51 protein-coding genes (1 of these 51 cut by a window edge) are annotated in these 56,737 nt (G+C 72.6%); 26 read left to right on the top strand and 25 right to left on the bottom strand.

What is annotated here, in order from left to right; genetic code table 11:
* The 6 genes from ACZ60B_RS14615 to ACZ60B_RS14590 all read left to right on the top strand — a co-directional run.
* On the top strand, positions 1-650 hold the 3' portion of the coding sequence (locus ACZ60B_RS14615; protein WP_469386786.1) for a glycoside hydrolase family 26 protein. The gene continues 358 nt to the left of window position 1, outside the view; the window shows 650 of its 1,008 coding nt (coding positions 359-1,008); its start codon lies off the left edge, out of view; it ends in the stop codon at positions 648-650.
* Positions 651-762: 112 nt separating this feature from the next.
* Complete coding sequence (locus ACZ60B_RS14610; protein WP_469386784.1) at positions 763-2,454, top strand: outer membrane protein assembly factor BamB family protein; 1,692 nt, start codon at positions 763-765, stop codon at positions 2,452-2,454.
* Between the two features lie 49 nt (positions 2,455-2,503).
* Positions 2,504-2,653: a hypothetical protein gene (locus ACZ60B_RS14605; RefSeq protein WP_469386782.1), complete on the top strand. Its 150-nt coding sequence runs from the start codon at positions 2,504-2,506 to the stop codon at positions 2,651-2,653.
* Between the two features lie 46 nt (positions 2,654-2,699).
* Positions 2,700-2,882 (top strand): hypothetical protein, encoded by a 183-nt coding sequence (locus tag ACZ60B_RS14600; protein WP_469386780.1) that lies wholly within the window; start codon positions 2,700-2,702, stop codon positions 2,880-2,882.
* Between the two features lie 122 nt (positions 2,883-3,004).
* Complete coding sequence (locus tag ACZ60B_RS14595) at positions 3,005-3,256, top strand: hypothetical protein (protein WP_454400040.1); 252 nt, start codon at positions 3,005-3,007, stop codon at positions 3,254-3,256.
* A gap of 11 nt (positions 3,257-3,267) precedes the next feature.
* On the top strand, positions 3,268-4,458 hold the full coding sequence (locus ACZ60B_RS14590) for a flotillin family protein (protein ID WP_469386779.1): 1,191 nt from the start codon (positions 3,268-3,270) through the stop codon (positions 4,456-4,458).
* On the opposite strand, the gene ACZ60B_RS14585 is transcribed toward ACZ60B_RS14590, so the two are convergent.
* Genes ACZ60B_RS14585 through ACZ60B_RS14575 form a run of 3 tightly spaced genes read right to left on the bottom strand, consistent with a single transcriptional unit; the run spans position 4,455 to position 6,359 of the window.
* Positions 4,455-5,462 carry an iron-containing redox enzyme family protein gene (locus ACZ60B_RS14585; protein WP_469386776.1) on the bottom strand — a complete coding sequence of 336 codons (1,008 nt, stop codon included), beginning with the start codon at positions 5,460-5,462 and terminating at the stop codon, positions 4,455-4,457. The two genes, ACZ60B_RS14590 and ACZ60B_RS14585, sit on opposite strands and share 4 nt — an antisense overlap.
* Positions 5,459-5,671 (bottom strand): CDGSH iron-sulfur domain-containing protein, encoded by a 213-nt coding sequence (locus ACZ60B_RS14580; RefSeq protein ID WP_469386775.1) that lies wholly within the window; start codon positions 5,669-5,671, stop codon positions 5,459-5,461. The genes ACZ60B_RS14585 and ACZ60B_RS14580 overlap by 4 nt, the downstream gene beginning before the upstream one ends.
* Positions 5,655-6,359 (bottom strand): HemK2/MTQ2 family protein methyltransferase, encoded by a 705-nt coding sequence (locus tag ACZ60B_RS14575; protein ID WP_469386773.1) that lies wholly within the window; start codon positions 6,357-6,359, stop codon positions 5,655-5,657. The genes ACZ60B_RS14580 and ACZ60B_RS14575 overlap by 17 nt, the downstream gene beginning before the upstream one ends.
* A gap of 235 nt (positions 6,360-6,594) precedes the next feature.
* On the opposite strand from ACZ60B_RS14575, the gene ACZ60B_RS14570 reads away from it, so the two are divergent.
* Both ACZ60B_RS14570 and ACZ60B_RS14565 read left to right on the top strand, forming a co-directional pair.
* The gene (locus ACZ60B_RS14570) at positions 6,595-7,755 is read left to right on the top strand and encodes a glutathione-independent formaldehyde dehydrogenase (RefSeq protein WP_469386771.1); all 1,161 of its coding nucleotides are present in this window, start codon (positions 6,595-6,597) and stop codon (positions 7,753-7,755) included.
* 83 nt (positions 7,756-7,838) lie between these two features.
* Positions 7,839-8,165 (top strand): plasmid stabilization protein, encoded by a 327-nt coding sequence (locus ACZ60B_RS14565; protein WP_469386769.1) that lies wholly within the window; start codon positions 7,839-7,841, stop codon positions 8,163-8,165.
* A gap of 50 nt (positions 8,166-8,215) precedes the next feature.
* Here ACZ60B_RS14565 and ACZ60B_RS14560 read toward each other — a convergent pair whose 3' ends face one another.
* A complete protein-coding gene (locus tag ACZ60B_RS14560) occupies positions 8,216-9,565 on the bottom strand; it encodes a phosphatase PAP2 family protein (protein ID WP_469386767.1) in 1,350 nt (449 codons plus the stop codon).
* 313 nt (positions 9,566-9,878) lie between these two features.
* Complete coding sequence (locus ACZ60B_RS14555; protein ID WP_469386765.1) at positions 9,879-10,664, bottom strand: rhomboid family intramembrane serine protease; 786 nt, start codon at positions 10,662-10,664, stop codon at positions 9,879-9,881.
* A 276-nt stretch (positions 10,665-10,940) separates the two neighbouring features.
* On the opposite strand from ACZ60B_RS14555, the gene ACZ60B_RS14550 reads away from it, so the two are divergent.
* Positions 10,941-11,258 (top strand): GYD domain-containing protein, encoded by a 318-nt coding sequence (locus tag ACZ60B_RS14550; RefSeq protein WP_469386763.1) that lies wholly within the window; start codon positions 10,941-10,943, stop codon positions 11,256-11,258.
* A gap of 42 nt (positions 11,259-11,300) precedes the next feature.
* On the opposite strand, the gene ACZ60B_RS14545 is transcribed toward ACZ60B_RS14550, so the two are convergent.
* Entirely contained in the window at positions 11,301-11,750 is a 450-nt protein-coding gene (locus tag ACZ60B_RS14545) for a DUF7144 family membrane protein (RefSeq protein WP_469386761.1), read from the bottom strand.
* Between the two features lie 690 nt (positions 11,751-12,440).
* Here ACZ60B_RS14545 and ACZ60B_RS14540 point away from each other — a divergent pair.
* The 3 genes from ACZ60B_RS14540 (at position 12,441) to ACZ60B_RS14530 (ending at position 14,758) form a co-directional block, all read left to right on the top strand.
* On the top strand, positions 12,441-12,707 hold the full coding sequence (locus ACZ60B_RS14540; protein WP_469386757.1) for a hypothetical protein: 267 nt from the start codon (positions 12,441-12,443) through the stop codon (positions 12,705-12,707).
* 203 nt (positions 12,708-12,910) lie between these two features.
* A complete protein-coding gene (locus tag ACZ60B_RS14535; protein WP_469386751.1) occupies positions 12,911-13,555 on the top strand; it encodes a DUF4232 domain-containing protein in 645 nt (214 codons plus the stop codon).
* Between the two features lie 273 nt (positions 13,556-13,828).
* Positions 13,829-14,758 carry an N-acetylmuramoyl-L-alanine amidase gene (locus tag ACZ60B_RS14530; RefSeq protein WP_469386749.1) on the top strand — a complete coding sequence of 310 codons (930 nt, stop codon included), beginning with the start codon at positions 13,829-13,831 and terminating at the stop codon, positions 14,756-14,758.
* Positions 14,759-14,798: 40 nt separating this feature from the next.
* Here ACZ60B_RS14530 and ACZ60B_RS14525 read toward each other — a convergent pair whose 3' ends face one another.
* Positions 14,799-15,518, bottom strand: coding sequence for a hypothetical protein (locus ACZ60B_RS14525; protein WP_469386747.1), 720 nt, complete (start codon positions 15,516-15,518; stop codon positions 14,799-14,801).
* A 13-nt stretch (positions 15,519-15,531) separates the two neighbouring features.
* Entirely contained in the window at positions 15,532-16,779 is a 1,248-nt protein-coding gene (locus tag ACZ60B_RS14520) for an MFS transporter (RefSeq protein WP_469386745.1), read from the bottom strand.
* A 99-nt stretch (positions 16,780-16,878) separates the two neighbouring features.
* On the opposite strand from ACZ60B_RS14520, the gene ACZ60B_RS14515 reads away from it, so the two are divergent.
* Together ACZ60B_RS14515 and ACZ60B_RS14510 are read left to right on the top strand one after the other, a co-directional pair.
* Complete coding sequence (locus ACZ60B_RS14515) at positions 16,879-17,844, top strand: ArsR family transcriptional regulator (RefSeq protein WP_469386732.1); 966 nt, start codon at positions 16,879-16,881, stop codon at positions 17,842-17,844.
* Positions 17,845-18,056: 212 nt separating this feature from the next.
* Positions 18,057-18,599, top strand: a complete 543-nt coding sequence (locus tag ACZ60B_RS14510) for a glutathione peroxidase (protein WP_469386721.1) — start codon at positions 18,057-18,059, stop codon at positions 18,597-18,599.
* Positions 18,600-18,717: 118 nt separating this feature from the next.
* Here ACZ60B_RS14510 and ACZ60B_RS14505 read toward each other — a convergent pair whose 3' ends face one another.
* From ACZ60B_RS14505 to ACZ60B_RS14495, 3 genes are all read right to left on the bottom strand, one after another.
* Positions 18,718-18,927: a DUF397 domain-containing protein gene (locus tag ACZ60B_RS14505; protein WP_469386719.1), complete on the bottom strand. Its 210-nt coding sequence runs from the start codon at positions 18,925-18,927 to the stop codon at positions 18,718-18,720.
* A gap of 219 nt (positions 18,928-19,146) precedes the next feature.
* Positions 19,147-20,004, bottom strand: coding sequence for a Scr1 family TA system antitoxin-like transcriptional regulator (locus ACZ60B_RS14500; protein ID WP_162470114.1), 858 nt, complete (start codon positions 20,002-20,004; stop codon positions 19,147-19,149).
* Between the two features lie 231 nt (positions 20,005-20,235).
* Complete coding sequence (locus tag ACZ60B_RS14495; RefSeq protein WP_469386717.1) at positions 20,236-20,994, bottom strand: GOLPH3/VPS74 family protein; 759 nt, start codon at positions 20,992-20,994, stop codon at positions 20,236-20,238.
* Positions 20,995-21,232: 238 nt separating this feature from the next.
* On the opposite strand from ACZ60B_RS14495, the gene ACZ60B_RS14490 reads away from it, so the two are divergent.
* Together ACZ60B_RS14490 and ACZ60B_RS14485 are read left to right on the top strand one after the other, a co-directional pair.
* Positions 21,233-23,806 (top strand): D-alanyl-D-alanine carboxypeptidase, encoded by a 2,574-nt coding sequence (locus ACZ60B_RS14490; protein ID WP_469386715.1) that lies wholly within the window; start codon positions 21,233-21,235, stop codon positions 23,804-23,806.
* 191 nt (positions 23,807-23,997) lie between these two features.
* Positions 23,998-25,860 (top strand): MFS transporter, encoded by a 1,863-nt coding sequence (locus ACZ60B_RS14485; protein WP_469386713.1) that lies wholly within the window; start codon positions 23,998-24,000, stop codon positions 25,858-25,860.
* Between the two features lie 38 nt (positions 25,861-25,898).
* On the opposite strand, the gene ACZ60B_RS14480 is transcribed toward ACZ60B_RS14485, so the two are convergent.
* The gene (locus tag ACZ60B_RS14480) at positions 25,899-26,744 is read right to left on the bottom strand and encodes a hypothetical protein (RefSeq protein WP_469386710.1); all 846 of its coding nucleotides are present in this window, start codon (positions 26,742-26,744) and stop codon (positions 25,899-25,901) included.
* 120 nt (positions 26,745-26,864) lie between these two features.
* Between ACZ60B_RS14480 and ACZ60B_RS14475 the strand changes: the two genes are divergently transcribed.
* Both ACZ60B_RS14475 and ACZ60B_RS14470 read left to right on the top strand, forming a co-directional pair.
* Positions 26,865-27,665, top strand: coding sequence for an SDR family oxidoreductase (locus ACZ60B_RS14475; protein ID WP_469386708.1), 801 nt, complete (start codon positions 26,865-26,867; stop codon positions 27,663-27,665).
* Positions 27,666-27,883: 218 nt separating this feature from the next.
* Entirely contained in the window at positions 27,884-29,464 is a 1,581-nt protein-coding gene (locus tag ACZ60B_RS14470) for a sodium:solute symporter family protein (RefSeq protein ID WP_469386706.1), read from the top strand.
* Positions 29,465-29,523: 59 nt separating this feature from the next.
* Here ACZ60B_RS14470 and ACZ60B_RS14465 read toward each other — a convergent pair whose 3' ends face one another.
* From ACZ60B_RS14465 to ACZ60B_RS14455, 3 genes are all read right to left on the bottom strand, one after another.
* Positions 29,524-30,642: an ADP-ribosylglycohydrolase family protein gene (locus ACZ60B_RS14465; protein WP_469386704.1), complete on the bottom strand. Its 1,119-nt coding sequence runs from the start codon at positions 30,640-30,642 to the stop codon at positions 29,524-29,526.
* 156 nt (positions 30,643-30,798) lie between these two features.
* Entirely contained in the window at positions 30,799-31,386 is a 588-nt protein-coding gene (locus ACZ60B_RS14460) for a hypothetical protein (RefSeq protein WP_469386702.1), read from the bottom strand.
* 133 nt (positions 31,387-31,519) lie between these two features.
* Complete coding sequence (locus ACZ60B_RS14455) at positions 31,520-34,114, bottom strand: bifunctional FO biosynthesis protein CofGH (RefSeq protein WP_469386700.1); 2,595 nt, start codon at positions 34,112-34,114, stop codon at positions 31,520-31,522.
* 315 nt (positions 34,115-34,429) lie between these two features.
* Here ACZ60B_RS14455 and ACZ60B_RS14450 point away from each other — a divergent pair, with 315 nt between their 5' ends.
* Positions 34,430-35,935 (top strand): CehA/McbA family metallohydrolase, encoded by a 1,506-nt coding sequence (locus tag ACZ60B_RS14450; protein ID WP_469386698.1) that lies wholly within the window; start codon positions 34,430-34,432, stop codon positions 35,933-35,935.
* Here ACZ60B_RS14450 and ACZ60B_RS14445 read toward each other — a convergent pair.
* Complete coding sequence (locus ACZ60B_RS14445) at positions 35,932-36,765, bottom strand: endonuclease/exonuclease/phosphatase family protein (RefSeq protein WP_469387025.1); 834 nt, start codon at positions 36,763-36,765, stop codon at positions 35,932-35,934. The two genes, ACZ60B_RS14450 and ACZ60B_RS14445, sit on opposite strands and share 4 nt — an antisense overlap.
* A 92-nt stretch (positions 36,766-36,857) precedes the next feature.
* Here ACZ60B_RS14445 and ACZ60B_RS14440 point away from each other — a divergent pair, with 92 nt between their 5' ends.
* Complete coding sequence (locus ACZ60B_RS14440) at positions 36,858-37,262, top strand: nitroreductase/quinone reductase family protein (RefSeq protein ID WP_469386696.1); 405 nt, start codon at positions 36,858-36,860, stop codon at positions 37,260-37,262.
* A 13-nt stretch (positions 37,263-37,275) separates the two neighbouring features.
* Here the strand turns inward: ACZ60B_RS14440 and ACZ60B_RS14435 are convergent, their stop codons facing one another.
* The 6 genes from ACZ60B_RS14435 to ACZ60B_RS14410 all read right to left on the bottom strand — a co-directional run bounded on the left by ACZ60B_RS14435 (position 37,276) and on the right by ACZ60B_RS14410 (position 44,760).
* Positions 37,276-38,727, bottom strand: coding sequence for an aldehyde dehydrogenase family protein (locus ACZ60B_RS14435; RefSeq protein ID WP_469386694.1), 1,452 nt, complete (start codon positions 38,725-38,727; stop codon positions 37,276-37,278).
* Entirely contained in the window at positions 38,724-40,454 is a 1,731-nt protein-coding gene (locus ACZ60B_RS14430) for an N-acyl-D-amino-acid deacylase family protein (RefSeq protein WP_469386692.1), read from the bottom strand. The genes ACZ60B_RS14435 and ACZ60B_RS14430 overlap by 4 nt, the downstream gene beginning before the upstream one ends.
* A 120-nt stretch (positions 40,455-40,574) precedes the next feature.
* Complete coding sequence (locus tag ACZ60B_RS14425; RefSeq protein WP_469386690.1) at positions 40,575-41,693, bottom strand: LLM class flavin-dependent oxidoreductase; 1,119 nt, start codon at positions 41,691-41,693, stop codon at positions 40,575-40,577.
* A 98-nt stretch (positions 41,694-41,791) separates the two neighbouring features.
* Positions 41,792-42,562: an SDR family NAD(P)-dependent oxidoreductase gene (locus ACZ60B_RS14420; protein WP_469386688.1), complete on the bottom strand. Its 771-nt coding sequence runs from the start codon at positions 42,560-42,562 to the stop codon at positions 41,792-41,794.
* 12 nt (positions 42,563-42,574) lie between these two features.
* Entirely contained in the window at positions 42,575-43,519 is a 945-nt protein-coding gene (locus ACZ60B_RS14415) for a TIGR03619 family F420-dependent LLM class oxidoreductase (RefSeq protein ID WP_469386686.1), read from the bottom strand.
* The gene (locus tag ACZ60B_RS14410; protein WP_469386685.1) at positions 43,516-44,760 is read right to left on the bottom strand and encodes an amidohydrolase family protein; all 1,245 of its coding nucleotides are present in this window, start codon (positions 44,758-44,760) and stop codon (positions 43,516-43,518) included. Before ACZ60B_RS14410 ends, ACZ60B_RS14415 begins: the two co-directional genes overlap by 4 nt.
* A gap of 210 nt (positions 44,761-44,970) precedes the next feature.
* On the opposite strand from ACZ60B_RS14410, the gene afsR reads away from it, so the two are divergent.
* On the top strand, positions 44,971-47,922 hold the full coding sequence (gene afsR, locus ACZ60B_RS14405; RefSeq protein WP_469386683.1) for an SARP-family global regulator AfsR: 2,952 nt from the start codon (positions 44,971-44,973) through the stop codon (positions 47,920-47,922).
* A 199-nt stretch (positions 47,923-48,121) separates the two neighbouring features.
* On the top strand, positions 48,122-48,313 hold the full coding sequence (afsS, locus tag ACZ60B_RS14400; RefSeq protein ID WP_469386681.1) for a regulatory protein AfsS: 192 nt from the start codon (positions 48,122-48,124) through the stop codon (positions 48,311-48,313).
* 66 nt (positions 48,314-48,379) lie between these two features.
* Here the strand turns inward: afsS and ACZ60B_RS14395 are convergent, their stop codons facing one another.
* Positions 48,380-49,954: a FadD3 family acyl-CoA ligase gene (locus ACZ60B_RS14395; RefSeq protein ID WP_469387023.1), complete on the bottom strand. Its 1,575-nt coding sequence runs from the start codon at positions 49,952-49,954 to the stop codon at positions 48,380-48,382.
* Between the two features lie 117 nt (positions 49,955-50,071).
* Here ACZ60B_RS14395 and ACZ60B_RS14390 point away from each other — a divergent pair, with 117 nt between their 5' ends.
* From ACZ60B_RS14390 to ACZ60B_RS14380, 3 genes are read left to right on the top strand one after another with little or no spacing between them, the layout of a single operon-like run.
* Positions 50,072-51,250, top strand: a complete 1,179-nt coding sequence (locus tag ACZ60B_RS14390) for a lipid-transfer protein (RefSeq protein WP_469386679.1) — start codon at positions 50,072-50,074, stop codon at positions 51,248-51,250.
* Between the two features lie 5 nt (positions 51,251-51,255).
* Complete coding sequence (locus tag ACZ60B_RS14385; protein ID WP_469386677.1) at positions 51,256-51,672, top strand: Zn-ribbon domain-containing OB-fold protein; 417 nt, start codon at positions 51,256-51,258, stop codon at positions 51,670-51,672.
* Positions 51,669-52,442, top strand: a complete 774-nt coding sequence (locus ACZ60B_RS14380; protein ID WP_469386675.1) for an enoyl-CoA hydratase/isomerase family protein — start codon at positions 51,669-51,671, stop codon at positions 52,440-52,442. The genes ACZ60B_RS14385 and ACZ60B_RS14380 overlap by 4 nt, the downstream gene beginning before the upstream one ends.
* A 97-nt stretch (positions 52,443-52,539) precedes the next feature.
* Here the strand turns inward: ACZ60B_RS14380 and afsK are convergent, their stop codons facing one another.
* Positions 52,540-54,888 (bottom strand): protein serine/threonine kinase AfsK, encoded by a 2,349-nt coding sequence (gene afsK, locus ACZ60B_RS14375; RefSeq protein WP_469386673.1) that lies wholly within the window; start codon positions 54,886-54,888, stop codon positions 52,540-52,542.
* Positions 54,889-55,076: 188 nt separating this feature from the next.
* Positions 55,077-55,811, bottom strand: coding sequence for an AfsK-binding protein KbpA (kbpA, locus tag ACZ60B_RS14370; RefSeq protein WP_469386670.1), 735 nt, complete (start codon positions 55,809-55,811; stop codon positions 55,077-55,079).
* Between the two features lie 133 nt (positions 55,812-55,944).
* Here kbpA and ACZ60B_RS14365 point away from each other — a divergent pair, with 133 nt between their 5' ends.
* A complete protein-coding gene (locus ACZ60B_RS14365; protein WP_469387021.1) occupies positions 55,945-56,580 on the top strand; it encodes a TetR family transcriptional regulator in 636 nt (211 codons plus the stop codon).
* Positions 56,581-56,737: the final 157 nt, after the last annotated feature.

Genomic DNA, 56,737 nt, shown 5'->3' with positions numbered 1-56,737 from the left:
CCGACACCTCGCTCAGCGGCATCGCCGCGGGCGAGGACGACGCGTACATCCGCCGGCTGGCGGACCAGATCGCCTCCTACGACGGCCCGCTGGCCCTCTCCTTCGCCGGCGAGATGAACGGACCGTGGAACTCCTGGGGGCCGGAGCACACCAAGCCCGCCGACTTCGTCGCGGCCTGGAAGCGGGTGCACGACGTCTTCGCCGAGCGGGACGTCACCAACGTGATCTGGGTGTGGACCCCGCACGTGGTCGACACGGGCACGCCCGCCGCGCTGCGCCCCTACTACCCGGGCGACGCCTACGTCGACTGGGTCGGCCTGATCGGCTACTACGGGCCGATCGACGGCGTCGCCTTCTCCAGCCTGTTCGCCCCCACCATGCGCCAGATCGCGGGCTTCTCCGACAAACCGGTGCTGATCGCGGAGACCGGGGTGGCGCAGAGCGACCAGAAGGAGGCGCACATCCGTGACCTGTTCCAGGGCGCCGCGAAGGCCGGCGTCATCGGGCTCGTCTGGTACGACCAGCGCAAGGACTGGCCCGGCGGCAAGCAGTTGATGGACTGGCGGATCAGCACCTCGACGGGTGCGCGGGCCGCGTTCCAGGTGGAGTCGGGCCGCAACGGCTTCGGTCATTCGTTCAAGACCGACTGATCCGGGGCGAGCCGGGAAGCCGGGCGCAAGCCCGCAAGAAACGACCTTTATCATCGCGCATCAGTGCGGTCGGCACATGCGGATGCGTGCCCGAGCAGGGGGAGATCACGAGTTGACGACGGAATCGTCGCCGGGCCAGGGGGCTCCGCAGGAGGACGGCTGGGCCTTCCGGCCCCGCCAGTCGGCCGCCGGCCGGCCGCCGTACCGGGAACAGCCGCAACCGGCCCCGTCCGCACCGTGGGACGAGCCGTCGTGGGACGAGCCGTCGCGGGACGAGCCGTCGTGGGACGAGCGGCCGCCGGCCGAGCCGTACGGCAGGTCCTCCGGAACGCGGTGGGACGCCACCATGCCGCTGCGGGTCCCCGAGCCCCGGGCGGAGGCCCGGGCCCAGCGCGAGCCCGGCCATCGGACTCCCCCGCGCGAGCCGGGTCACCGGACTTCCCAGCCCCGGCGCGGCGGCGAATCGGCCGGCCAGGGGGCCGGACACCCGTCCGCGGCGACCCCCGTCCTCGACCCGGAGTTCCTCCGCCGTCCCGAGCCTGCCGCCGCGCAGCCGCAGCCCCCCGCGGGCGGCGGCCGGAGCGGGAAGTCCAGGTGGGGCCGGATCGTGCTCACCCTCGCCGTCCTCGTCGCGGCCGGCGGGACCGCCTCCGTCCTGGTCAAGCAGGAGGACGCCGCCGCCGTCGCCTCCGAGCAGCTGACCCAGGAATGGGAGATACCGGCGGCCGCCTCCGACGACGCGCTGATCGGCAGCTGGCTCACCGACAAGCTGCTCGTGCGGGCCGGCAGCCGAGGCGGCCTGCGGGCCTACGACCTCACCGACGGCGAGCAGGTGTGGAAAGCCGCACACCTCCCCGCCCTCGCCAAGCGCGGCAGCGTGCCCTGCGCGATGTCGCCGACGATCGGCGCCGAGGGCATCGGCACGGTCGCCTTCGGCCCGGACAGCAGCGCCTGCACCTGGCTGGCCGGTGTCGACGCCTCCACCGGCAAGATCCTCTGGTCCATGCCGCTGACCAGCGCCAAGCACCCCATGGCGGCGGCCGCCACGACCTACCTCCAGGGCGACGTCGCCACCGTCGTCAGCGAGAACTTCCTCGGCGGCGTGGACGCCCGCACCGGCAGCCGCGTATGGGGCTACAAGGCCCGCGGCCACTACTGCAACGCCTACGACTGGGGCGTCGAGGGCACCGTGCTGGTGGACGACTTCTGCCTCGACGAGAAGACACGGTTCACCCTCACCGCGTACGACGGCGAGACCGGGAAGGTGATCTGGCGCAAGGCCGCGTCGGGCCACTCGAAGGTGACGCACATCCTGTCCGGGGCACCGCTGATCGCCACCGTCCACACCACGCGTGAGGACGCTGTACGGGTCTTCGACACCTCCGGGAACGGTCGCAAGCTGGCCGTCGGCAACGACGAACTCACGTCCGGCAACGAAACCGGCGCCGACCACTCCGCCCGGCTCTACGGCAAGGTCCTGGTCACCCCGGCCGTGGCCGCCGGCAGCGCGGTGCTCGACGGTTTCGACACCGCCACCGGCGCCAGACTCTGGACCGTCCGCTCCGCCGCGCTCGCCGTCCCCGCGTCCGGCGCGGACGACACGGTGCACGCCGTCACCACGTCCGGTGCCCCGCAGCTCGTCACCGTCGACCCGCGCACCGGCCGCACCACCCCGGTCGCGGGCCTGCCGGTGGGGACCGGCAAGTGGAACTTCACCGCCGGCACGGTGTACGTCACCGCGGACGGCGGAGTGCTGGAACTCAACGCCCTCGGATCGAACGGCGGTGTGCGGCTCTACCAGTAGGGCAAGGGGGTGTTCACAGCCCCGACCTGCACGGATACGATCCCCGGCCATGAAGCGTTCGATGATCGCGCCGGCCGGCGCGGGAGCCGTCGCACTCGCCGCGGGCGGGTACGCCCTCGGGGCGACGCGACACGACGGCGCGTTCGGACGGTCCGCCGCGTGCGGGTTCGTCGGCGTCCCCGTCGAGGACCGCTGCTGACGCCGTTCGCTCCCCCGCGGCGCGGGAGGGCGTGTAGACAGGTGGCATGTCACGCACAACACGAAGAGCGGCCGCCCTCGTCACGAGCGCATCGACACTCGGGCTCGCTGCCGCGGGGGCCCGTTGGTGGGACGGCGAGTCCTGGACCACCGTGAGCGTCATGTGCTGCTTCACGCTGCTGATCTGGCTGGCCGTGTTCGGGGCCCGGCGGATGCGGCGGAAGCGGTAGCGCCACCCCTCCGGAGTCCTCGTGTCCCGGCGGCTCAGCCAGGGCCCTCCCGCCCGTTGGGTCCCGGGCGGACTGGGTCTATCGTCGGAATCATGGGGCCAGTGGGAGGAGGACGGCCGGTGATGCCGCAGGACGAGGCCGTGATCGGCTGCACGGGGAAGGTACTCATCGGGACTCGCGGTTCCACCGGCCCCGGCGAGGTGCTCGTAAGCGTCCGAGGCGGCTCCGAGACCTTCCTCGCCTGGTCCGACGCCCCCCTGCCGGTGGGCACGACGGTGCTCGTGATCGAATCACGTGGATGCCGTGAGGTGGGCGTCATCGAGTGGGTGGATCCATTGGACGCGCTGGACGGGGACACCGCCGGCGCCGGCTGAGGAGTTCAGGCATGTTCGGATACCGCGTACCCGCCCCCGACGAGGCGATGTTGATCTCGGGAGGCAGGCGGGGACTGGGGGGCGCGCCGTTCCGAGTGGTCACGGGGCACGGGAAGTTCGTGCTGCCGGTGTTCCGGAAGGTCCGGTTCCTCACCCTTTCCATGTGCGAGTCCGAGGTCACCGAGACCTGTGTGACCAGACAGGGCATCGCGTTGCACGTCCGCGCGGTCATCGCCTTCAAGGTGGGCAACGACCACGAGAGCATCATCAACGCCGGTCAGCGGTTCCTGTCCGACCAGGAGCAGATGTCGGTGCTCACCGGCCGGATCTTCGCCGGTCACCTGCGGGCCATCATCGGCTCGATGACGGTCGAGGAGATCGTCACCGAGCGGCAGAAGCTCGCCGCGGAGGTCCTGGACACCTCCAAGACCGAGATGGCGAAGATCGGGCTGACCGTCGACTCGCTCCAGATCCAGTCGATCGACGACGGCGACACCGGTTACATCGACGCGATGTCCGCGCCGCACAAGGCGGCCATCCAGCGGCAGGCGCAGATCGCCCAGGCGCAGGCCACCCAGGCCGCGGTCGAGGCGGAGCAGGCCGCGGCCCGCAAGCAGGCCGAGTACGCCCGGCAGACCGCCATCGTCAAGGCCGAGTACTCGGCCGAGGTGGACCGCGCCCAGGCGCAGGCCGGGCAGGCCGGACCGCTGGCGCAGGCGCACGCCCAGCAGGAGGTGCTCGCCGCCCAGACGGAGCTGGCCCAGCGCCAGGCCAAGCTGCGCCAGCAGCAGCTGGTGGCCGAGGTCGTCAAGCCCGCCGAGGCCGAGGCCGAGCGGGTCAGGATACTCGCGGCCGCCGAGGCGCAGCGGATGAAGATCCAGGCGGAGGCGGCCGCCTCGTACGACCGGGTCGCGCTCGACCGGATGCTGATCGACCAGCTCCCGCAGATCGTCAAGGAGGCCGCCGGCGGCCTCGCGGGCGCCAACGTCAACGTCCTCAACGGTGCGGACGGCCTCGGCGAGATCGCCGCCGGGCTGGTGTCCCAGGGTCTGACGATCCTCGACTCGGTCCGCCAGAACCTGAACGGGAAGGACCAGGACTCCGACGGCGACCGCTCCTCGAAGAGCACGGCCGACCGCCTGCTCCAGCTGCCCACCGGCAAGCGGACGAAGCCGAACGACGGTCCGGTGGACGTCGACTAGGACCCGTCCCGGAAGCCGCGGTCCGTACGCAGCGCCGACCGGCCGGCTCGCCATGCCGGCAGCAGCCGGTCGGCCAGCCGCTCCTCCAGCCGGCCGGTCGCGCGGATCCCGAACACCACGTCGGCCTCCAGTGACGGCTCGTCCGCCAGCAGACCGGCGACGACCTCGTGGCGTACGACCTGTTCGTGCACGGCGTCCGCCTCGACGTGCTCGTCGTAGAACCTGACGGCCGCGGGGTCGGCGTCCAGCCGGCGCAGCGCCTGGGCCAGGCGGCGGGAGCCCGGGGACGAGGTGACCTCGACGGTCGCGAAGTGGCCGACGAGCGCCCCGCGAAGGGCCCGGTGCAGGCCGAACAGGGACATCAGGTTGACGGTGGCCAGCATCTCGGCCGGGGCGGCGTCGAGGTAGTGGCCGTAGGAGGTGTCCAGGTCCAGGCCGGCCATCAGGTCGGCGAACAGCTGGGCGTGGATGTCCTCCGCGCGGCCCGCGCCGAACTCGTCGAACTCCACCGCGACCATGGCGGCCTTGGCCCGTCCGCGCAGTCTCGGGATCACCCAGGCGTGCGGGTCCGCCTCCTTGAGGTGGTACAGCGACCGCAGCGCGGCGTACTCGCGGAACTGGTCGAGCGTGCCGTGGTCCCGCAGGAAGTGGGAGAGGCTGCCGTCGACCTCGCCCGCGGGTTCGAGCTGGAGCTCGTCCAGGGCCCGCTCGGCGGTGTCGGACGGGCCGACCGGCACGTCCGCGCGCAGCACGTCCAGGAAGCGGATCTCCGACTCCCGGCGCAGGGCGAGGAGCCGGGGGTCCCATTCCCTGTCGTCGGGTACGCCGTCGAAGCCGAGGTAGTGGAGCTCGTACAGGATGTACAGGGTGAGCTGGAGGTCGTCGCCGTAGGCCTCGGCGGCGAGCGGCCGCAAGCCGTGGTCCGGGGGGTCCGAGCCACGCAGTACGGCGACGAGCGCGTCCGAGAGCGGGCCGCGCGGGTCGGGCAGGCGCACCGCGGTCACGACGCCTCGTCCTGTCGGGTACGACGGCGGTGGCTGGTGTCGCACCAGGGCGGGGTGCGGGTGCGGCGGCAGGTGCAGACGGCGACCTGGAAGCGCCGTGACACCGTCACCTCGCCGTCCTCGCCCACGACTTCGACCGGCCCCTCGACCAGGAGCGGGCCGTCGCGCTGGACCCGGATGCGGCGGGGGCGTTCAGGCGTGTTCGGCACGGATCACCACCAGTTCCTCCGTCGTACGGTCGGCCACCAGTCCGCGTTCGCGCAGCCAGCCGAGCCGGGAACGCAGCACCGGGCCGAAGGGCAGCCGGGCCCGGTCGACGATCTCCGCGCTCATCCCGGCCGCCCCGAGTCGGGCCAGCGTCTCCTCCACGCCGCTCAGCCGGGAGTGCACCATCAGCAGCCGGCCCGCCGGGCGCAGGACCGCCGGGGTCGCCGCGCAGATGCGGTCGATCAGCAGCCGGCCGTCCGGGCCGGCGTCCCAGGCCCGGGCCCGGCCCCGGGGCGGGCCGTCGCCGGGCGGGGCGGGGACGTACGGCGGGTTGGTGACCACCAGGTCGTAGCGGCGGCCGGTCACGGCGGCGGCCAGGTCGCCGTGCCGCACGCGCACCAGCCGCCCGTTCCACAGCGCGTTGCACCAGGCGGTGGCCAGTGCCGCCCAGGAAATGTCCACGGCCGTCACCCGGGCGCCCCGGCGGGCGGCCTCCACCGCGAGCGCCCCGCTGCCGGTGCCCAGGTCCAGCACCTCGGTACGGCCGGTGATCCGCTCCTGGCCCAGCGCCCGGCCGAGCAGCGCGGTGTCGGTCCCCGGCCGGTACACCCCCGGCGGGATCCAGCCCCGGAACCGGGGTGCCGCGGTGGAGGTGTCGGTGGTCGTCTCGGTGGTCATCTCGGTGGTCATCCCGATGGTCGTCTCGGTGCCTCGCGTCCCCGCGTACCCCCGGCGCGACAGACGTAACGACGGCACCGCACAGGACGACAGCACCGGGCGTCACGGCAGCGGCAGACCCGTTCGCCCCGTTTCATCGCAATCGCGCACGGGGACCCGGCACACACGTACGACAGCAGCACACCCAGCGGGAGCGCCTCAGCCGCCCGTCGGCCGGCCGGACCGGAGCGGCGTGGAAGGAGTGACCGTGAAGGCCGCAGTTTACGAAGGACCGCGCACGGTGACGGTCAAGGACGTGCCGGACGCGAGGATCGAGCACCCCTGCGACATCCTCGTCAAGATCACCGCCACCAACATCTGCGGCTCGGACCTGCACATGTACGAGGGGCGTACGTCCTTCGAGGCGGGCCGCTGCATGGGGCACGAGAACCTCGGCGAGGTGGTGGAGACCGGCTCCGCGGTCAGCAAGGTGAAGGTCGGCGACTACGTGGTCCTGCCGTTCAACGTCGCCTGCGGCTTCTGCAAGCAGTGCGAGCAGGGCCTGACCAACTACTGCCTGACCATGCAGCCGGAACCCGCGCCGGCCGGCGCCGCCTACGGATTCGCCGGGATGGGGCCGTACCAGGGTGGCCAGGCCGAGTACCTGCGGGTCCCGTACGGCGACTTCAACGCCCTGCGCCTGGGCGAGGACGCCGTCGAGCGGCAGAAGGAGTACGTGATGCTCGCCGACATCTTCCCGACGGGCTACCACGCCACCGAGATGGCCGGGGTCGGGCCCGGCGACCAGACCGTCGTCCACGGCGCGGGACCGGTCGGGCTGATGGCCGCGTACTCCGCGATGCTGCGGGGCGCCGGCCGGGTCTGGGTCGCCGACCACCAGCGGGACCGGCTGCGCAAGGCCGAGGAGATCGGCGCCATCGCGATCGACACGAGCCGGGAGGACCCGGCCGAGGTCGTGAAGGAGGCCACGCTCGGTCTCGGCGCCGACAACGGCTGTGAGTGCGTCGGCTGCCAGGCTCACGACCCGAGCGGGCAGGAGGACGCCTCCCTCACCCTGAACGGGCTGATCGACTGCGTCCGCTTCACCGGATCGCTGGGCGTGGTCGGCGTGTTCCTCCCCGAGGACCCGGGCGGCGCCGAGGCACAGGGCGAGCTGGAGGCCCGGGGCAAGGTGCCGTTGGACTACGGCCTGATGTGGTTCAAGGGCCAGCACATGGGGACCGGACAGGCTCCGGTGAAGCGGTACAACCGCGCCCTGCGCGACCTGATCGCCTCCGGCCGGGCCGAGCCCGGATTCGTCGTCTCGCACGAACTGGCCCTCGACGAGGCGCCTTCGGCGTACGAGCACTTCGACAACCGGGACGAGGGCTGGACCAAGGTGATCCTGCACCCCGACGGCCACGGCTGAACCGGACGGGTCGGCGGGCCGCCGCGGGGAACCCGCCGCACGGAGGCCGTGCGGTCCGGGTGGAACGAGCGAGGAGGAACGGAATGCCTGCAGGATCGAGTCCCAAGCGGGAACGACAGTACGAGCACATCAAGGAGAGCGCCGAGGACCGGGGCGAGTCCACCGAGCGGGCCGAGGAGATCGCCGCGCGGACGGTCAACAAGGAGCGCGCGAGGGCGGGCGAGTCGAAGACCGCGAGCAAGACCTCGCTCCGTGACCCCAAGTCCGCCTCCCAGCGCGGCGGGCAGCGCTCGCACAGCGGAGCGGAGGGACCGACCAGGGACCAGCTCTACGAGGAGGCGAAGCAGCGCAACATCCACGGCCGCTCCTCGATGAACAAGAAGGAGCTGGCGAACGCCCTCGGACGCTGACCGCCCAGGCCGCCGCGGCCCGAGGCGGCGGCGGCCTGCGCAGGCACGGTTCAGACGAGTTCGGGCTGCGGCCGCGGCTGCCGCGCCGACGCGACGCCGGGTTCCCACTGCGCCGTCGTACGGACGTAGCCGTAGATCACCGAGAGCAGCGCCAGTACGAGCAGCGGTCCGGCCTGCCACGGGTGCCTGGCCATCTCCAGCGGCAGGAAGCGGTACGACAGCAGGAGCGCGGTGAAGACCGCCGTGCCGTACGCGGCCAGCCGGATCCCCGCCGGGTCCCAGCCGCGGTCGTACGCGCGCAGGGCCGCCTCGATCGTGAGGGTGAACACCACGCCGGCGATGAGGTCCACGCCGTAGTGGTAGCCGAATCCGAGTGTGGCGCAGAGCGTGGCCGCCAGCCAGAACGTGCCGGCCCAGCGCACGCCCCGTGGGCCCTTCCGGGAGTGGATGAAGATCGCGACGGCCCAGGCCGTGTGCAGGCTGGGCATGCAGTTGCGTGGGGTGAGACCGTCGAACGGCATATGGCGCGGGGCGGCGACCTGCGTCGGCGTGCCCGGCCACAGGTCGGCCACCGCCCACTGCGCGTCGGGGTCCGTGTGCCACCACAGACTGAGGTGCGACCAGTGCCCGGCGCCGGTGCCGTAGGCGAAGACCGGTCCCACCACCGGGAAGATCATGTAGAAGGCGGGCCCGAGCAGGCCGATCACCAGGAAGGTGCGCACCAGGTGATGGCGCGGGAAGCGGCGCTCGACCGCGACGCGGCGCAGTTGGTACAGCGCGACGAGGACCGCGGCCACCGCGAGCTGGCCGTAGACGAAGTCGAGGAGCGTGAAGCCGATCGGGCCGCTGGCCGTGACGAGCCGGCCCATGAGCCACGACGGGTTGCCCAGCGCGTGGTCGGCGGTCGCCACGTACTGGTCGAGCACCATCGGGCGGGTCTTCGCGGTGATGTGCAGCCAGATGTCGCCGGTCTTGCGGCCGGCCACCAGCAGCACGCCCAGCCCGACGCCCTTCAGCAGCAGGACGCGTTCCCGGCCGGTGCGCCGGGTGACGGCGACGACCGCGCAGGCCGTGAGCGCCCAGAGCGCGCCGTTGCCGAAGGGGTGCCCCTCGGTGACCTGGACGCCGGCCGCCCAGCGGACCGCCGCGATGACGAGGTCGAGACCGATCGCCGTGCCGAACGCGATGAACCGCTGCCGCCAGGTGAGCACCAGCGCCGTCAGCGCCAGGCCCGCGTACAGCAGGGCTCCCGACTTGGGGGGGAACACGAACTCCCGCACCCCGGTGGTGATCGGCCCCGGCAGGTCGTAGTGATGCGCGACGATCTCCAGCGCGACGAGGAATCCGAGGGCCACGACACCCGCCGCCGCCCAGAGTCCCGCCCGCGGATGACGCCACACGGAGAAATTGATTCTGTCGTCTGTTCGCGAAAAAGCCTGCGATATCTTATGTCTCAATTTTGGCCGATTTGTTAGATTCCGGTGGGGGTCAGGGCGGATTTCGTTCCTCACCTTCCGATCCGGGCGCATTCTCCTGGATGGAGAGCGGCCCGCTCGACGGGGGAAGACGAGAAGCCCACCGCCGGGGTTCCGGCTCGTCCCTTCCGGCGCGGTCCGGGGTATTCGCCGGAGCAGCATGTCAGGGCGTGAAAGAGCCGTGAAGATAGATGGCCATTGAATGAAGGTTTGTCACATTATTGTGATCACGGCGGCCTCACGAACACGGGGAAGCAGCAGGTCCCAGGAGGGGCGGGGCCTGGAGGAGACCCAGATCGCCGAGCTCCTTGTGCAGGTCGGCCCGGGGGTGATCCGCGCGGGCCGGCAAGCCTGCGCGGGCGGCCGCCTCGGGAGCACCGGGCGCGCCGCCGGGTCGGCGGACCGGACGGCCGCGTGAGCGCCGGTCCCGGAAGAGCCAGGCCCCGGCCAGGCCGCCGATCAGCCCGCCCAGATGTGCGAGCCAGCTCACCCCGGGCGTCCCGGGCACGGCGACGGTGAGCAGATAGGCGAAGGAGGCCGCCATGACGACACCGATCAGTGTGTCGATCAGATGCCGGTCGAAGAGCCCGCGGACCACGACATAACCGAAGTAGCCGAAGATCAGACCGCTGGCGCCCACCGTCTCCGCACCCCCTCGTTCCAGGAACCACACCGCGAGCCCACTGGTCACCGCCACGAGCAGGCTCAGCCCGAGGAAGCGGACCACGCCTCGGTAGGCGGCGAGGAACCCGAAGACGAACAGCGGGCCCGAGTTGCTCTCGATGTGCTCCCAACTCCAGTGCAGGAAGGGTGCGGTGAGGATGCCGGGCAGGGTGCCCAGGTCGCCGGAGACCACGCCGTACTCCCGTGAGAGGGCGTAATGGTCGGCGTAGTTGGCCAGTTGCGCCAGCCAGACGAACGCCAGGAACCCGAACATCACGAAGAACGCCTTCCGCGCCTCCGCGATCATCTCCTCGGGTCCGGCAGGTCCGCCGCCCGCCCGGTCCCGGTCCGCTCCACCCACGGCCGCTCCCCTCCCCGGCGGATCCGTTTCCGCACCCGATGAACTCTAGGCATTCCCGCCCGATTCGCCCAGGGGGAGGGGTACGGCCGGCGACCGGCGACCGTACTGGCGGCGACCGGCGGCCGTACTGACGGCGACTGACGGCGGTCGGCGGTCGTACCGTCGGCGGTCGGTGGCTGCCATCGAGTGAATCAGGCCGTCCACCGGGAGGCGTGCCGTGCCGCGGCGGGAAGGTCCTTGTCCGTACCGGACCGGCGATCAGCAGGGAGCGTCCCGATGGCGAAGTTCCTCATCCAGGCCAGCTACACGCCCGAGGGCACGAAAGGCCTGCTCAAGGAAGGGGGAAGCGGCCGCCGCGCCGCCGTCGACCAGGTCGTCACCGACCACGGCGGGCAGGTCGAGGCGATGTACTTCGCCTTCGGGGAGGACGACATCGTGCTCGTCATCGACCTTCCCGACCCGGTCTCGATGGCCGCCATCAGTCTCGCCGTCAAGGCCAGCGGAGCCCTGCGCACCCGGGCCACTCCCCTCCTCACCCTCGACGAGATCGACGAGGCGGCCCGGCGGCAGGTCACCTTCCGCGCCCCGGCGTGAGCGACGGGGCGCGGCCGAGGCGCGCTGCCCAAACTCCCGCCGTCAGGGGGTCCGGGCGGTGTCGACCTCTTTGTGCGCGCCCGTGCACAGCGCCCAGACGACGAGAATGTTGACGGCGATCAGGATCATCGCCCACAAGGGGTAGTACGGCACCCAGAGGAAGTTGGCGATGGCGCCCAGACTGGCCACGAACACGCCGAGATAACGCGCCCACATTGCGCCGCCGAGGCCAAGGGCGGCTCCCGCGACGACGAGGGCGACGCCCAGCACGAGGTGGACCCAGCCCCAGCCCCGCAGGCTGAACTCGAACGCGTAGTGCCGTGTCACGACGAACACGCTGTTGCGGGCGATGGCGGCGATCCCTTCGAAGATCGCCATCACACCGCCGAAGAGCATCAGCACGGCCCCGAAGAGGGTGGTTCCGGACAGCGGCCCGCGATGAGGGGAGGGGGCGGCTCCGGCCGATCCCGGCCGGGCGGAGTGAGTGGTCATTTCGGTCTCCGTCCTGCCGGAGTATGACGTTTCATCAGCGTATCGCCCGGTTTATCGGGCGGCATCTTGTCGGGCCTCGGACGAAGGGGCACCCCGCGCCGGGGCACCCCCTTCTTCCGAGTCCCGAGTCCCGAGGTCCGAGGACGGCCGGGCGGCGGTCCGGAGCCCGGATACCGGCCCGGCCAGCCCGCCGGGGCGCCGAAGACCTGGACCACCCGGCGGATTCATCTGCAGGGCCGGACAACCGGCCTTCGCGCGCTCCGCCTTGACGAGGTTGAGGATCTCACCCGGGGTGGTCTGCTGCACGGCGAAGGCGTGCGAGGCGGCGGTCACGGTGGCGGCGCCGGCGGCAGCGGTACCGCCGAACGTCAGCAGGGGGACCGCGCAGACCGCGACGGCCGTCCGACACATCCGCCGAATATTCATGGGCATGACAGATCTTTCGCCATTCGTCCGGCATGTCGACAGAGCGCCTCCCGTCCCCGCGGCCCGCTCCGCCCACCCGCTGCCGCGCACCCCTGTCACAGATCTCCCCTCCATGCTGACCGCATTGGGCCATTTGTGCACGCGGGGCCTGTTTCCGGGCCGAAAGCCCCCCGGAGCAGGCCCCCGGAGGCCGGGAGTGCATGCCCTCGGAGAGTGTTCTAGCGTCGAAATACGAGCAACCCGACCGAGAGCAGGTGTGTCCCCATGCGTCCGTCGGCTCGCATCCCCGGCATTCTCGCCGGTCTGGCCCTCGCCCTGGGCGGTGTCGCCCTGGCCGCTCCGGCGGCCCACGCCGACCTCCGGGCGTGCGAGAACCATGTCCAGGACCAGGGCTCCGAGGTCACGGACGCGGTCCGGATGGCCTGTTACCACGGCCTGGTGGGAGACCGGGACGGCTGTGTCGGCGCGCTGACCGAGACGGGCGTGACGCATCCCGCGGCGGTCGAGGCCTGCCGCCAGGCTCCCGGCTGAGCGTCCCACCGGGCGTCGCTACGCCACCTGCGGTACCCGCCCCCGGTACGTCCCGGGGGCTCCCCCACCGCCACGGGGGGCGTCCCGGCGTGTCTGCCGACCGTCCGATCCGCGTCGCGGCAGGGTGATAGCCCCAGGCCGGGCGGCCCCCGGCGACGGTCGGCGCGACCGGCTCCCGGCGCGCTCCGACTTCGGGGGACGACATGCAACACAGGAACGGTATCCGTACGACGATGATGGCGCTGGCCGCGGCCTCGACGGCCCTGCTGGTGACCGCGTGCCAGTCGGGCGGCGACTCCGGCGCGACCAAGTCGACCTCGGCCCGGCCGAGTTCCTCGGCGTCCGCCGTGAACGGCCCGTCCTTGCCGCCGGTGGCGAGCGAGTCCGCCGAATCCGGCAGCCCGGCCGAGCCGTGCGCGGCCGACGCGCTGAAGGTGACCGTGCGTCAGGCGGTCCAGCGCTCCGCCGGCACCGGAACCGGAGCGGTGATCGTCCAGTTCACCAACACCTCGGACCAGCCCTGCGAGCTCAAGGGCCATCCGACGGTGGCGGGCGCGGCCAACGGCTCCCCGCAGCACAACACCCCCTTCAAGGAACTGCCCTTCGGAACGGCGGCCGCGGTCCGGGTGGACCCGGGCGGCAGCGCCTGGTCGAAGCTGAACTTCGTCCAGGTGCAGGGCGAGGCCGACGGCTACTGCGCGTCCGGCGCGGATCCGGTCATCTACCCCACGCTCGTGATCGGGCTGCCGGGTGCGGGGTCCCACCAGGCAGCCCTGGACAACGGCGAGATCGTCGAGTGCGACAACCAGGTGACGGTCACCCCGGTGGGGAGGACCAGGCTCTCCTGACCGGGCCGGACACCCCGGCGGCAGGGCGAGGACGGACGCGTGACGGGCGGCGCCGGTGGTACCGGCGCCGCCCGTTTGCGCGGGCAATATGACGTTTTCGCCCCACACGGCAGACGGTTCCGGGATTCTTGGTTGAACGGACGACCGCCCGGTACGGCGACGGCCGACCCGCCATCGGGCCGACCGCGCCGGGACGGGGACGGCCGCGCCGCCTCCCCTCCCTCGTCAGACGTGCCCGCCCACCGCGCCGGGCCGACGAAAGGACCGCAGTCCATGGCCACCCCGCTGTCCGCCGCGAAGACCCTCGCCGCGCTGAAGGCCGAGGGCCTCACCGTGCACGAGCACGCCGGCTGGGCGACCCACAACCGTGACGCGGCGACCGGCAGGCACTTCGGTCCCGTGATCGGCGTGCTGATCCACCACACCGCCGGGCACGGCGACAAGGAGCTCTGCTTCAAGGGCAGAGCGGATCTCCCCGGACCGCTGTGCCATGCCTGGCTCGGCAGGACCGAGGGTCTGTGGATGATCGGCCACGGCCGTGCCAACCACGCGGGGGCCGTCGACCTCGACGTCCTCCACGCGCTGCGCGCGGAGACCCGGCTTCCGCACGACGACGAGGCCGACGCCGACGGCAACGACTGTCTGTACGGCCTGGAGATCGAGAACCTCGGCAACGGCCGGGATCCCTACCCGGACGCGCAGTACCGGCAGGCCGTGCTGTGGGCCGCGGCCCTGTGCCGGGCGCACGGCTGGTCGGAGCGGTCCGTCGCCGGGCACAAGGAGGTCCAGCCCGGCAAGATCGACCCGAGCTTCGACATGGACGACTTCCGGGCCGACGTGAAGAAGCAGCTCGCGGCGGTCCGCACGAAGCCCGGTCCGGCCGCGCCCGGCGCGGGCACGGCGTCCAGGCCGCGTGTGGATCTGTCCCGTCTGGTGCGCGCCGCGAAGACCGATCCCGGTGCCAGGCAGGGCCATGTCACCTATATGGCGGGCACGAATCTCGTCGAGGCGGCCCTGGTCGAGCTGGGCTACCTCGGCCGGGCCTTCGCGGGCGACGGCTCCTTCGGCTCCACGACCGTCGCCGCCTACGCCAAGTGGCAGCACCACCTCGGCTACACCGGAGCCGACGCCAACGGCGTCCCCGGCAAGGTCTCCCTCACCCGGCTCGGCGACACCGTCGGTCTGTTCACCGTCGTCGTCTGAACCGTCGCCGTCCGAACCGTCGCCGTCCGACGGGTCCGGGTCAGGCGAACGCGGCCGCGGAGACGTCCCTCTCCAGTTCCGCCCGGTGGTGGTCGTACGTACCGATGTCGGAGACCTTGATCAGGAGGCAGAAGCGTTCGACGGAGGGCAGCCGCCCGGCCACCTGGCCGAACTCCCGGCGCAGGAAGTGGACCGCGGCCAGGTTGCCCGTCGCGGACTGCCCGCACACCAGGAACACCGGCCGGCCGGACTCCCTCGGCGTGAACTTCGCGACGAGGGCGTACTCCTGGTCGCGGCGGTTGTACAGGAACTTCTCCCCGCCGACCTCGATGGCGACCGACTCCGGGCTCCCGGCCCGGTACGGGTGGACGGTCACCCCGGGCAGGTGCGCGGCGAGGTGGCCGCCCGTACGGACGTTGGAGCCCAGCGGCCCGCCGAGGCAGAACTCGGTGCGGTCTCCGTTGCCGCCCCGGAAGTCGCCCGACTCCAGCTCCGCCTCGCACCCCAGCTCGCCCACGAGCAGGGAGAACTCCACGACCGCCCGTACGTCCGCGTAGTGCGCGCTGCCCGGCGCGTCGTGCTTGCCGCCCAGCACGACCAGACAGGTCTCACCGGGGCGGACGCCGAAGAACTCGGCCCGCCTGTTCAGCTCCCGGGCGCGTTTGGCCCGCTCCCCCAGCCATACGAAGCCTCCGCCGAGCAGGCTGGTCACCAGCCCGAGCGCGATGTTCACCAGCACCGACTGAATCGCGTCCCCCACTCCACGACGACGTTCACCCGGACCATTGTCGACGAGCCCCGGCCCTTTTCGCGCCCCCGCTGCGAAGGTGACGCTCCGCATCCGCCGGGGCCGTCGGGGAGGTCCTGGACGCCAGGGCCAGGGTCACGGTCACCGCGATGGACGCCGTCGCCAGCACGGTCATCGCCGTTGCCGGTGAGGTGAGTTGGGCGACCGTGCCCGCCAGGGTGGCGCTCAGGCCCTGGAGGGTGAGCATTCCGGCGGAATGCAACCCCAGCGCGTGTCCGCTCAGTTCGTCCGGGACGAGGGTCATCATCCGCTCCTGCTGGAGCAGGCTCGCGCCGAAGCCCACGGAGGCGACGGCCACCAGCGCCGCCGCCACGGGCAGGCCCGGGCGCAGGACGAAGAGCACGTACGGCGTGGCCAGCAGGAGCAGCAGCGGGGTGATCAGACGGGGGCGGACGGCGGGCGGCAGGAGCCGGCCGGCCGTCGCGTCGCCCGCCAGCATGCCCAGCGCCGCGCAGGCGAACAGCGGTCCCGCCGCGTCCGGGGCGTAGGACACGAACAGGGACTCGCAGCCCACGACCAGGCCGTTGGGGAGCCACAGGCCGAGGTAGAGCAGGCGACGGGGTCGGGAGGACCACAGCAGGGCGTTGGTGTGCCAGGTCGCGGCGACGGAGGGACGGCCGGTGCCGCGGGGCGGGCGGTGGGTCAGCCCCAGGCGCAGGCCCGCGGCGGACGCGGCGAACAGCGCCGCCGCGAGGAGGAGCGCGGGGCGCGGGGAGAGGGCGGCGATCAGGAGGCCGCCCGCGCCGTAGCCGGCGATCTGGGTGATCCCGACCATCATGTTGAACACCGAACGCCCCGGCAGATAGCCGCCCTGGGGAAGGATCTCGTTCAGCAGTCCCCAGCGGACCCCGCCGCCGAGCGAGGCGATCAGCCCCTCGGCGAGGAGGACGGCGAGGACGGCCCACATCGGCAGGCCGGGCACGGCCAGCAGCGCCGTCGCCACGGCGAAGGCCAGGGCGATGCCCGCCAGCGTGGTGCGCGGGGGCAGCCGGTCGGCGCCGGAGAGCAGCAGGGTGGCGCCGAGCACCTGGGCGAGGGTGGGGCCGAACATGCTCACGGCCGACAGCAGCGGGGAGCCCGTCGCCCGGTACACCAGGGTGCCCAGCGCCAGGCCGCCCACCGTCTGGGCCGCGATGCCCGCGGCGGAGGCGAGGAAGAGCGGGGTGAACTCCGGGGTGCGGAAGAGGGCTCGATAGCCGCCGTCTGTGGTCATGGACGGAGTCTGGGTCGGGGCCGGACGCGGCCGGTACTGTTTCGCGCGGGTGCGAAAGGTGGGCTGCGCGCCGGGACCAGGGGGGGGTGGCGGGGGGCCGTGGGCTGGTGGCAGGTCGACGCCGACACCCTCGCGCGCAGCCGGTTCGTCCTCTCCCCGCTCGCCGAGACCTTCGCGAGTCTGAAGCTGCTGCACGCGGGCACGGGCCGGCATCCCGGTGAGCGGGCCTGGCTGCGGGCGCACCTGCCCGCGTACCGGGAACTGCTCGCGGCCGACCCGGTCACCGCGCTGCTGGTGCGGGCCGGGATCGGGCGCGACTGGATCGCCGACTTCCTCACGCCGACCCCGCGGGACGGGGAGACCTTCGAGGCGGGGGTCGCCCGGGTGCGGGCGGTTCCGTCCGTCGCCGCCCGCGCGCACCTGCGGCTCTCCCTCGCGGGCCCGCTGCCCGCCGCGCTGGAGCGGGACGATCTGCCCGAACGGGGGGCGCGGCTGCTGGAACAGGTCTGGGAGGGGTCCGTACGGCCCTACTGGGCTCGGCGCAGACGGGTCCTGGAGGCCGATGTCGTGGCGCGGACCGCGCAGGTCAGCCAGGGCGGCTGGGCGGCCGTGCTGGACGGGCTGCGGCCCGGGACGCGCTGGCTCGGCGAGAGCCGGCTCCAGGTCAACCTGCACGAGTATCCGCCGCGGGCGATCGCCGGGGCGGAACTGGTGTTCGTCCCGGTCACCCCGCAGGCCGGCTGGGTGGCGTGGGAGGCGGCCCGGTACGCGGTGGTCTACCCGTGCGCGGGCGTCCTCGCCGACGGCCCCGGCCGCCCGCCCGTGCCCGCGAGCCTGGGCGCGCTGCTGGGCGCCGGGCGGGCGGGGGTGCTGGTGCTGCTCGGCGATCCGATGAGCACCACCCAGCTCGTCGCCGTGACCGGGCAGGGGCTCGGGTCGGTCGGACGGCATCTGCGGGTGCTGCTGGACGCCGGACTGGTCCGACGGCGGCGGTCCGGGCGGTCGGTGCTGTACTCACGGACGGCGGCCGGCGAGGCCCTGCTGGAGGCGGCCCGGACGGGGTGACGGGAATGGAATCGCGCGGATGGAGTGATCCGGTCGGGGGCGGCCCGGATGCGGGCGGCTCGGACGGGGTGGCCCGGATGCGGGCGGCTCGGACGGGGTGGCCCGGATGCGGGCGGCTCGGACGGGGTGGCCCGGTCGGGGCGGCCCGGACGGCGGCGGCGTCCGGAAGGCCTTCCTCGAACACCCGCTCCACGCTGGTTAGCATCGCAGTCATGACTGCTGACTCTCACGACTCCCCCGAAACCCCCGAATCCTCCGCATCCCCCGTGGCCTTCCACGACGTCGACATCGACGCCCTCCAGGGTGGTCCGGCGAACCTCGCGCAGTACGCCGGCCAGGCGGTGCTCGTGGTGAACGTCGCCTCCAAGTGCGGGCTCACCCCGCAGTACACCGGCCTGGAGCGACTGCACGCGCGCTACGCGGAGCAGGGCTTCACCGTGCTGGGCGTGCCCTGCAACCAGTTCCTCGGGCAGGAGCCCGGCTCCGCCGAGGAGATCGCCGAGTTCTGCTCGGCCACGTACGGCGTGACCTTCCCGCTGACCGAGAAGGTCGAGGTGAACGGGGAGGCCCGGCACCCGCTGTACGCGGGCCTGGTCGGCTTCGCCGACGCCGATGGCCACACCGGGGACATCCGCTGGAACTTCGAGAAGTTCCTGATCGGGCGGGACGGCCGGGTCGCCGCCCGGTTCTCGCCGCAGACCGAGCCGGAGGCCGCCGAGGTCGTCGCGGCGGTGGAGGCCCAGCTCGCCGGCTGACTCCCGCCCCGGTACGGGACGGGGCGGGACGGGAATAAGCCGAGCCCTCTCGGCTAGGACGGCGAGCTGGTCGAGAGGGCTCCGTTGGTGCTTATGAAATTTTGAGCGGCGTCCCGCGTCAGCCGAGGCCGAGAACTCCCTTGCCGACCTCGGTGACGAAGGCGTTCCACGACTGTGCGGGAAACGCCAGCACGGGACCCTCGAGGACCTTGGAGTCACGTACGGACATGGCCGCGACGACCGGTGACTTGACCTCGACGCATGCGCCGTTCCCCGTGGAGTAGGAGGACTTGGTCCACGTGTCCGTGACGCCCTGACGAATTGCCATTTCTGCTCCGGATTGCCAGTTGTTGAGTTGCTGTCACCGCACGACACGTCCGACTCCGGACCCACAGCGCGGTTTGCGCCAACCTTGTTGCTTGATGGCGTGATCGACGCTACTCGCCAACATCGGCTTGCGAAGCGACTATTCACTCGACTGGATGGCATATTCCATTGGGGTCTTCCATCCCAGACGGTGGAAGGTGTACCGTGCGCCACTTTCTGCTCAGCGCGCGTACTCCTTCGCAATGTCCGCGATGAACTGGCGCGACTGTTCGACGTTCAGGGCCTGCGCCCGCAGGTGCTCGTACATCACGCTGTACTTCTGGACGTCGTTCGCCTTCTCCAGGTAGAGGTCGCTGGTGACGCCCTCGATGTAGACCACGCTGGAGTCCGCCGCGTCGGGGAACTCCAGGATCGCGTACTGGCCGTTCAGGCCCGGGTGCGCACCCATGTCGAAGGGGATCACCTGCACGGTGACGTGCGGGTGCTGGGACTGCTCGACCAGGTGCTCCAACTGGTCGCGCATCACGGACTTGTTGCCGACCACCCGCTTCAGCGCCGCCTCGTCCAGGACCGTCCACAGCCGCAGCGGGTTGTCGGGGGTGGAGATTCGTTCCTGTCGGCGCAGCCGCACCTGCACCCGCTTCTCGATGTCCGCGGCCGCCGTCTCGGGCAGCGCGCCCGCGATCAGCGACTCGGCGTACTGCCGGGTCTGGAGCAGCCCCGGGACCACCTGCGGGTCGTACACGCGCAGGCTCGCCGCGTCCGTCTCCAGACCGATGTAGACGCTGTACGGGATGTCCCCGAACGAGTGCCACCAGCCCTGCTGGCGCGAGTCCTTGGCCATCTGCATCAGCGAGTCCACGATCCGGTGGTCCTCCACCTCGTAGACCCCGCACAGGTCGCGGACGTCGCGCTGGCTGATGCTGCGCCGGCCGTTCTCCAGCCGACTGATCTTCGACTGCGACACCAGCAGCCGCTCGGCCACCTCCTCGGCCGTCATGCCCTTGAGCTCCCGCAGCCGGCGAAGCTCCTGGCCCAACCGGCGTCGCCTGACGGTGGGATTGACGTTGGACACCACGGGACGTGCACCTCCGGCTGCATACCTCTACTTGCCACTTTGCGTATCTGCTGTTGAGCAGATTGCCACCAAGATGCTTCTTACCGCTGGCAAACGGTGGATATGCGGCAGGTAAGGGCCAGTTGCGCTCGGTTCCGGATGCGATGAAGCGGGGTGGTGCGACCGAGAGGTCGTGCCACCCCGCTTCATCAGCGGCTCCCGAACGGGTCTGAAGTGCCGTGGGACTGCGGCTCAGTGGGCCACGGCGCGCGCCATCGAACCATGACGCGGTTGCGACGGAACACCACGAGCGGGTTCCGGCGCGGACCTGGCTCCCGCTCCGGCCTGGCGGCCGGCCGGGGCAGGGCCGTTGCGGCGCGGCTGCGCTCCCACGCCGTTCTGGACGTCCATCACGGCGTGCGCCACGAGACCGCCCATGGGGTCGTGCCTGATCAGGTCCCGCAGCCGGGAGCGGGACGAACGTCCCTCGTTGCCCGGATACAGGTGCTTGCCGAGGCCGACCGCGTGCGCCAGCGCGGCGAGCGCCGCGGTCCGCGGGTCCGGCGGCACGCCGGTGCGGATCGCGGAGTCCAGCCGGGCCCTGATCTCCCGGCTGATGTCGGTGTCCGTCGCCTGGTAGCGAGTCGTCGGCAGCACCCCGCACATCTGACCGGCCACGGCATGCACCATGCCGCACCGCTCCAGATGCGAGAGGTAGGTCTGGCGGAGCCCCAGCCGTGGCCCGCCAATCCAGTTGACCGCCCGCACGGGAGCGCCGCGCCTGCGCAGCAGCTCCAACGCACAGTCCAAAGTTGGATCTCCAGTCGGCCGTGGTACCACCACGGCGATACGATCCCCGTCTGGGGCTATCCGTCCGGCCAGCGCCAGCTCCACTAGCTGTGCTCCGGCCAGGCCGAGGTCGAGCGACTGCGGCTGTGCAGTGGTACCCGTGGTCGGGTCCAGTGCCAGCAGCAGAAGCTCCTCCGGAATTGTTCTGCGGCTCCTGCCCATCCATGCCTCCCCGCGTGGATGAATGACAGGGTGACCCCTCTCACATTGGTCTGTCGAGAGTGCGTGACCGGTTCGTGAGGGAACCGGCAGGTATGTCGTTCTCGTCTACCGCAGGAGCCGAGCCCTCACACAGGACACTGGTACATGGTTCCGGCAGCGCGTCGAGCGCTGTCACGGACGGCGGTTCACACGGTTCGGTAGACGCGCGACGTGCGCGCGGCTTATGGAGGAGGCATCGGTGGCGGGCGAGTCCCCCGACAGGTCGAAGCAGCGCGAGTCGTCGGCAGATCCGACGTCGGGGAGCGCGGGCGCGGTTCCCGAGGCCCGGGGCGCGGTGCGCGACCCCCGGCTCGCGGTGGCGCGGGATTCGTCGCCCCGCGGTGGGGTCGACACCGCGACGAAGGTCTTCTCCGTACGGAAGTCGGCCGTCGACGCCGAGGAGGCGGGCGCGGCGGGACCCGCCGACGAGGTGACCGAGGACACGGCCGCCGAGGACACGGCCGCCGAAGTGACCGAGGACACGGCTGCCGAGAGCGACACGGCCGAGGAGACCGCCGGGAGCGCCGACGACGACGCGGCGGCCGACGGCGCCTCTTCCGACGCGGACGACGCCGCTGACGACGACTCGGACGGCACGGACGACTCGGACGGCGACCTGGACGAGGACGCGGAGGACGACGAGGACGCGGACGCGGAGACGGCCGGGACGGCCGACGGCGCGGCTGACGACGAGTCGGCCGGTCGCGCGGCCGGAGAGGCCGCGGACGCGGTCGTGGACGCCGAGGACGCGGACGCCGGGGACGGTGCCGCCTCGAAGGGCGACGCGCGCCTGCGGGCCGCCGTGGCCGCCTGGGTCGGCTCCGCCGACCGGACGGCCGCCACCGGGACCGACGCGGATCCGGACGCGACCGCGGACGCCGAGGACGCGGAAGGCGCCGACGAGGGCGCCGGGAGCCCCGAGGACGCCCCTCGGGACGCCGCCGAGGGCTCCGAGGACTCCGGCGCCGACGGCGCGGCCGGGGAAGCCGCGCAGGACGCCGACACCGACGGGACCGACGACCCCACCGACGGGGACTCCGACGGGCAGACCCCGGACGCCGAGCCGGACACCGACACCGAGGCCGAGCCCGCCGCCGGGCGCTTCGTCGACCAGCCCACCGCCGTCTTCAAGGCCGCGCGCCCCGCCCGGCCCGCCGTCGACCAGCCCACGACCATGCTGAAGCTGGGCGGCGCCACCAAGCGCCCCGAGCCGGGCACGGACCCGGAGGAGCCGGCCGCGAAGGCTCCCGAGAAGCCGGCCGCGAAGGCCCCGGAGAAGGCGGCCCCGGAGGCTGCCCCGGAGAAGGCGGCCGAGAAGCCCGCGGCCAAGGCCCCCGAGAAGGCCCCCGCGGCCGACCCCGAGCGCACGAGCAGGTTCGTCGCGCTCAAGCCGCTGGACGACACGGAGACCCGTAGGCCCAGGCCCGCGGACGTGACCAGCGTCGTGCCGCAGGTCGGACCGGAGCGGACCACGCAGCAGCCGCTGCCGCCGAAGCCGCCGCTGGATCTGCTGGCCGAGCTGACGAACACTCCGCCGCCGCCGGAGACGGCCCTGCGGACGACCTTCCGCCGGGTGAAGATCTGGACCCCGCTGGTCATCCTGCTGGTGATCGTGTTTGCGATCGTGCAGGCCGTACGTCCGCTGCCGGCCGCGTCCCTGACGCTCACCGCCGAGGACTCGTACAGCTTCGACGGCGACCAGGTCGACCTGCCGTGGCCGAGCGAGGGCCAGGGCTGGATGGACGTCAACGGCATCGGCTCGATGGACGACTTCGGCAAGCAGACGCCGGTCGCCATCGGCTCGGTCGCCAAGGCGATGACGGCGTACGTCGTGCTCAAGGACCACCCGATGAAGCCCGGCGAGGAGGGCGCGAGCATCCCCGTCGACGCCACCGCCGAGAAGGAGGGCGGTTACGACAAGGACGGCGAGTCCACGCTCAACACCGTCAAGGAAGGCGACAAGCTCTCCCAGAAGCAGGCTCTTTCGGCTGTCATGATCCCGTCGGCGAACAACATCGCGCGGCTGCTGGCCCGCTGGGACGCGGGCAGCGAGACGGAGTTCATCAAGAAGATGAACGACACCGCCAAGCAGCTCGGGATGACGAACACCACGTACACCGACGCCTCCGGCCTGAAGGAGACCACCGTCTCCACCGCGCAGGACCAGGTGAAGCTGGGCCACGAGCTGGTGAAGATCCAGGCCCTGATGGACATCACCAAGCTGCCGAGCTGGACCGACCCGTCGGGCCAGAAGCACCGCAACTACAACACGCTCGTCCCCTACGACAACGCCCTCGGCATCAAGACCGGCTCCACCAGCGCGGCCGGTGGCAACCTGCTCTTCGCCGCCACCGAGGAGGTCGGCGGGGAGACCGTCACCCTGGTCGGCGCGGTCCTCGGCCAGCACAAGGCGCCGATCATCGACACGGTCAACGCGGTCAGCAAGACCGCGCTGCTCGCCGCGCAGAAGGCGATGACGTCGGCGAAGATCCTGAAGAAGGGCGATGTCGTCGGGTACGTCGACGACCAGCTCGGCAACCACACCCCGGTCGTCGTCACCAAGGACGTCTCGGCGGTCGGCTGGGCCGGACTGAAGGTGAAGCTGACCTTCGACTCCGGTGACGTGCCGCACTCCGCGAAGGCCGGCACCGAGGTCGGTTCGCTCACCGTCGGCGACGGCTCCGGCGACTCGGTCGGGGTGCAGGTTCCCGTGGCCCTCCAGACGGACCTGGCCGAGCCGGGCTTCATGGACAAGGTGACACGTCTCGGCTGATCCCGCCCGGCCGGAAGGCCGCCCGCACGCCCGCGCACCCCGTCGCACGGCCCCACCCGGGAGCCCGTCGGCGGGGTGCGTGCTAGCGTCGCGAAACAGGACAGGTCGCCTGTCGTGGAAACGCCGCCGTGAAGCCGGGGAGAACGGCCAGCGGACGGGAACGGAAGACAGGACACGGGGAGTGCCTTCAGGTGGCCACAGCGGAGCCGACACGCGCCGACGACACCGGTCCGGGAGCGGACGACGCCCCGGGCTCGGACACCGACCCGCGAATACCTCTGCGCGAGTCCGGTAGGTCCGGCTCCGGGAGCGACGGCGACGGCCGGGCGCGGACGGCCTTCGTCCTGCTGCGGCAGCGCCTGCTCCAGCACCCCGTCCTGTACGTCACCGCCCTGGCCGGGATCCTGCACGTCGTCTGGTTCTTCACGTTCGCGAACAGTGGCGGGGACCTGGCGGCGCAGGACGCGTGGGCCGAGTTCGTCGGCCGGCACCCGGACTCGGCGTACAACCTCGCCTGGTACGGCGGTATGCACGCGGTGTCCTACAGCGTGGTGTCGCCGTATCTGATGTCGGTGCTCGGCGTCCGGACGACGATGATGATCGCCGGGACAGCGTCGGCCGGACTGCTGACGCTGGTCCTGCTGCGCAGCCGGTCGGTCCGCAACCCCCTGTGGGCCTCGCTGGCCGGTGTCCTCGCCTTCCTGTGCAACGCCATATCGGGCCGGGTGACCTTCGGGCTCGGCACGATGTTCGCGCTGGCCGCGGTCGCCAGTGTCTTCTGCTGGCCGTACCGCTGGCGCCACAAACGGTGGGCGAAGGCCTGCTGCGCGGCCCCGCTCGCGGCGCTGGCCACCATGTCGTCGCCGGTCGCGGGCCTGTTCGTGGGACTGGTGGCGGCCGCGCTGTTCCTCCAGAAGCGGCGCCCCGGCGCCTGGGCGCTGGGCCTCGGCCCGACCGCCGTGGTCGCGGTGTCGGCCTGGCTGTTCCCGTTCTCCGGCACCCAGCCGATGTCGTTCGGGTCGGTGATCCTGCCGCTGCTGTGCTCGGGGGTCGCCTACGCCGTCGTACCGACCGAGTGGAAGACCGTCCGGATCACGGCCGCGGTGTACGGGCTCTCGGTGCTGCTGGTGTGGCTGATCAGCTCGCAGATCGGCTCCAACATCACCCGGCTGGCGATGCTGTTCGCGGGGGTCGTCCTGGTGGCCGCGCTGCCCTTCACGGTCCGGCGCTCACGCAAGTGGTACGCGCTCATGCTGGCCCTCGCCTCCTTCACCGGCTGGATCGGCTTCAAGACGGTCGACGACATCATCCACACCACCCCGGCCGCGTCCTGGGCGCGCGAGCTGGCGCCGCTGGTCAACCAGCTCCAGGTGGCCGGTGCCGAGAAGGGCCGCGTGGAGGTCGTGCCGGCCCGCTCGCACCGCGAGGCCTCCGCCCTCGCCCCGTACGTCAACCTGGCCCGCGGCTGGAACCGCCAGGCCGACATGGAGCGCAACCCCGTCTTCTACGACGACACGCTCAACTCCGCCAACTATCACGAGTGGCTCCAGCGGTGGGCCGTGCACTACGTCGTGCTGCCCAAGGACGAGCCCGACGGGGACGGCGGGCAGCGTGAGCGGCAGTTGCTGCGGCGCGGGCTGCCGTATCTGAGGCAGGTGTGGGGCGACGACAACTGGCAGCTGTTCCAGGTGACCGACCCGGCGTCGCTCGCCGAGCCGAACGCGGTCGTGGACCGGGCCGAGCAGGGCGAGCTGACCATGGAGGTGAGCAAGCCGGGCCGCATCACCGTCCGGATCCCGTACTCGCCGTGGCTGAGCATCGTCGACGCCGACGGCAAGAAGCTGGAGCCGCCGCAGGAGACCAAGGCGTCCAAGCACCGGGCCGAGGGCGAGCCCAAGTCGTACCGCAACGTCAACGGCTGTCTGCTGGAGACCGAGGAGGACGCCGAGGGCGACCGGTGGACGGTGCTGCTGGCGCCGAAGGCGGGGACCTACCGGCTGGCGGCGCCGTACACGGTGCCGCGCGGGACGCCCTGCCCGGACGAGTGGAAGTGACCGTTCCCGGCGCCTGAGCGCAAGGGAGTCCTGGCCGCTCAGCGCAGCCGGTCGACGTACCGGTCGGTGCCCGGCACCGTGGGGACGAACGGGGCCACCAGCTCCACCCGGCCCAGGCCCGACTCGGCGAGGGCCGTGTCGAGTCCGGTGAAGTGCTTCTCCCAGCACTCCCGCGGGTCCGTCTCCAGGAACCACAGCAGGGTCAGCCGCGTGTCGACGCCCTCGACCTGCCGTACGTAGGTCATGCGGTCGCCGGGCAGGGGTGTCGGGCGGAAGACGGTCACCAGGGCGGCCGGGGAGCCCGCGACCCGCCGGGGCAGGTGGCGGGAGCGGAGCCAGTCGAGGAGTTCGGCGCGCCCGGCGGCGGACTCCGCGTCGACGACCTCCAGCACCAGGCCCGGGTAGGGGTGGTCGAGGGCGTGCTGGTCCCTCGGTCCGGCCGCGCCGTCGCGGTAGACGGTCGTCGCGTGGTCCTGGAACGCGGTGAGGACATGGGTGCGGTCGTGGTAGACGCGGGCGTCCCGGTTGAGCCGCTTGTTGATCGCGACGGTCCACTTCATGTGCTCGTCGTAGCGGCCCTCGGTGATCCAGTACGTCGAGAGGTAGCAGCCCGCGGTCACCGGCTGGGCGATCGCCGACTTCTCCGGATAGCGCAGGAGTTGCAGGTCCCTGGTGGCGACCCAGCGGCGGCCCGCGTACATCCAGGGCATGGCCATCGCGCCGGCGTAGTAGTGGTCGTCCTCGTACCAGCGGTTGTAGGCGTACTCGTGGCCCGGGTGCGGCTCGACCATGGTGATCAGGGCGTGGCCGGGGCGGACGCCGTAGGGGCCGGTGGCGGCCAGTTCGGCGTACGCGTCCACGTCACGGCGGGTCTCCTCGCTCATGCCGATCCCCTTCCTCGCCCTTCCGGCTTCTTCCGGTCCGTTCCGGCCTCTTCCGTCCGCTCCCGGACGCCCATACTCTGACGCTCCGTCAGACAATGCGCCATACCCGGGAGGTACGCGATGTCACTGCTGGACGGCAAGACCGTCGTCGTCTCGGGGGTCGGGGCCGGGCTCGGTCATCAGGTGGCGGCCGCGGTGGTGCGGGACGGCGGGAACGCCGTGCTGGGGGCGCGGACGGAGGCGAACCTCGCCAAGAGCGCCGCCGAGATCGACCCGGACGGCGCGCACACCGCGTACCGGGCGACCGACATCACCGACGAGGGGCAGTGCGCGGCGCTGGCGGGGCTGGCCTCGGAGCGGTTCGGGAGGATCGACGCCGTGGTGCACGTGGCGGCCTGGGACTCCTATTTCGGCGGTCTGGAGGACGCGGACTTCACGACCTGGCGGTCGGTGCTCGACGTGAACCTGCTGGGCTCGCTGCGGATGACGCGGGCGTGCCTGCCGGGACTGAAGGCGGGCGGGACGGGCAGGGGCGGCGGGTCGGTGGTGTTCATCGGGACCCAGTCGGCGGTGGCCGCCCCCTCGCAGGTGCGGCAGGCGGCGTACGCGGCGTCGAAGGGGGCGCTGACGAGCGCGATGTACTCGCTGGCGCGGGAGCTGGGGCCGTACCGGATCCGGGTCAACACCGTGCTGCCGGGCTGGATGTGGGGGCCGCCGGTCCAGGCGTACGTGCAGTTCACCGCGCACACCGAGGGGGTGCCGGAGGGGGAGGTGCTGTCCCGGCTGACCGAGCGGACGGCGCTGCCGGAGCTGGCGACGGACGGGGACGTGGCGGACGCGGCGGTGTTCCTGGCGTCCGACCGGGCGCGGGCGATCACGGGACAGTCGCTGCTGGTCAACGCCGGGGAGCTGATGCGCTGAGCCCTTTCCGCACCCCTCACAGACTGTTCATATAGGTGAACCAAGGTCAGCTAGCAGAACTATTTTGCCTGCTCTTGACCTACCGCTCGCTTGTCGTGCTCACGGACAACCACCCACGATGAGCGGGCACTTCGCGGCCTGAGGAGTCCACTCCCCGCTCAGGCGAAGTGCCCACCAGCTGAGCGGAGTTCACAAGGCGGACCCTGGAAGGGGGGCTCATGAACAGTCTCGACTGGGCCGTGCTCATCGGGTACTTCGGCGTGATGGTCGCGATCGGCATCTGGTCGCACAAGCGCGTGGACGACGTCAGCGACTTCTTCACCGCCGGCGGGAAGATGCCGTGGTGGCTGTCCGGCATCTCGCACCACATGTCGGGCTACAGCGCGGTGATGTTCACCGGGTACGCGGGCATCGCCTACACCTACGGCGTGACGTCTTTCGTGACCTGGTCCTTCCCCATCGCGCTCGGCATCGCCATCGGGTCGAAGCTGTTCGCGCCGCGGATCAACCGGCTGCGCTCCCGGTTGCACGTGGCCTCGCCGCTGGAGTACCTGAAGAACCGCTACAACCTGCCCACCCAGCAGGCGCTGGCCTGGTCCGGCATGCTGCTGAAGATCGTGGACGTCGGCGCGAAGTGGGCCGCGATCGCGACCCTGCTGTCCGTGTTCACCGGGGTCTCGCTGAACCAGGGCATCCTGATCACCGGCGGCATCACCGCCGTGTACTGCACCATCGGCGGGCTGTGGGCCGACGCGCTGACCGAACTCGGCCAGTTCGTCATCCAGTTGCTGGCGGGCCTCTCGATGTTCGTCGCGGTGGTGCTGAAGCTCGACGACAAGGGGATCGGGTTCTTCGACGCGTGGGACGAGCCCGCGCTGCACGGTCACGGCGACGGGCTGGCCGGCCCGTACGGCACGGTGTTCCTGCTCGCCTTCCTGTTCATCAAGCTCTTCGAGTACAACGGCGGGATGCTCAACCAGGCCCAGCGCTACATGGCCACGGCCGGACCGCGCGAGGCCGAGCGCTCGGCCCGGCTGTCCGCCGCGCTGTGGCTGGTGTGGCCGGTCGTCCTGTTCTTCCCCATGTGGATGTCACCGCTGCTGGTGCACGCCCAGAAGCCGGACGGCTCCGACTCCTACGGCCTGATGACCGAACAGCTGCTGCCGCACGGTCTGCTGGGCCTGGTCGTCGTCGGCTTCTTCTCGCACACCATGGCCATGTGCTCCTCCGACGCCAACGCGATCGCCGCGGTGTTCACCCGGGACGTGGCTCCCGTCCTGTCGGCGCGGGCCCGGGGCTGGAACGCGCGGTCGGGGCTGGTCGCGGCCCGGATCACCACGGTCGTCTTCCTCGCCCTGTCGATGTCGGTGGCGACCCAGGTCAACTCGCCGACGTTCAAGGACATCATCACCGTCGTCATCAAGTGGGTGGCCGGTCTGATGGGGCCGATCGCGATCCCGATGATGCTCGGCCTGCTCCGGCCCTTCCGCCGGTCGGGACCGACGGCCGCGCTCACCAGCTGGGCGATGGGACTGCTGACCTTCTGGCTGGTCAACTACCCGATCAACTGGAACGTCGACGGCGGGGTGCCGTTGCAGTACCAGGTGTCGGTGCCGCTGGCGGTCTCCCTGGTCCTCTACGTCCTGATCGGCTTCCTCAGGCCCGAGGACACCCCGGAGCGGCTGGCCGTCATCGAGCGGATCAACTCCGACGGCGACGGCGCGGCGGCCACGGCGGCCGTGCCGGCTCCGGCGGCCGGGGGTGCCGGCGCGGCGGTGAAGGACGACGTCGGGCGGTGAGCCCGGCGGCCCGGGGGCGGTCGGCCGCAGGGCCGGCCCCCTGGGCGGCGGGACGGGGCTCAGGTCCCTCGCGGGTAGCGCGCCAGCCATCCCGGGGACGCCCCCGCAGGACTGTGCAGCGCGGCCCCCTGGGTCATCTCCATCGCGAAGTCGTCGGCGAGTTCCAGGATCGTGGGACGGCCCTCCAGCTCGGCCAGCCAGGCCGGGGGCAGGGCCGTCTCGCCGTACAGCGCGCCCAGCAGCCCGCCGGCCATGGCGCCGGTGGGGGCGGACGGACCTCCGTGGTTCACGGCGAGACGCAGTCCGTGCCGCACGTCCTCGCCGGTCAGCGCACAGTAGACGGCGGCGGCCAGCAGGCCCTCCGCCGTGCCGGACGCGGACATCTCCGCCACCCGCTCCGGCGTCGGCGACCCCGGCCGGGCCGCGGCCAGCGCGTACTGAAGCGCGTCGGAGACCGCCTGGTTCCCGGGGCGGGAGGCGAGCAGCGCGAGCGCGTACTGCACGGCCCCTTCGAGGCTCTCGCCCCGGGCGAGCCCGTGCACGATCACCGCGTACGCGCCGGCCGCGAGACAGGCGTTGGGATGGCCGTGGGTCTGTGCCGCGCACTCCACGGCGAGCTGCACGACCAGCAGCGGCTCCCAGCCCACCAGCAGTCCGAAGGGCGCCGACCGGGCCGCCGCCTGCGGTCCGGACTCGCCGGGGTTCTTCGGCGCCTCCAGCGTGCCCATGTTGTCGTCGGCGAGGCCGAGCAGCAGGGCACGGGTGGGGTCCCGGCGCGCGTACAGCCACTCCTCGCGGGCGAGCCACCCGTCGTCCTTGCGGCGCTCGTCGGGCCCCCAGTCGCGCTGGGTGGCGGCCCAGCGCAGATACGCCCGGTGCAGATCGGTCGGCGGATGCCAGACGCCCGTGTCGCGCCGCACCTGCGCCCGTATCAGTCCGTCCACCGTGAACAGCGTCAGCTGGGTGAGATGGGTGACGGCACCGCGCCGCCCGTACGCGGGCACCGGATCGACGACGCCGTCCGCCCCGTGGGCCTCGCGGATCGCGTCGATGCCGAGCCCGTCGACGGGCGCGCCCAGCGCGTCCCCGAGCGCCACGCCGAGCAGCGTGCCGCGCACCCGCCCGCGGAAGTCCTGCTGCTCGGCGCGCCCCCAGACAGCGCCGGTCGTCGCACCCACCAAGACCTCCCGTGGCACCGTCCGTCGTACGACAGGGCAGCACTGTAATGGACCCGGAACGAGCACTTCAGGCAGTGGATCGGTATGCGTCGAGTAACCCGAGTGGTCGCTTGTGGTCAGTTTTCGGCCAGAAATGGAGACCCGGGGAGCGGGCGGTCAGTCGACGACGGTCACCTTGGTGCCGGTCGAGCCGAAGGCCCACAGCGCCGTGCCGTCGGCCTTGGGCATCCGGATGCCGCCGGTGGCGCTGCCCGAGGCGGGCGGGGGCGAGGCGCCGTTCACCGCGTTGGAGAAGGCGATGTTCACGCCGGAGGCGGTGGCGAAGTACATGATGTGCTCGATCGCGACGCCGTCGGAGCCGGTGGTGGCGTCCTTGCGGAGCGAGACCGTGTACTTGCCCGCGGCCGGGCTCACCGTGCCCGGCCAGACCGTGAAGGTGCGGCTCGTGGCGTCGCTCGCGTCGACCAGCCAGACGCGGTGCTGCCCGAGGGAGTAGACGATCCGGCGCCCGGCACCCGAGCCGTCGGGCACCGCCGCGGTCTTCGTCGGGGCGGGTGCGGGGCGGGGGCTCGCCGAGGCCGAAGCCGAGGCGGACGCCGTGGGGGCCGGCCGGCCGGTGGCCGAGGCCACGGGGCGCGCGCCCCCGTCCGCCTGCACCGCCAGGGTGGTGACCACGGCGATGGCCCCGACCGTCAGGCCGGTGACCCAGGCCGACGAGGGAAGCCGTCTGGCAGGCACGGACACGCGTCTCCTCCGCTCCAGGCCCCATCGAACATGGGGTCGGATCATCGTACTGCGAGCCCTCGGCGGCCCGGTTCCTCGGTCCGGGCGCCGGCCGGGCGCCCTCGGCCCGCCCGGCACCCGCCCCCGCGTCGGCTCAGTCCAGTACCGGCAGCAGCTCCGGCAGATGTCCGTCCGACGCCCGCGCCGCCCGCTGCCGCTCCTCCGGCACCTCGCCGTACAGGGTGGTGCGCGGCTTCGCCGGCCGGCCGGCCGCCTCGGCCACCGCGACCAGGTCCTTGACCGACTTGTAGGAGCCGTACGACGAGCCCGCCATCCGCGAGATCGTCTCCTCCATCAGCGTGCCGCCCAGGTCGTTCGCCCCGGAGCGGAGCATCTCCGCCGCGCCCTGTGCGCCCAGCTTCACCCAGCTCGTCTGGATGTTCGGGATGTGCGGGTGCAGCAGCAGCCGCGCCATCGCCGTCACCGCCCGGTTGTCCCGCGTCGAGGGGCCGGGACGCGCGATGCCCGCCAGGTAGACCGGCGCGTTGGTGTGGATGAACGGCAGCGTCACGAACTCCGTGAAACCGCCGGTCCGCTGCTGGATCCCGGCCAGCGTGCGCAGATGGCCCAGCCAGTGGCGGGGCTGGTCCACATGGCCGTACATCATCGTCGAGGACGAGCGGATGCCCAGCTCGTGCGCCGTGGTCACCACCTCGATCCAGGTCGCGGCCGGCAGCTTGCCCTTGGTCAGGACCCAGCGGACCTCGTCGTCGAGGATCTCCGCCGCCGTGCCGGGGATCGAGTCGAGCCCCGCCTCCCTGGCCGCCGTCAGCCACTCGCGGATCGACAGGCCGGTCCGGGTCGCGCCGTTGACGACCTCCATGGGCGAGAAGGCGTGCACATGCATGCCGGGGACGCGTTCCTTGACCGCCCTCGCGATGTCGAAGTACGCCGTGCCGGGCAGGTCGGGATGGATGCCGCCCTGCATGCAGACCTCCACCGCGCCCACCTCCCACGCCTGCTGGGCGCGGTCGGCGACCTGGTCCAGGGAGAGCGTGTAGGCGTCCGCGTCGGTGCGGCGCTGGGCGAAGGCGCAGAAGCGGCAGCCGGTGTAGCAGACGTTGGTGAAGTTGATGTTGCGGGTGACGATGTACGTGACCTCGTCGCCGACCGCGGATCTGCGGACGTCGTCCGCGACCGCGCACAGCGCGTCCAGCGCCGGGCCGTCCGCGTGCAGCAGGGCCAGCGCCTCGTCGTCGGTCAGCTTCGTCGGGTCGTCGGCCGCCGTCGCCAGGGCCGCGCGGACGTCCGTGTCGATGCGCTCCGGCGCCATGCCGGGCGCGGCCGCCTCGCGCAGGGCGCCCCAGTCGCCGTACACCTCGTCGAAGTCGTCGCGCCGGTCGGACGTACGGCCGTCGGTGTCGATGGTGCGGTGCAGGTCGGTGCGGCCGGTGGCGGTGAACGCCTCCTCCGGCTCCTGCCACGGCCTGCCCTCGACCACCGCGTCCGGCAGGGCCAGGCCGGTCTCCGGGTCCGCGAGCGCCCGTACGTGCGGCAGCAGCCGCGGGTCCAGCCAGGGTTCGCCGCGAAGGACGAACTCCGGGTAGACGCAGAGGCGTTCGCGCAGTTCGAAGCCCGCCGCCGCGGAGCGCGCCGCGAGTTCCTCGATCTGCGGCCAGGGGCGCTCGGGGTTGACGTGGTCGATGGTGAGCGGGGAGACCCCGCCCCAGTCGTCGATGCCGGCGCCGATGAGCCGCTCGTACTCCGAGTCCACGAGGTTGGGCGGGGCCTGGAGGCAGGCGGACGGGCCCATGATGTGCCGGGCCACGGCCACCGTGGCGACGAGCTCGTCCAGTTCGGCGTCCGGCATACCGCGCATCGCCGTGTCCGGCTTGGCGCGGAAGTTCTGGATGATCAGTTCCTGGACGCCGTGGTAGGACCGGGCGGTCCGGCGCAGCGCGAACAGGGAGTCGGCGCGCTCCTCGTAGGTCTCGCCGATCCCGATCAGGATGCCGGACGTGAACGGGACCGAGGAGCGGCCCGCGTCCTCGAGGACCCTCAGCCGGACGGCCGGCTCCTTGTCCGGGGAGCCGTGGTGCGGGCCGCCGGGCTCGGACCACAGCCGGGTGGCGGTGGTCTCCAGCATCATGCCCATGCTGGGCGCGACCGGCTTCAGGCGCTGGAAGTCCGTCCACGTCACGACGCCCGGGTTGAGGTGCGGGAGCAGGCCCGTCTCCTCCAGGATGCGGATGGAGATCGCCCGGACGTAGGCGACGGTGTCGTCGTAGCCGTGCGCGTCGAGCCACTCGCGGGCCTCGGGCCAGCGGTCCTCGGGCTTGTCGCCGAGGGTGATGAGGGCTTCCTTGCAGCCGAGCGCGGCGCCCTTGCGGGCGATGTCGAGGACCTCGTCGGGCGACATGAACATCCCGTGTCCGGCGCGGCGCAGTTTGCCGGGGACGGTGACGAAGGTGCAGTAGTGGCACTTGTCCCGGCACAGCCGGGTGAGGGGGACGAAGACGCTCTTGGAGTAGGTGATGACGCCGGGGCGGCCGGCCGCTTCGAGGCCCGCGTCCCGCACCCGGGCGGCGGACGCGGCGAGGTCGTCGAGGGCCTCGCCGCGCGCCTGGAGCAGCACCGCCGCCTCGCCGGCGTCGAGCGCGACACCGTCCCGGGCACGTTTGAGGGCGCGACGCATGGAGTTCTCGGTGGGGCCGGTGGGGCCGGTTCCGGAGGTCGCGGGAGTCGTCATCCTTCGAGCATACGATCGCGCTGATCAGGCCGGACGAGTCGTGTCCAAAACCCTTCGCGCCGCGGACGGTGACACGGCGTCGCCCCGGGCGGCGCTTCCGGCCGGACGGACCGCGTGCGCCCGCGGCCGTCCGGCGTGCGCGTCGGGCCGGGGTTCCCCGCACGGCCCGTGCCTCTCCGAAATCCCGCGCTCCCCTTCCCTCGCACGGGAGTTCACGTCCGGGCAGCAAGCTGGCGGACACCACCCCGCACCACCTCCGCACCACCCCCTGCACCACCCGTGCCATGTCACCGACGACACCTGGGGAGCCGCAGCATGTGCGAGGAACACGCCGGAATCGCAAGACGCGCCCTGTTCGTGACGGGAGCGGCCGCCGCCCTTACGTTGGGAAGCGTGAGCTTCGCCGCGGCGGACGGCCGGGACCAGGAGACGAGGACGGTGCGCGGCACGCTGCCCACCGGCTCACCGGACTTCGTGTACGTCCCGCTCGAAGTGCCCGCCGGGGTACGGGAGCTCAAGGTCGCGTACAGCTACGACAAGCCGTCCGTCCCGGCCGGCACCGCGGGCAACGCCCTCGACATCGGCGTCTTCGACGAGCGCGGCACCGAGCTCGGCGGCCGGGGCTTTCGCGGCTGGTCGGGCGGGGCGCGCTCGGAGTTCTTCGTCCGGGCGGACGACGCGACGCCCGGCTACCTCCCGGGGCCGGTGCGCGAGGGCACCTGGCACATCGCCCTCGGCCCCTACACGGTGGCGCCGCAGGGACTGAACTACGAGATCACCGTCACGCTGACGTACGGGGAGCCGGGCGTCACGCCGGAGCCGGTCCACCCGCCCGCCCGGGCCAAGGGGCGGGGACGGGCCTGGTACCGGGGCGACTGCCATCTGCACTCCTGGCACTCCGACGGCCGCCGCACCCCGGCGGAGATCGCGGCGCTGGCGCGCGCGGCGGGCCTGGACTTCATCAACTCCTCCGACCACAACACCCACTCGGCGCACGCGCACTGGGCGGACGCGGCCGGCGACGACCTGCTGGTCATGCTGGGCGAGGAGGTCACCACGAGGAACGGCCACGTCCTGGCGCTGGGCACGGACCCCGGCACCTTCGTCGACTGGCGCTACCGGGCCCGCGACAACCGCTTCGGCCGGTTCGCCCGCCGGATCCGCGGCGCGGGGGGCCTGGTCGTCCCCGCCCACCCGCACGCCACCTGTGTCGGCTGCGGCTGGAAGTTCGGCTTCGGGGACGCGGACGCGGTGGAGGTGTGGAACGGTCCGTACACCCCGGACGACGAGGTGACGCTGGCCGACTGGGACAACATGCTCGTCGCGTCGGTGCGGGAGGGCGGCCGGGGCTGGATCCCGGCGATGGGCAACAGCGACGCCCACCGGGACCCGGACGTGGTGGGCTCCCCGCAGACGGTGGTGCTGGCCGACGACCTGACCCGGGAGGCGATCCAGGACGGCATCCGGGCGGGCCGCTCCTACGTGGCCGAGTCGAACCGGCTCTCGCTGTCCTTCACGGCGACCGGGCCCCGCGGTGAGCACGCGGGCATCGGCGGGCGCCTGGCGGTGCCCCGGGACGCCCCGGTCACGGTCCGGCTGGAGGTGACCGGCGCCCCGCGCTGCACGGTCCGCCTGGTCACCGACCAGGGGGTGCTGTTCACCGCCGACCCGCTGCCGGTGTCCGGCTCGGGCACGGTCGAGTGGCACACCACCCCGTCGTACGCGGCCTACGTACGGGCGGAACTGCGGCACGAGGCGGCGGCGGGGCCGCTGCCGGGGGCGCTGGCGGCGTTCACCAACCCGATCTTCCTGGGGCGTTAGCCCTTCTGGTCCTCCCCCTCCAGGGCCAGGTCCGCGACGACCGCCGCGTGGTCCGAGGGCCACATCCCGTCGACCGGCCCGTCCCCGGCCCGCCGTACGGCCCTCACATGGCCGAGGCCGCCGGGGCCGGGCGGCCCGACGTGGATGTAGTCGATGCGCGCGGGCGGGCTCTGGGGGCCGACGTAGCCGTTGGCCGGGTCCCAGGTGGCCCAGGGGGCCGCCGGGTCGGCGTACTCCCAGGCGTCGAGGAAGACCTGTCCGGGGGCGGCGGGAGCGGTCTTGTAGCCCCCGAACCGCCGGATCTCGTCGGAGTCCGGCCAGGCGTTGAAGTCGCCCGTGACGACGGGCGGGAAGTCGGTGCCGTCCCGGTGCGCGGCGACGAACTCCGCGAGCGCGGTGACCTGGTCGACGCGTACCGCCGAGGCGTGGATGGCCGAGGTGAGATGGACGGTGAAGAAGGGCATCTCGTGGGCGGGGGTGGCGATCCGGGTGTGCAGGGCGAGCCGTCCGTCGTACAGGTCGTCGGGGGCCGGCAGCCGCAGCACCTCCTGCGTCACGATCGGCCAGCGGCTGAGCACGGCGTTGCCGACCTGGACCGCCGGGTCCCCTATCCGCCGCTGCCAGCGCTCCGACGCGTCGGACGGGGCCCAGGCCCAGTGCATCCCGAGGTCGGCCGCCAGCCACTGCGCGAGGTTCTCACCGCCGCACTCCCACACCTCCTGGAGGCCGACGACATCGGGCCGCAGCTCTCTCAGCACGGCCAGGATCGCCTTCTGCCGCTCCTGCCAGGGGCCGAAACGCCACCAGAGGTTCCAGGTCACGACCCGCATCCGCAGCCACCAGCTCTCGTCGTGCGACATCGGGGACCATTGAAGCAACTCCCTTGTGCCACACACCAGACCTGACAGGAGTCTCACAGGCAATGCCCCGTCACACCGACCTCAGATTCCGCGCGACGACGGCCTTCCAGCGGCACGTCGCCAACCCGCTCGTGCGCCGGCTGCCGTTCCAGACGCTCCTGGAGACCACGGGCCGCGTCTCCGGCCTGCCCCGGCGCACCCCGCTCGGCGGCCGCCGCGTCGGCGACTCCTTCTGGCTGGTCTCGGAGTTCGGGGACCGCTCGCAGTACGTCCGCAACATCCGGGCGGACCCCCGGGTGCGGGTGCGCATCCGGGGCCGCTGGCACGAGGGCACGGCGCATCTCCTGCCCGACGACGACCCGGTGGCCCGGCTGCGCACCCTGCCCCGCGGCAACAGCGCCGCGGTACGGCTGCTCGGGACGCGGCTGCTGACGGTGCGGGTCGATCTGGGCGGGGGCCGGCCATGACGGGCGGTCCCGGTCACCCCGGCCAGACGATCGACTGCACCTCGCTGTAGGCGTGCAGGGCGTAGGAGCCGACGTCCCGGCCGACGCCGCTCTTCCGGAACCCGCCGAAGGGGGCCTCCATGTTGCGGCCGACGGTGTTGACGCCGACCCCGCCGGTGCGCAGCCGCCTGGCCACCCGGAAGGCGCGGGCCACGTCCGCGGACCACACGTAGTCGATCAGGCCGTAGTCGCAGTCGTTGGCGAGGGCCACCCCCTCGTCCTCCTCGTCGAAGGGGATGACCACGACCACCGGGCCGAAGATCTCCTCGCGGGCCACCCGCAGGTCGTTGGTGCAGTCGGCGAGCAGGGTGGGGGCGACGTAGAACCCCCGCTCCAGGGGCGGGCGTTCGCCGCCGGTGACCACCACCGCGCCCTCCTTGCGGCCCAGTTCGACGTACGACTCGACCCGGTCGCGGTGCGCCGCCGAGATCACCGGCCCGACGACCGTGTCCGGCTCCCGCGGGTCCCCGACCTTCAACCGGCGTGCGTACGCGGCCAGTCGGTCCACCAGCCGGGCGTACACCCCGCGCTGGGCCAGCACCCGGGTCGGGGCCGTGCAGATCTGGCCGCTGTAGAAGGAGAAGGTGGTGCCTATGCCAGCCACCGCCGAGTCGAGGTCCGCGTCGTCGAGGACCAGTGCCGCGCCCTTGCCGCCCAGTTCCATCAGCTGGCGCTTCATGTGCCGCCCGCACACCTCGGCGATGCGCTGTCCGACCGCCGTGGAGCCGGTGAAGCTGACCATGTCCACGTCCGGTGACTCCACGGCCGCCTCGCCGACCGCGACCGAGCGGCCGGAGACGACGTTCACGACCCCGCGCGGCACCCCCGCCTCCTCCAGCGCCCGCGCCATCCGGTAGACGGACAGCGGGTCCTGCGGGGCCGGTTTGACCACCACCGTGTTGCCCATGGCCAGAGCGGGGGCGATCTTCCCGGCCGGGTTCGCCCAGGGGTTGTTGTACGAGGTGACGCAGGCGACCACCCCGACCGGCCGGCGGGCGGCGAGCGCGCCCATGACCGCCGCCCGCCCCATCGGCCCGGCCTCGTTGATCTGCGGCTGCACCGGCCACTCGGCGGGCTCCACGCGCGCGTAGCGGCGGAAGCGGGCCGCCGCCACGCCCACCTGCATGGCCCGCGCGGTGGCCGTGGTGGCGCCGGTCTCCGCCCGCGCCAGCTCCGCGTACGGCACCAGCCGGGCGCGGATGATGTCCGCCGCGCGGGCCAGCACCGCCGCCCGCCCCTCGGGCGCGGTGCGCGACCAGGGCCCGAACGCCTCGTGGGCCGCCGCGCAGGCCGCGCGGACCTGCTCGGGCGAGGCCTCCGGCGCCCGGCCGACCGTGCCCTCGGTCGCCGGGTCGGTCACCTCGTAGCACCCGCCGTCCGGCTCCACCCAGTCGCCGCCGACGAACAGCTTTCCGGCGTCGCTCACCTCGTGCCCACCGTCCGGGTGTCCCGCCCCGAGCGCAGGACGCGGCCCGGCACGGCGCCGGTCACCACGTCGTCCCGGATCACCGCGGTCCCGTTGACCCAGACCGCCCGCACCCCGATCGCCCGGGAGTCCAGCCGTGGACCGTCTCCCGGCAGGTCGTGCACCAGGGTGGCCTTGCCCGCGTCGATCCGCTCCGGGTCGAAGAGCACCAGGTCCGCATGCCAGCCCTCCCGCACCCGGCCCCGCTCGCGCAGTCCGAACAGCCGCGCCGGGTCGTCGGTCAGCATCTTCACCGCCTGCTCCAGCCCGGCCAGCTTCCGGCCGCGCAGGCAGTCGCCGAGGAAGCGGGTGGTGTACGGGGCTCCGCACATGCGGTCCAGGTGCGCGCCCGCGTCGGAGCCGCCGAGCAGGACGTCCTCGTGCCGCCAGGTCTCGGCCCGCAGGGCCCAGGAGTCGGGGTCGTTGTCGGTGGGCATCGGCCACAGGACGGTACGGAGCCCGTCGGCGGAGCAGATCTCCACCAGGCAGGTGAAGGGGTCCTGGCCGCGTTCGGCGGCGATGTCCCGCACCACCCGGCCGGTCAGTCCCTCGTTCGCCGGGCTGTAGGTGTCGCCGATGACGTACCGGCCGAAGTTCACCAGCCGCCGGAAGACCCCGGCCTCCGGGGAGTTCGCGCGCCGCACCAGCTCGGCCCGCACCCCGGGGTCCCCCAGCCGCGCGATCCGCTCGGGCACGGGCAGGCCCAGGACCGGGCCCCAGCCGGGGATCAGGTTCAGCGCGCAGAACGTGCCCAGCGACATGTTCATCGGCGTGAGGATCGGCATGGTCAGGGCGACCACCCGGCCGCCCGCCTTGCGGGCCCGCTCGCTCGCCGTGAGCTGCCGCGGCACCCGCTCCGGGACCGCCGCGTCGACGGTGAGGACGTTCCAGTTCAGGGGGCGTCCGGCGGCCGCGCTCAGCTCGACGAGCAGGTCGATCTCTTCGTCGCTGAACTGGTCCAGGCAGCCCGCGACGATCGCCTCGATCTGGGTGCCCTCGTGCTCGCCGACCGCTTTGGCCAGCGCCAGCAGCTCCTCGGGCCGGGCGTGCCGGGAGGCGACCGGCCGGCCGTCGCCGTCGGAGTGGGTCGAGGACTGGGTGGTGGAGAAGCCCCAGGCACCGGCGTCCATGGCGTCGTGGAAGAGGCGCAGCATGGCCGTGAGCTGCTCCGGCGTGGGCTGTCCGCCGACCGCGTCCGGCCCCATCACATGGCGGCGCAGCGCGCAGTGGCCGACCATGAACCCCGCGTTGACGGCGATCCGGCCCTCCAGGGCGTCCAGGTACTCGCCGAAGGTGTGCCAGTCCCAGGGCGCCCCCTCCTCCAGGGCGACCAGGGACATGCCCTCGACCTTGGACATCATGCGGCGGGTGTAGTCGGCGTCCTCGGGACGGGCCGGGTTCAGCGGCGCGAGCGTGAACCCGCAGTTCCCGGCGGCGACCGTGGTCACCCCGTGGTTGAGGGACGGGGTGGCGTACGGGTCCCAGAAGAGCTGGGCGTCGTAGTGGGTGTGCGGGTCGACGAACCCGGGCGCGAGGACGAGCCCGGTGGCGTCCTCGCTGGTGCGGGATTCCTCGGTGACGGTGCCGACGACGGCGATCCGACCGTCACGGACACCGACGTCGGCAACGAATCCGGGCCCGCCGGTCCCGTCGACGACGGTCGCCCCTCCGATGACGTGATCAAGCACGAGGGCTCCCCTCCGGACTCGGGTACGACTCCCGCCTCTCAGGGGCGCGGGGCGTATCGATGTGCGGCTCCGCCGCGTGGGCGCGACCGGCCACACACGACCCGCACCCGCCGACGGCGCTCACGCGGCGGCCCGGAACCGCGACGTCCGGTGGACGGGATCCGTGTCGATCTTCGGGATCACGTGCTCCCCGATCAGCCGGATCGTCTGGAGGGTCTCCTCCTTGGGCACCCCCACCGGCAGCCCGAAGCTGAGCTGGTCCGCCCCCGCCTGCTCCCACCGCTTGCACTGCCGCAGCACCTCGTCCGGATCGCCGCAGATCAGCAGTTCCTCCTCGATGAGGAGTTCGACGAACTCGGGGGTGTACTCGGGCAGGGTCTCCGGCCAGACGGGGAAGCCCTCGGGGCGCGGGAAGGTGTCGTGGTAGCGGAAGACGAGGGAGGGCAGGTAGTGCAGGCCGCCCGCGGTGGCGATCCGGATCGCCTCGTCGTGCGTGGGCGCGCAGATCGCGGTGGTCGTCACCATCACGTTGTCGTTGACGAAGTCGCCGATCGGTTCGGCGTTCACGATCGCCGTCTTGTACTGCTCCAGCACCCATTCCATGTCGGCGACCTTCTGGATGCTGAAGCCGAGGACGCCGAGCCCCTTGCGGGCGGCCATGGCGTACGACGGCGGGGATCCGGCCGCGTACCACATCGCCGGGTGCGACTTCCCGTACGGCTTGGGCAGGATCTTGCGCGGCGGGAGCTGCCAGTGCTTGCCCTGGAAGCCGACGTACTCGTCCTGGAGCCACATCTTGGGGAACTCGGCGATGGTCTCCTCCCAGATCTCCTTGGTGTGGTTCATGTCGGTCACACCAGGGATGAACCCGAGGATCTCGTGCGAGCCGGCGCCGCGTCCGCTGCCGAACTCGAAGCGGTTGCCGCTGAGGTGGTCGAGCATGGCGACCTTCTCGGCGACCTTCACCGGATGGTTGACCTGGGCGAGGGGGTTGAAGATGCCCGAGCCGAGGTGGATGCGGTCGGTGGCGTGCGCGAGGTAGCCGAGGTAGACGTCGTTGGCGGAGAGGTGCGAGTACTCCTCCAGGAAGTGGTGTTCCGAGGCCCAGGCGTACTTGAAGCCGGAGCGGTCCGCCTGGATGACGTACTCGGTCTCCTCCATCAGCGCCTTGTGCTCGGCGAGCGGGTCGGTCTCGGCGCGCTTGCCGACGTATCCCTGTACAAAGAGCCCGAATTCCACGGCGGTTCACCGTCCCAAATTTCCTGACGCTCCGTCAGATACCGTTCGTTGGCCGACTCTCGCACCGGCCGCTTCCACCGTCAATAGCTGACGAGACGTCAGATAACGCTGACCCCGGCCAGCCAGCCCCCGTCGATCACGAACGGCTGTCCGGTGATGTACGACGAGTCGTCCGAGGTCAGGAACAGCGCCAGCCGGGCCACCTCCTCGGCGCGCCCGATCCGCCCGAGCGGCACGAGCTTGCGGTACAGCTCGTCCAGGGCGCGGCTCATCGCCGCCGGATCCGCGTCCGGGTCCAGCCGTGCCGGGTTGGACATCGCGGTGTCGATGGCGCCGGGGCAGATCGCGTTGACCCGGATCCCCCGGCCGGCGAGCTCCAGCGCGGCGACCCGGGTGAGTCCGAGCACCGCGTGCTTGGTCGCGGAGTACGTCCCCACCGCCGCCATCCCGGTCAGCGCGGTGTAGGACGCCGTGTTGACGATGGTCCCGCCGTCGGCCAGCTCCGGTGCCACCGTCTTCATGCCCAGGAAGCAGCCGACCTGGTTGACCTGCACGACCTGCATGAACTCGTCGAGGGGCGTGTCCACGAGGGCGTTGAAGCGCAGGATGCCCGCGTTGTTCACCAGCCCGTCGAGGCGGCCGTACGCCGTCTTCGCGGCGGCGACGGCGGCCTGCCACTCCTGCTCCATGCCCACGTCGAGGTGGACGTAGCGCGCCCCTATCTCCTTGGCGAGCGCCTCGCCCAGGTCGTCCAGCACATCCGCCACGACCACGCTCGCGCCCTCCGCCACGAAGAGCCGCGCCTCCTGCTCGCCCTGCCCGCGGGCCGCCCCGGTGACGATGACGACCCGCCCGTCCAGCTTGCCCATGCCACGCACTCCTCAGGTCAGGTGGGGCGCGACCTCGGCCCCGAACGCCTGTATCTGGTCGACGAGTTCGGTGCGGCTCCGGCTGCGGAACCGCACCTGGACCTGGTGCACGCCCATCGCCGGGTAGGCCCGCAGCGACTCGGCGAGGGCCTCGGGGCCGCCGGTGAGGGTGCGGCGTCCGACCTCCCAGCCGGGCGTGCCGACGTACAGCGGCTCGGTGATCGCGCCGACGGTGAGCGGCTGCGCGATCCCGGCCTCCGCGCGCAGCCGCCGCAGCCGGTCGATCCGGTCCGGCAGCCGGTCCCTCGGGTCGCCCTGCGGAAGCCAGCCGTCGCCCTTGACCGCGGCCCGGCGCACGGCCGCCGGCGACGAACCGCCGACCCACACCGGCACCCGCTCCTGCACGGGCCGGGGGCGCTGCCCGAGCCCCTCGAAGTCGTGGAACTTCCCGTGGTGGGACGGGAACTCGTCCGGTCCCAGGGCCGCCCGCAGCGCGTCGATCGCCTCGTCGAGCACCGCTCCGCGCTGCCCGAAGTCCACCCCGAGCGCCTCGAACTCCTCCCGTACGTGTCCGGCGCCCACTCCGAGGATCAGACGGCCGCCCGAGAGGTGGTCGAGGGTCGCGTACTGCTTGGCGGTCAGCAGCGGGTGGCGCAGGCCGACGATCGCGACATGGCTGAGCAGCCGGACGCGGGTCGTGGCGGCGGCCAGGTAGGCGAGGGTGGCGACCGGGTCGTACCAGACCGTGCCCATGGCCGGGGCCAGGCGGCGCGGCACGGCGACGTGGTCGCAGGTCGCCAGGTAGGCGAAACCGGCGCCCTCGGCGGCGCGGGCGAGGGCGAGCAGGTCCTCGGGCCCGGCGGCCGCCTCCCAGGGTTCGGCGTAGAGGGTGCTCTGGGACTGGACGGGCAGCTGGATGCCGTACGCCAGGGCCGCGCCGCCGTCCGGGGGCGTCATACGGCGCCGCCCGGGCCCTGCCACAGCCCGGCGTCCGTCAGCCCCAGCAGGTCGATCGCGTTGCGCCGGACGATCCGCTCGACGACGTCCGCCGCCAGGTGCCCCATCTGGGCCTCGCCGACCTGCCTCGACTTCGGCCAGGTGGAGTCGGAGTGCGGGTAGTCCGTCTCGTACAGGACGTTGCCGACCCCGATCGCGTCCAGGTTCCTGAGCCCGAAGGCGTCGTCGAAGAAACAGCCGTGGACGTGCTCGGCGAACAGCTCGGACGGCGGACGGTGGACCTTGTCGGCGACGCCGCCCCAGCCGCGGTTCTCCTCCCAGACGACGTCGGCGCGCTCCAGGATGTAGGGGATCCAGCCGATCTGGCCCTCGGCGTACATCACCTTCAGGTTCGGGAAGCGTTCGAACTTGCCGCTCAGCAGCCAGTCGACCATCGAGAAGCAGCAGTTGGCGAAGGTGATGGTGGAGCCGACGGCGGGCGGGGCGTCCGCGGAGGTGGACGGCATCCGGCTGGAGGAGCCGATGTGCATCGCGACGACCGTGCCGGTCTCGTCGCAGGCCGCGAGGAACGGGTCCCAGTCGTCGGTGTGCACGGAGGGCAGGCCGAGGTGCGGGGGTATCTCGGAGAAGGCGACGGCCCGCACGCCGCGGGCGGCGTTGCGCCGTACCTCGGCGGCGGCGAGTTCGGCGTCCCACAGCGGGATGAGGGTGAGCGGGATCAGCCGGCCGCGCGCCTGCGGCCCGCACCACTCCTCCACCATCCAGTCGTTGTAGGCGCGCACGCACAGCAGGCCCAGCTCGTGGTCACCGGCCTCGGTGAAGGTCTGGCCGCAGAAGCGCGGGAAGGTGGGGAAGCACAGCGCGGACTGGACGTGGTTGACGTCCATGTCGGCCAGGCGCTGAGTCACGTCGTACGAGCCGGGCCGCATCTGCTCGTAGGTGATCACCTCCAGCTTGATCTCGTCCCTGCTGTAGCCGACGGCGGTGTCCAGGCGGGTGAGCGGGCGGTGCAGGTCCTCGTAGATCCACCAGTCGCCGAGCGGCCCTTCGTCGCCGCGCTCGCCCATGACGGGCTTGAAGCGGCCGCCGAGGAAGGACATCTCCTTCAGCGGCGCGCGCACGATCCTCGGCCCGGCGTCCAGGAACTTCTTCGGGAGCCGGTCCTGCCAGACGTCGGCGGGCTCCACGGTGTGGTCGTCCACGGAGATGATCAGCGGAAACGTGCTGTCGTGGGTGTCCATGGCGCCCACGGTAGCGCTGATCTGACGGGTCGTCAGCTATGCGGTACGGGGCCCCTGGAGCCCGTGACCGTGCGGAGAGGCTGTGAGGGCCTTGTGGGAACCCGTGCGCACGACGGTCGCGTCTCTGTGATCGGCGTCTCGCCCGGCTGACGCATCCACCATGAACAAGGCAAACTGGCCTGGTTGTTGAGGCTGCCTAGGGAGACCCCGATGGACGACGGCGTACCGCGCGTGCCGGAGCAGCGGCGCCCGGACTCCGGTGAACTGCCGGCGGCGCTGCGCTTCGGCCTGCTCGGACCGGTGCGCGCCTGGCGCGGCGCGGAACCGCTCACCACCGGCTCCCCCCAGCAGCGCGCGCTGCTGGCCGCCCTGCTGCTGCGCGAGGGCCGTACGGCGACGGCGGCCGAGCTGATCGACGCGCTGTGGGGCGAGGAACCGCCCTCGCAGGCGCTGGCGGCGGTACGGACGTACGCCTCCCGGCTGCGCAAGGCGCTCGACCCCGGGGTGCTGGTCAGCGAGTCCGGCGGCTACGCGATCCGCTCGCCGGGCGCGGGGGCGCTCGACCTGGCGGTGGCGCAGGACCTGGCGGCCCGGGCCGAGAAGGCGCGGGGCGCCGGGGACCTGGGCCCCGCGCGCGAGACGCTGGACCGGGCGCTGGCCCTGTGGGACGGGGAGACGCTGGCGGGGGTGCCGGGACCGTACGCGGAGGCACAGCGGGTCCGGCTGGAGGAGTGGCGGCTGCAACTCCTCGAGTCCCGGCTCGACATGGACCTGGAGCAGGGCTGTCACGCCGAGGCGGTGTCGGAACTGACCGCCCTGACCGCGGCCCACCCGCTGCGCGAGCGGCTGCGCGAGTTGCTGATGCTGGCGCTGTACCGCAGCGGGCGGCAGGCGGAGGCGCTGGCCGTGTACGCGGACACCCGTCGGCTGCTCGCCGAGGAACTGGGCGTCGACCCCCGGCCCGGTCTGCGCGACCTCCAGCAGCGGATCCTGCGGGCCGACCCCGGCCTCGCCGAGCCGTCGGCGCCCATGGCGGACCCCGCCTCGGCGGCGGTGCGCCCCGCCCAGCTCCCGGCGACCGTGCCCGACTTCACCGGCCGTACCTCCTTCGTCGCGGAGCTCGGCGAGGTGCTCACCTCCGCAGAGGGCCGGGTGATGGCGGTGTCGGCGCTGGCCGGGATCGGCGGTGTCGGCAAGACGACGCTGGCCGTGCACGTGGCCCACCAGGTCCGGCCGGCCTTCCCGGACGGGCAGCTCTACGTCGACCTCCAGGGCGCGGGGGCGCGGGCGGCCGAGCCGGAGACGGTCCTGGGCTTCTTCCTGCGGGCCCTGGGCACCGCCGACTCCGCGATCCCGGACTCGCTGGAGGAACGCGCGGCCCTGTACCGCTCGGTGCTGGACGGCCGCCGGGTCCTGGTGCTGCTGGACAACGCCCGCGACGCGGCCCAGGTACGGCCGCTGCTGCCGGGCACGGAGGGCTGCGCGGCGCTGGTGACGTCCCGGGTGCGGATGGTGGACCTGGCCGGCGCGCACCTGGTCGACCTGGACGTCATGTCCCCCGACGAGGCGCTGTCGCTGTTCACGAAGATCGTGGGCGAGGAGCGGGTGGCGGCGGAGCGCGAGGCCGCCCTGGACGTGGTCGCGGCCTGCGGCTTCCTGCCCCTGGCGATCCGCATCGCGGCCTCCCGCCTGGCGGGCCGCCGCACCTGGACGGTCTCCGTCCTGGCCGCGAAGCTGGCGGACGAACGCCGCCGGCTGGACGAACTCCAGGCGGGCGACCTGGCGGTCAAGGCCACCTTCGAACTCGGCTACGGCGCCCTGGAGCCGGCCCAGGCCCGGGCGTTCCGGTTGCTGGGACTGGCCGACGGCCCGGACATCTCGCTGGCCGCGGCGGCCGCGGTGCTGGATCTGCCCGCGCAGGACACGGAGGACCTGCTGGAGTCCCTCGTCGACACGTCCCTGCTGGAGTCGGCGGCACCCGGCCGCTACCGCTACCACGACCTCGTCCGGCTCTACGCGCGTGCCTGCGCGGAACGCGACGAACAGCCGCCCGGCGAAAGGACCGCGGCCCTGTCGCGGCTGCTGGACTTCTACCTGGCGACGGCAACCCGGGTGTACGCGATCGAACGGCCGGGGGACCGGACGGTGAACCATCTGGAATCGACCGGGTACGCCGCGCAGGAGTTCAGCGACGACACGAAGGCGCTGGACTGGCTGCACGCCGAGGCTGCCTGCATCCTCGCCTGCGTCCAGCAGTCCCTCGCCCCACGCACCCTGCGCCGCGCGGTCGACCTGCTGCTCGCCGCCAAGGACCTGGCGGAATCCGGGGCGAGCTCCCTGCGCTACGAGGCCGCGACCCTCGCGACCCGGGACACCGCGGCCGCGCTGGGCGACGCGCACGCGGAAGGGCGCGCACGCACCACGCTGGCCCAGGTCCTCAGCCGGGCCGGGCGCTTCGACGAGGCCGGCGTCGAGGCGGAGGCGGCCATCGAGCTCGGGCGCCGGACCGGCGACCCCTGGACGAACGGCAACGCCCACAACGAACAGGGGATCATCGCCAACTGCCTCAACCGGCGCAGTCTCAGCGAGGCGCACCTCCTGGAGGCGATCAACGCCTTCCGGGCCGACGGCAACCGGCCGGGCGAGGCCAGCGCGCTGTGCAACCTCTCCCGGGTGCTCGTCTCCCTGGAACGCGTCTCCACCGCCATCGACCTGGTCCGCGAGGGCATCGCCATCTACGACGAGCTCGGACTCACGTTCCGTCTCGCCAACGCGCGGTACGCCCTCGGGATCGCCCTCGGCCATGCGGGACGGCAGGACGAGGCACTGACCGAACTCACCCAGGCGCTGGAGATGTTCGTGGTGAACCGCCAGCGCCTGTGGGAGGGGACCACGTACTTCCGGATCGCGCAGGTCCATCTCTCCGCCCGCCGCCCGGCCCAGGCCGCGCAGCTCGCGGAGCAGGCGCTGACGACCGGGTGCATCGGCGGGGAGTGGATGCGCGCCAACATCCTGACGCTGCTCGGGCGCTCCCTCCAGGGACTGGGCCAGCTGGACCGGGCGCGCGCGTGCTGGCGCGAGGCGCTCACCATCCACGAAGGGGCGGGTGCACCCGAAGCCGCCGAACTGCGCCGCCTCCTGGCTCCGGCCGCGGTGGCCTGACGCGGCCGAGCGGGGCGTTCATCGAACGTTTATGACCGGCTGTCAGTCTCAGGTCATCGATCCGCCGTCTCGGGGGAGGGGCGGATCGGGTGGATCACCCGGATAGGGTGAACGCCCTGGCGCGCCCGGTCGGCAACCCACGGGGGAGTTGCCGGGCGGGCACTGCCGAACAAGCACCATCACAGGGGAGTTCACAGACATGAGCGACACCGAGAAGGCCGAGATCGCCGAGGACGTCACGACCCTCGACAGCCACATGCCGGTACCGCCCGCCGACGGCATCGTCACCACGATGGACAGCCACATGCCGGCACCGCCCGCCGACGACGCCGTCACCACGATGGACAGCCACATGCCGGCACCTCCGGCCCTGGACCTGGACGGCAAGTAGCAGAACCCGTCCCACGGGGGGTCGGCCGCGGCGGCGCGGAGGGGAGCCGCCGCGGCCGAGGTGTGTCTACGCGCGCCGGCGCAGCTCCCCCTTCACCACCTTGCCGCTCGCGTTGCGGGGCAGGTGCGGGACGAACTCCACCGTTCTCGGGACCTTGTAGTTCGCCATCTCCCGGCGGGACCAGGCGATGAGGTCGTCGGTCGTGAGGTGTGTGCCGGGGCGGGGGACCACGAAGGCCTTGCCGACCTCGCCCAGCCGGGTGTCCGGGACGCCGATCACCGCGACGTCCGCGATGTCCGGGTGCAGGCCCAGCAGTTGCTCGATCTCCGCCGGGTAGGCGTTGAAGCCGCCGACGATGAACATGTCCTTGAGGCGGTCGGTGATGCGCAGGTTGCCCGCCGCGTCCAGGACGCCCACGTCACCGGTGCGCAGCCAGCCGTCCGCCGTGAGGACCTCCGCGGTGGCGGTCTCGTCCTCGTAGTAGCCGCGCATCACGTTGAAGCCGCGGACCAGCACCTCGCCCGGCTCCCCGGGGGCCGCGCCCGCCACCCGCACCTCGGTGCCGGGGACGGCCCGGCCCGAGGTCGACGCGATGACCGACGGCGCGTCGCCGCGGCGGCACATCGTGACGATGCCGCTGGCCTCGGACAGCCCGTACGCGGTCAGGACCGTGTCCACGCCGAGCTCGCCGCGCAGGCGTTCCACCAGCCGCAGCGGCACCACCGCGGCCCCCGTCACGACCAGGCGCAGCGCCGAGAGGTCGTGCGCGTCGCGGGAGGCGTGGTCCAGGAGGGACTGGTGCAGGGTCGGGGGGCCGGGCAGCACGGAGATCCGCTCCGCGGCGATGTTCGCCAGCACCGCGTCCACGTCGAACACCGGCTGGGGGACCATCGTCGCGCCCCGGGTCAGGCAGGCGATCACCCCGGCCTTGTAGCCGAAGGTGTGGAAGAAGGGGTTCACGATCAGATAGCGGTCGTCGCGGCGCAGGCCCGCCAGGTCGGCCCAGATCTCGTAGCCGCGCACCGTCTGCGCGTGGGTGATCACCGCCCCCTTGGGGCGGCCCGTGGTGCCGGACGTGAAGATGATGTCGGAGGGCATCGCGGGGGCCACCGCGTCCGCCCGCGCCCGCGTCTCGGCCGTCCCGACGCCCTCCCCGTCCGCCAGGAAGTCCTTCCAGGTGCGGAAGTCGGCCGGGGCGTCGTCCGCGAGCACCACCACCTGCTCCAGGGCGGGCAGCCCGCCCAGCGGCCCGGGGCCCTCCCCCGCCCCCGCCGCCCCGCGCAGCGCCGCCACGTACGAGGTGCCCAGGAACGTCCCGGTGACGAACAGCAGCCGCGCGCCGCTGCGTCGCAGCACGTCCGCCGCCTCCGCGCCCTTGAAGCGGGTGTTCAGCGGGACCAGCACCGCGCCCGCGGAGACCGCGCCCAGCGCGCAGACGATCCAGTCGAGGGTGTTGGGAGCCCAGAGGGCGACGCGGTCACCGGTGCGGACGCCGTTCGCCATGCAGGCGGCGGCCGCCCGTTCCACGCGCGCGCCGAGTTCGGCGTACGAGATCCTCGTCCGGCCGTCGACCACCGCCTCGGCGTCCGCGTACCGTCCGGCCGCCGTGCGAACCAGGCCCGGGATGCTGCGCCACTCCACCTCGCCGTGCGTCACGACCGTCCTCCCCACCCGATCCCCGTAGCTGACTACCCGTCAGATTAGTTGTAACCTGACGCCCTGTCAGCAGGTCGGTCCTCGTGCGGAGGTGCGTGCGGCATGACGGGAAGAGGCAAGCCGAGCGGGGCGGGGGCCGGGCTCAAGGACGCCACCGCGATCGTCGGGATCGGCGAGACCCCCTTCGCCCGGCAGCTCCCGGAGGACGAGCGGACCCTCGCCTGCCGTGCGGTGCTCGCCGCCCTGGACGACGCCGGGATCGCCCCCGGCGAGGTCGACGCGCTCGCCTCCTACACCATGGAGGAGACCGACGAGGTGGAGCTGGCCAAGGCGGTCGGCTTCGGCGACCTCACCTTCTTCAGCAAGGTCGGCTTCGGCGGCGGGGGTTCGTGCGCCACCGTCGCCCATCTGGCCGCCGCGATCGCCTGCGGACAGGCGAGCGTCGGGGTGGCCTGGCGCTCGCGCAAACGCGGCTCCGGGCCCCGGCCCTGGCGGAACACGACCGTCCAGCTCCCCACCCCGGCCCAGTGGACCCGGCCCTTCGGACTGCTGCGGCCCGTCGACGAGATAGCCATGCTGGCCCGCCGCTATCTGCACGAGTACGGGGCCGGCCGCGACCATCTGTTCAACGTCGCCCTCGCCTGCCGCAACCGGGCCAACCAGAACCCGGCCGCGATCATGTACGACCGCCCGCTCACCCGCGAGATGTACATGACCTCCCGGTGGATCAGCGAACCGCTCTGCCTCTACGACAACTGCCTGGAGACGGACGGCGCGCTGGCCTGTGTGGTCGTCTCGCGCGAGCGGGCCCGCGACTGCCGCCGCAAGCCCGTCTACGTCCACTCCGCCGCCCAGGGCCTGCCCGCCCAGCACCACGGCATGGTCAACTACTGGAACGACGACCCGCTCACCGGTCCCGCCTGGACCGCGGCCCGGCATCTGTGGAAGAACGCCGACCTCACCCCGCAGGACGTGGACGTCGCCCAGATCTACGACGCGTTCACCCCGCTCGTCCTGCTCTCCCTGGAGGGGTACGGCTTCTGCGGGCGCGGCGAGGGCGGGGCGTTCACGGAAGGGGGCGCCCTGGAGATCGGCGGGCGGCTGCCCGTCAACACCGGCGGGGGCGGGCTCTCCGAGGCGTACGTGCACGGCTTCAACCTGATCAACGAGGGCGTCAAGCAGCTGCGCGGCACCAGTACCGCGCAGGTCCCGGACGCCACCACCTGTCTGGTCACCGCAGGCGAGGGAGTCCCCACGTCCGCGCTGCTGCTGAGGAGTTGACCGGCATGCTGTCTCCCGTCATCGACCCCGACGGCGCCCCCTTCTGGCGCTACGCGGCCCAGGGCGAGCTGCGGATCCAGGCCTGCGCCGACTGCGGCGAGCTCCGCTTCCCGCCCCGCCCCTGCTGCCCCCACTGCCAGTCCTTCGGCACGCTCTGGCGCGAGGTCTCGGGGCGCGGGCGGATCTGGTCCTACGTCGTCCCCCATCCGCCGCTGCTGCCCGGCTACGCCGAGCAGGCGCCGTACAACGTCGTCGTCGTCGAGCTGGCCGACGCGCCCCGGATCCGGCTGGTCGGCAACCTGGTCGCCCGGGCGGGCGCGGCGCTGGGATCCCTTCCCGCCGACCGCGTCCGCATCGGGGCGCGGGTGCAGGTCGTCTTCCGCGACGACGGGCTCCCGCAGTGGGTCCTGGAGCGGCCGTGAACGGGGTGCGGGTCAGTGCGGACAAGGACACCGGCGTCGCCGTCGTCACCCTCGACCGGCCCGACCGGCTGAACGCCGTCGACCTCGACATGGCCGCCGGACTCGCCGCCGTGTGGCAGGAGTTCCGGTTCGACGACACCGTACGGGCGATCGTGCTCACCGGGGCCGGCGAGCGGGCGTTCTGCACGGGGCTGGACCGGGACGCGGTCGTGCCGCAGCCCGGGTCGCCGTACATGCAGGACGATCCGCTGCTGCGGATCGGGCCGAAGGCCAACGACCTGTGGAAGCCGGTCGTCGCCGCGGTGCGCGGGATGGCCTGCGGCGGGGCCTTCTACCTGCTCGGGGAGAGCGAGTTCGTGGTCGCCGACACGACCGCCGCCTTCTTCGACCCGCACACCACGTACGGCATGGTCAGCGCCTACGAGTCCGTCCTCATGGCCCAGCGGATGCCGTACGGGGAGGTGGCCCGGATGGCGCTGATGGGGAACGCGGAACGGATCGGCGCGCGACGGGCGTACGAGATCGGGCTGGTCAGCGAACTCACCCCGCCGGGGCAGGCGTTGGCGGCGGCCGTGCGCTGCGCGGGCGTCATCGCCGGGTTCCCGACCGAAGGGGTGCAGGGGACGGTGCGGGCGCTGTGGGCGGCCAAGGAGGCCGCCCGGGCGCAGGGATTCGCCCAGGCGCCGCACCTGATCGCGCTCGGGAACCTGCCGGCCGAGCGGCAGACCGGGCTGTTCCGGGCCCGGCGGCGCACCCACCGGACCCGCTGAGCACCGGAGCCGCCGCCGTCACCGCCATCGCCCGAGCCACCGAAGCCACCGCCGGGGCGCGGCCCGCCCGGGTGGGCGGTGCCGGGCCGGGGAGCGGTCAGGCCGTGCGGGCCGTGCCGGTGCCCTTCTCCGCGTCCAGCGCGTACACGCAGCGGTCCTTGCTGCACGCGTACACCACGCCGTCCTTCACCACCGGCGAGCCGGTGATCTCCCCGCCCGTGGCGAGCTTCCAGCGCAGCCGTCCGTCGTCGGCCTTCAGGGTGTAGAGCAGGTGGTCGGTGGAGCCGAAGTGGATACGGCCCTCGGCCACCGCGGGGGCGCCCACGATGTCGCCGCCCGCCTGGAAGCGCCACTTGGGTGTGCCGGTGACCGCGTCCAGGGTGTAGAGGCCCTTGCCGCTGCCGACGTGGACATGGCCCGCGGCCACCAGGACCGGCTCGATCGAGGACCGGGCCTCGGTGGCGATGCGCCAGCGGTCGCGGCCGTCGCCGGCGTCGAGCGCGTACACCGTGCCGAGGTAGTCGGCCAGGTACACCCCGCCGCCGGTGACCGCGGGGCCGGGCACGAAGGCGGGCGGGGAGAGGAACGCGGCCGGGGCCTCGAAGTGCCAGCGCACCCTGCCGGTGGCCACCTCGACGGCCAGCACCCGGGTGCCGGCGCAGAGGTACACATGGCCGTCCGGGGCGTGGGTGAGGCGCATCGGCACTCCGCCGCAGGAGGCGGCGTCGCCGATCGGGTACGACCAGCGCTCCTCGCCGGTGCGCGCGTCCAGGGCGCGCAACCGGGCGTCCTGCCAGACGTACACCGTGCCGTCGTGCAGCGCGGGGCCCGCCTCCGGCGACTCGAAGTCGCTCTGGCAGCCGGTGATCTCCCACAACCGCCGGCCGGTGGAGGCCTCCCAGGCCTGCACCCCGCCGCCGCGCGTGCCGGTGACGACCGTGCCCCGCTCGGCCTTCAGGGAGTACACCCAGGCGTCCGTGGACAGCCGCCACAGGTCGCCGCCCTCGCGGGCGTCCAGGGCGAACAGGGTGGGGCCGTCGGAGGCGTGGACACGGCCGTCGGCGACCGCCATCGACCAGGCCACGTCCCGGGTCTTGAAGCGGCGTCTGCCGGTCGCCACGTCCAGGGCGTGCACCTCGAAGGAGGTCACGTAGACCAGGTCGCCGGAGACCGCCGGGGTGCCCCACACGTCGTTGGACATGCGGAACCGCCAGGGGCGCCAGCCGGCCGCCGTCTCCGGGGGCGCGGGCGGCGGCGCGGGCACGACGGGGTCGGCGCCGTTGACGCCGGGGCGGGGTCTGGCCCAGGAGGCGACCAGGCCGGCCTCCGGCGGGGGCGCCTTGACCGCGGCGGCACGCGCGTCGGCGACCCGCGGTCCGGGCCCGATCGGCACCGCGGCCCCGGCCAGCCGGACCGGACCGTTGTCGGGGGCGCCCACGGGGGCCGGGCCGGGCGGCAGCGCCGGGACGGCCGGGTCGCGCGAGGGCGGCGGCGGCACCGGGGCGCGGCCCGCGCTGCGGGGGCCGCTCGCGGCCGGCTTCACCGGCGGGCGGCCGCCGCGGCGGGTCTCGATCAGGGTCACCGCCTTCTCGGGCAGCCAGGCGGACGCGGTGCCGCTGTCGTCGGAGCCGGAGCCGAAGAGGTGGGGGGCGAGCTGGGCCTGGAGGTCGGCCGGGTTCGGGCGGCCGGTGGCCTCCATCTGCATACAGGACTCGATGAGCGGGCGCAGCTCGTCCGGGAGTCCTTCGAGGTCCGGGCCCTCGCGCAGCAGCATGAAGACCGTCTCGACCGGGTTCGCCCCGTGGAAGGGCGGATGTCCGGTGGCGGCGAAGACCAGCATCGAGCCCAGCGAGAACACGTCGCTGGCGCCGGTGACGCTGCGGGAGTCCTTCGCCTGCTCGGGGGACATGTAGGCGGGCGTGCCGACCGCCACGTTCGTCATCGTCAGCCGGGTGTTCGAAACACCGGAGGCGATGCCGAAGTCGATCACCCGGGGGCCGTCCTCGACCACGAGGACGTTCGAGGGCTTGAGGTCACGGTGGACCAGCCCGGCGCCGTGGATGGACTGGAGCGCCTCCGCGACGCCCGCGGCGAGCCAGCGCACCGCCTGGGCCGGGAGCGGTCCGCACTCGTTCACTATCTCCTCGAGCGAGGGCGCGGGGACGTACGCGGTGGCCAGCCACGGCACCGCGGCGCGCGGATCGGCGTCCACGACCGCGGCCGTGTAGAAGCCGGAGACGGCCCGGGCCGCCTCCACCTCGCGGGTGAAGCGGACCCGGAAGAGCTGGTCCTCGGCGAGCTCGGTGCGGACCGTCTTGATCGCCACGCGCCGGCCGGACGCCGAGCGCGCGAGATAGACCAGCCCCATGCCGCCGGCACCCAGCCGTCCCAGCACCTCGAACGGCCCGATACGCCGCGGATCGTGCTGCGTCAGCTGATCCACCACTTGCCCTGCCACCTCCCCGTACGGGCCGCACCACCCACGTGTGCAGCGACCCCGTGCAGCGTCTCACCACCGCACCGCCGTGGCGGCACGCACCCTGATTCTTCCTGGCCCGGCCACAGGTTGCGAACCCGGGGACAATCAGGATGTCCGCCATGTTATTGGGGGATATCAGGGCAAACATCCGGCACTCAGCGTTCCAGCAACGCGAAGGACGCCCCCTGATTGTCGCTGACGACGGCCACCGTCCCGTACGAGGTGTCGAACGGTCCCGCCTGGACCCGGCCGCCGAGCCGCCGGACGGTCCCGGTCGCGGCCGCGCAGTCCTCGGCCCGGAAGTGGACGAGGAAGTGCGGCGGCATCTCGGCCGGGAAGACGTCGGCCACCGCGGCCCGGCCGAACTCGGGCTCGACCCCGGGAGCGAACAGGGCCTCGTGGAAGAGGGCGCCGTAGAAGGCGTTGGCGGCGGCCGTGTCGCGGGCGTAGAGCTGGACCCAGGCGAAGGTGCCGGGGGTGCCGCGGGTGCCGAAACCCGGGTAGGTGCCGGGCTGCCACAGACCGAACACCGCGCCCTCGGGGTCGGCGGCGAGCGCGGCGACGCCCAGGTCCCCGTCCGGCAGCGGCGCCCTGACCGCCTGCCCGCCGGCCTGCTCCACCCGCCCCAGCAGCGCCCGCACGTCCGGGGTCGAGAAGTGCACCGTCCACACCGTGGGCATCCGGCCGTCCGTCTTGTGCGACAGCGCGGCGACGGGATCACCGTCCTTGCGGGCCCACACCGAGGAGCCGTACGCGTCCTCGTACGTCCACCCGAAGAGCTCGCCGTAGAACCGCTTGCCCGCCTCCACGTCGGGAAGCTGCGCGTCCACCCAGCAGGGAACACCCTCCCGGACGCCCCCTCCGTACCCCGCTGCCCAGTTTTCGGCCATACCGCCAAAGTAACCGGGCCGCACGCACCCCGCAGACCAGCACATCAGCCCCCATACCCTCGCGCACCCCATTTGCAGTCGGCCGAATCGCGCTCCGATCACCCCTCGGTAAGCTGACGGCATGACAGGACAAGTGCGTACCGTCGACGGCCGCGTGGCCGGCCGGCGTGGGCAGGCGACCCGGCAGAAGCTGCTCGACTGCCTCAGCGAGATGCTCAGCTCCTCCCCCTACCGGGACGTCAAAGTCATTGATGTCGCCCGGAAGGCGGGCACTTCGCCCGCCACCTTCTACCAGTACTTCCCGGACGTCGAAGGCGCCGTCCTGGAGATCGCCGAGCAAATGGCCGCCGAGGGGGCCGAGTTGGCCGATCTGGTCGCCGGACGCTCCTGGGTCGGCAAGGCCGGCTGGCAGACCGCGCAGGAACTCGTCGACGGTTTCCTGGAGTTCTGGCGCCGCAACGACGCGATCCTCAGGGTCGTCGACCTCGGGGCGGCCGAGGGGGACAAACGGTTCTACAAGCTCCGGATGAAGATCCTGAACTCGGTGAACAACTCCCTGTCCGACTCGGTCGCCGAGCTCCAGTCCAAGGGCAAGGTCGACAAGGACGTCAATCCGGCCGCGGTCGCCGGTTCGCTGGTCGCGATGCTCGCGGCGGTCGCCTCCCATCAGAAGGGCTTCACGTCCTGGGGCGTCAAGCAGGCCGAACTCAAGCCCAATCTCGCGCTGTTGGTGCACCTGGGCGTGACCGGCAAGAAGCCGACGAAATAGCCCCGGCCCTTTTTCCAGGTACCGAGTCCTGTCAGGCAGGCGGCGGCCCACCCGGGGGGGCCCCCCCCGCCGCGCCAAAGGCGCCCCCAACCGAAGAGGCCGAAAAACCCCCACACCCCCCCCCCGGTACCCCCCGACGGCGGGCCGAGCCCCCCCC

The organism is Streptomyces sp. NPDC104096, assembly GCF_055584385.1.
Note: the sequence above shows the minus strand (reverse complement) of the source record. Positions and strands in the feature narration are given on the sequence as shown.

Bases quoted from the DNA above. Each gene is read 5' to 3' on its own strand.
- ACZ60B_RS14605 (WP_469386782.1), top strand. From the start codon at position 2,504: ATGAAGCGTTCGATGATCGCGCCGGCCGGCGCGGGAGCCGTCGCACTC.
- ACZ60B_RS14600 (WP_469386780.1), top strand. From the start codon at position 2,700: ATGTCACGCACAACACGAAGAGCGGCCGCCCTCGTCACGAGCGCATCG.
- ACZ60B_RS14595 (WP_454400040.1), top strand. From the start codon at position 3,005: ATGCCGCAGGACGAGGCCGTGATCGGCTGCACGGGGAAGGTACTCATC.
- ACZ60B_RS14590 (WP_469386779.1), top strand. From the start codon at position 3,268: ATGTTCGGATACCGCGTACCCGCCCCCGACGAGGCGATGTTGATCTCG.
- ACZ60B_RS14575 (WP_469386773.1), bottom strand. From the start codon at position 6,359: ATGACCACCGAGATGACCACCGAGACGACCACCGACACCTCCACCGCG.
- ACZ60B_RS14565 (WP_469386769.1), top strand. From the start codon at position 7,839: ATGCCTGCAGGATCGAGTCCCAAGCGGGAACGACAGTACGAGCACATC.
- ACZ60B_RS14550 (WP_469386763.1), top strand. From the start codon at position 10,941: ATGGCGAAGTTCCTCATCCAGGCCAGCTACACGCCCGAGGGCACGAAA.
- ACZ60B_RS14545 (WP_469386761.1), bottom strand. From the start codon at position 11,750: ATGACCACTCACTCCGCCCGGCCGGGATCGGCCGGAGCCGCCCCCTCC.
- ACZ60B_RS14540 (WP_469386757.1), top strand. From the start codon at position 12,441: ATGCGTCCGTCGGCTCGCATCCCCGGCATTCTCGCCGGTCTGGCCCTC.
- ACZ60B_RS14535 (WP_469386751.1), top strand. From the start codon at position 12,911: ATGCAACACAGGAACGGTATCCGTACGACGATGATGGCGCTGGCCGCG.
- ACZ60B_RS14530 (WP_469386749.1), top strand. From the start codon at position 13,829: ATGGCCACCCCGCTGTCCGCCGCGAAGACCCTCGCCGCGCTGAAGGCC.
- ACZ60B_RS14520 (WP_469386745.1), bottom strand. From the start codon at position 16,779: ATGACCACAGACGGCGGCTATCGAGCCCTCTTCCGCACCCCGGAGTTC.
- ACZ60B_RS14510 (WP_469386721.1), top strand. From the start codon at position 18,057: ATGACTGCTGACTCTCACGACTCCCCCGAAACCCCCGAATCCTCCGCA.
- ACZ60B_RS14505 (WP_469386719.1), bottom strand. From the start codon at position 18,927: ATGGCAATTCGTCAGGGCGTCACGGACACGTGGACCAAGTCCTCCTAC.
- ACZ60B_RS14495 (WP_469386717.1), bottom strand. From the start codon at position 20,994: ATGGGCAGGAGCCGCAGAACAATTCCGGAGGAGCTTCTGCTGCTGGCA.
- ACZ60B_RS14480 (WP_469386710.1), bottom strand. From the start codon at position 26,744: ATGAGCGAGGAGACCCGCCGTGACGTGGACGCGTACGCCGAACTGGCC.
- ACZ60B_RS14475 (WP_469386708.1), top strand. From the start codon at position 26,865: ATGTCACTGCTGGACGGCAAGACCGTCGTCGTCTCGGGGGTCGGGGCC.
- ACZ60B_RS14470 (WP_469386706.1), top strand. From the start codon at position 27,884: ATGAACAGTCTCGACTGGGCCGTGCTCATCGGGTACTTCGGCGTGATG.
- ACZ60B_RS14455 (WP_469386700.1), bottom strand. From the start codon at position 34,114: ATGACGACTCCCGCGACCTCCGGAACCGGCCCCACCGGCCCCACCGAG.
- ACZ60B_RS14450 (WP_469386698.1), top strand. From the start codon at position 34,430: ATGTGCGAGGAACACGCCGGAATCGCAAGACGCGCCCTGTTCGTGACG.
- ACZ60B_RS14445 (WP_469387025.1), bottom strand. From the start codon at position 36,765: ATGCGGGTCGTGACCTGGAACCTCTGGTGGCGTTTCGGCCCCTGGCAG.
- ACZ60B_RS14440 (WP_469386696.1), top strand. From the start codon at position 36,858: ATGCCCCGTCACACCGACCTCAGATTCCGCGCGACGACGGCCTTCCAG.
- ACZ60B_RS14420 (WP_469386688.1), bottom strand. From the start codon at position 42,562: ATGGGCAAGCTGGACGGGCGGGTCGTCATCGTCACCGGGGCGGCCCGC.
- ACZ60B_RS14415 (WP_469386686.1), bottom strand. From the start codon at position 43,519: ATGACGCCCCCGGACGGCGGCGCGGCCCTGGCGTACGGCATCCAGCTG.
- ACZ60B_RS14410 (WP_469386685.1), bottom strand. From the start codon at position 44,760: ATGGACACCCACGACAGCACGTTTCCGCTGATCATCTCCGTGGACGAC.
- afsR (WP_469386683.1), top strand. From the start codon at position 44,971: ATGGACGACGGCGTACCGCGCGTGCCGGAGCAGCGGCGCCCGGACTCC.
- afsS (WP_469386681.1), top strand. From the start codon at position 48,122: ATGAGCGACACCGAGAAGGCCGAGATCGCCGAGGACGTCACGACCCTC.
- ACZ60B_RS14390 (WP_469386679.1), top strand. From the start codon at position 50,072: ATGACGGGAAGAGGCAAGCCGAGCGGGGCGGGGGCCGGGCTCAAGGAC.
- ACZ60B_RS14385 (WP_469386677.1), top strand. From the start codon at position 51,256: ATGCTGTCTCCCGTCATCGACCCCGACGGCGCCCCCTTCTGGCGCTAC.
- kbpA (WP_469386670.1), bottom strand. From the start codon at position 55,811: ATGGCCGAAAACTGGGCAGCGGGGTACGGAGGGGGCGTCCGGGAGGGT.